General features: G+C 37.0%; 41 protein-coding genes and 2 tRNA genes. 21 read left to right on the forward strand and 22 right to left on the reverse strand.

Features of this window, described 5'->3' with window-relative positions; translation table 11 throughout:
- Positions 1-1533: 1533 nt before the first annotated feature.
- Together D0817_RS20650 and D0817_RS20655 are read right to left on the reverse strand one after the other, a co-directional pair.
- A complete protein-coding gene (locus D0817_RS20650) occupies positions 1534-2541 on the reverse strand; it encodes an LLM class flavin-dependent oxidoreductase (protein WP_127340258.1) in 1008 nt (335 codons plus the stop codon).
- Positions 2542-2637: 96 nt separating this feature from the next.
- Positions 2638-3867: a polysaccharide deacetylase family protein gene (locus tag D0817_RS20655; protein WP_127340259.1), complete on the reverse strand. Its 1230-nt coding sequence runs from the start codon at positions 3865-3867 to the stop codon at positions 2638-2640.
- Positions 3868-4044: 177 nt separating this feature from the next.
- Here D0817_RS20655 and D0817_RS20660 point away from each other — a divergent pair, with 177 nt between their 5' ends.
- From D0817_RS20660 to D0817_RS20700, 9 genes are all read left to right on the forward strand, one after another.
- Entirely contained in the window at positions 4045-5385 is a 1341-nt protein-coding gene (locus tag D0817_RS20660; RefSeq protein ID WP_127340260.1) for a sigma-54-dependent transcriptional regulator, read from the forward strand.
- Between the two features lie 465 nt (positions 5386-5850).
- Positions 5851-6132 (forward strand): DUF7674 family protein, encoded by a 282-nt coding sequence (locus D0817_RS20665; RefSeq protein ID WP_127340261.1) that lies wholly within the window; start codon positions 5851-5853, stop codon positions 6130-6132.
- A 167-nt stretch (positions 6133-6299) separates the two neighbouring features.
- Positions 6300-6377: a K(+)-transporting ATPase subunit F gene (kdpF, locus tag D0817_RS20670; protein WP_072975519.1), complete on the forward strand. Its 78-nt coding sequence runs from the start codon at positions 6300-6302 to the stop codon at positions 6375-6377.
- 105 nt (positions 6378-6482) lie between these two features.
- Entirely contained in the window at positions 6483-8204 is a 1722-nt protein-coding gene (gene kdpA, locus D0817_RS20675; protein ID WP_127340262.1) for a potassium-transporting ATPase subunit KdpA, read from the forward strand.
- A 205-nt stretch (positions 8205-8409) separates the two neighbouring features.
- A complete protein-coding gene (gene kdpB / locus D0817_RS20680; RefSeq protein WP_127340263.1) occupies positions 8410-10443 on the forward strand; it encodes a potassium-transporting ATPase subunit KdpB in 2034 nt (677 codons plus the stop codon).
- A 168-nt stretch (positions 10444-10611) separates the two neighbouring features.
- Positions 10612-11199, forward strand: coding sequence for a K(+)-transporting ATPase subunit C (locus tag D0817_RS20685; protein WP_127340264.1), 588 nt, complete (start codon positions 10612-10614; stop codon positions 11197-11199).
- Positions 11200-11609: 410 nt separating this feature from the next.
- The gene (locus D0817_RS20690; RefSeq protein WP_127340265.1) at positions 11610-12686 is read left to right on the forward strand and encodes a porin; all 1077 of its coding nucleotides are present in this window, start codon (positions 11610-11612) and stop codon (positions 12684-12686) included.
- 234 nt (positions 12687-12920) lie between these two features.
- Positions 12921-14048, forward strand: coding sequence for a sensor protein KdpD (locus D0817_RS20695; protein ID WP_127340266.1), 1128 nt, complete (start codon positions 12921-12923; stop codon positions 14046-14048).
- A 547-nt stretch (positions 14049-14595) separates the two neighbouring features.
- On the forward strand, positions 14596-16314 hold the full coding sequence (locus D0817_RS20700) for an ATP-binding protein (RefSeq protein ID WP_127340267.1): 1719 nt from the start codon (positions 14596-14598) through the stop codon (positions 16312-16314).
- A gap of 127 nt (positions 16315-16441) precedes the next feature.
- Here the strand turns inward: D0817_RS20700 and D0817_RS20705 are convergent, their stop codons facing one another.
- A complete protein-coding gene (locus tag D0817_RS20705; protein ID WP_127340268.1) occupies positions 16442-17218 on the reverse strand; it encodes an XRE family transcriptional regulator in 777 nt (258 codons plus the stop codon).
- A gap of 86 nt (positions 17219-17304) precedes the next feature.
- Between D0817_RS20705 and dinB the strand changes: the two genes are divergently transcribed.
- The 4 genes from dinB to D0817_RS20725 all read left to right on the forward strand — a co-directional run bounded on the left by dinB (position 17305) and on the right by D0817_RS20725 (position 22828).
- The gene (dinB, locus tag D0817_RS20710) at positions 17305-18486 is read left to right on the forward strand and encodes a DNA polymerase IV (protein ID WP_127340269.1); all 1182 of its coding nucleotides are present in this window, start codon (positions 17305-17307) and stop codon (positions 18484-18486) included.
- 3 nt (positions 18487-18489) lie between these two features.
- Entirely contained in the window at positions 18490-21543 is a 3054-nt protein-coding gene (locus D0817_RS20715) for a DNA polymerase III subunit alpha (RefSeq protein ID WP_127340270.1), read from the forward strand.
- A gap of 30 nt (positions 21544-21573) precedes the next feature.
- On the forward strand, positions 21574-22203 hold the full coding sequence (locus D0817_RS20720; protein ID WP_127340271.1) for an alpha-ketoglutarate-dependent dioxygenase AlkB family protein: 630 nt from the start codon (positions 21574-21576) through the stop codon (positions 22201-22203).
- A 166-nt stretch (positions 22204-22369) separates the two neighbouring features.
- A complete protein-coding gene (locus tag D0817_RS20725; protein WP_127340272.1) occupies positions 22370-22828 on the forward strand; it encodes a DUF1810 domain-containing protein in 459 nt (152 codons plus the stop codon).
- A gap of 217 nt (positions 22829-23045) precedes the next feature.
- Here the strand turns inward: D0817_RS20725 and D0817_RS20730 are convergent, their stop codons facing one another.
- Positions 23046-24455, reverse strand: a complete 1410-nt coding sequence (locus tag D0817_RS20730) for an APC family permease (RefSeq protein WP_127340273.1) — start codon at positions 24453-24455, stop codon at positions 23046-23048.
- 349 nt (positions 24456-24804) lie between these two features.
- On the opposite strand from D0817_RS20730, the gene D0817_RS20735 reads away from it, so the two are divergent.
- The 4 genes from D0817_RS20735 (at position 24805) to D0817_RS20750 (ending at position 28360) form a co-directional block, all read left to right on the forward strand.
- Entirely contained in the window at positions 24805-25155 is a 351-nt protein-coding gene (locus D0817_RS20735; protein WP_127340274.1) for a hypothetical protein, read from the forward strand.
- Between the two features lie 310 nt (positions 25156-25465).
- Positions 25466-26119: a potassium channel family protein gene (locus D0817_RS20740; protein WP_127340275.1), complete on the forward strand. Its 654-nt coding sequence runs from the start codon at positions 25466-25468 to the stop codon at positions 26117-26119.
- A 425-nt stretch (positions 26120-26544) separates the two neighbouring features.
- Positions 26545-27969 carry a sensor histidine kinase gene (locus D0817_RS20745; RefSeq protein ID WP_127340276.1) on the forward strand — a complete coding sequence of 475 codons (1425 nt, stop codon included), beginning with the start codon at positions 26545-26547 and terminating at the stop codon, positions 27967-27969.
- Positions 27959-28360: a response regulator gene (locus tag D0817_RS20750; RefSeq protein ID WP_127340277.1), complete on the forward strand. Its 402-nt coding sequence runs from the start codon at positions 27959-27961 to the stop codon at positions 28358-28360. Before D0817_RS20745 ends, D0817_RS20750 begins: the two co-directional genes overlap by 11 nt.
- A 7-nt stretch (positions 28361-28367) precedes the next feature.
- On the opposite strand, the gene D0817_RS20755 is transcribed toward D0817_RS20750, so the two are convergent.
- Positions 28368-29498, reverse strand: a complete 1131-nt coding sequence (locus D0817_RS20755) for a C40 family peptidase (RefSeq protein WP_127340278.1) — start codon at positions 29496-29498, stop codon at positions 28368-28370.
- Between the two features lie 230 nt (positions 29499-29728).
- Between D0817_RS20755 and D0817_RS20760 the strand changes: the two genes are divergently transcribed.
- Both D0817_RS20760 and D0817_RS26280 read left to right on the forward strand, forming a co-directional pair.
- Entirely contained in the window at positions 29729-30763 is a 1035-nt protein-coding gene (locus tag D0817_RS20760; protein WP_238160919.1) for a carboxypeptidase-like regulatory domain-containing protein, read from the forward strand.
- A gap of 116 nt (positions 30764-30879) precedes the next feature.
- On the forward strand, positions 30880-31110 hold the full coding sequence (locus D0817_RS26280) for a hypothetical protein (RefSeq protein ID WP_238160920.1): 231 nt from the start codon (positions 30880-30882) through the stop codon (positions 31108-31110).
- 153 nt (positions 31111-31263) lie between these two features.
- Here D0817_RS26280 and D0817_RS20765 read toward each other — a convergent pair whose 3' ends face one another.
- From D0817_RS20765 to D0817_RS20780, 4 genes are all read right to left on the reverse strand, one after another.
- The gene (locus D0817_RS20765; RefSeq protein ID WP_127340279.1) at positions 31264-33528 is read right to left on the reverse strand and encodes an aconitate hydratase; all 2265 of its coding nucleotides are present in this window, start codon (positions 33526-33528) and stop codon (positions 31264-31266) included.
- 130 nt (positions 33529-33658) lie between these two features.
- Entirely contained in the window at positions 33659-36430 is a 2772-nt protein-coding gene (locus D0817_RS20770) for a bifunctional aconitate hydratase 2/2-methylisocitrate dehydratase (protein ID WP_127340280.1), read from the reverse strand.
- Between the two features lie 434 nt (positions 36431-36864).
- Positions 36865-37818 carry an AAA family ATPase gene (locus tag D0817_RS20775; protein ID WP_127340281.1) on the reverse strand — a complete coding sequence of 318 codons (954 nt, stop codon included), beginning with the start codon at positions 37816-37818 and terminating at the stop codon, positions 36865-36867.
- A 76-nt stretch (positions 37819-37894) separates the two neighbouring features.
- Positions 37895-39328, reverse strand: a complete 1434-nt coding sequence (locus D0817_RS20780) for a peptidylprolyl isomerase (RefSeq protein WP_127340282.1) — start codon at positions 39326-39328, stop codon at positions 37895-37897.
- A gap of 532 nt (positions 39329-39860) precedes the next feature.
- Here D0817_RS20780 and D0817_RS20785 point away from each other — a divergent pair.
- Positions 39861-41297, forward strand: a complete 1437-nt coding sequence (locus tag D0817_RS20785; RefSeq protein WP_127340283.1) for an alpha-amylase — start codon at positions 39861-39863, stop codon at positions 41295-41297.
- Positions 41298-41451: 154 nt separating this feature from the next.
- Positions 41452-43041, forward strand: a complete 1590-nt coding sequence (locus D0817_RS20790; protein WP_127340284.1) for a peptide chain release factor 3 — start codon at positions 41452-41454, stop codon at positions 43039-43041.
- A gap of 86 nt (positions 43042-43127) precedes the next feature.
- Here D0817_RS20790 and D0817_RS20795 read toward each other — a convergent pair whose 3' ends face one another.
- From D0817_RS20795 to D0817_RS20855, 13 genes are all read right to left on the reverse strand, one after another.
- Complete coding sequence (locus tag D0817_RS20795; RefSeq protein ID WP_127340285.1) at positions 43128-43865, reverse strand: hypothetical protein; 738 nt, start codon at positions 43863-43865, stop codon at positions 43128-43130.
- A gap of 362 nt (positions 43866-44227) precedes the next feature.
- Entirely contained in the window at positions 44228-44539 is a 312-nt protein-coding gene (locus D0817_RS20800; RefSeq protein WP_127340286.1) for a DUF3467 domain-containing protein, read from the reverse strand.
- A 10-nt stretch (positions 44540-44549) separates the two neighbouring features.
- Entirely contained in the window at positions 44550-48860 is a 4311-nt protein-coding gene (gene rpoC, locus D0817_RS20805) for a DNA-directed RNA polymerase subunit beta' (protein WP_127340287.1), read from the reverse strand.
- Between the two features lie 291 nt (positions 48861-49151).
- A complete protein-coding gene (rpoB, locus tag D0817_RS20810; protein WP_127340345.1) occupies positions 49152-52964 on the reverse strand; it encodes a DNA-directed RNA polymerase subunit beta in 3813 nt (1270 codons plus the stop codon).
- 265 nt (positions 52965-53229) lie between these two features.
- The gene (rplL, locus tag D0817_RS20815; RefSeq protein ID WP_007807437.1) at positions 53230-53601 is read right to left on the reverse strand and encodes a 50S ribosomal protein L7/L12; all 372 of its coding nucleotides are present in this window, start codon (positions 53599-53601) and stop codon (positions 53230-53232) included.
- Between the two features lie 87 nt (positions 53602-53688).
- Complete coding sequence (gene rplJ, locus D0817_RS20820) at positions 53689-54201, reverse strand: 50S ribosomal protein L10 (RefSeq protein WP_127340288.1); 513 nt, start codon at positions 54199-54201, stop codon at positions 53689-53691.
- Positions 54202-54223: 22 nt separating this feature from the next.
- Positions 54224-54913: a 50S ribosomal protein L1 gene (gene rplA / locus D0817_RS20825; protein WP_007807440.1), complete on the reverse strand. Its 690-nt coding sequence runs from the start codon at positions 54911-54913 to the stop codon at positions 54224-54226.
- Between the two features lie 13 nt (positions 54914-54926).
- Positions 54927-55364, reverse strand: a complete 438-nt coding sequence (gene rplK, locus D0817_RS20830; RefSeq protein WP_007807442.1) for a 50S ribosomal protein L11 — start codon at positions 55362-55364, stop codon at positions 54927-54929.
- A gap of 68 nt (positions 55365-55432) precedes the next feature.
- Complete coding sequence (gene nusG / locus D0817_RS20835) at positions 55433-55984, reverse strand: transcription termination/antitermination protein NusG (RefSeq protein ID WP_029273444.1); 552 nt, start codon at positions 55982-55984, stop codon at positions 55433-55435.
- 10 nt (positions 55985-55994) lie between these two features.
- Positions 55995-56192 carry a preprotein translocase subunit SecE gene (gene secE, locus D0817_RS20840; protein WP_041517377.1) on the reverse strand — a complete coding sequence of 66 codons (198 nt, stop codon included), beginning with the start codon at positions 56190-56192 and terminating at the stop codon, positions 55995-55997.
- Positions 56193-56210: 18 nt separating this feature from the next.
- Positions 56211-56281: transfer RNA gene (locus tag D0817_RS20845), tRNA-Trp, on the reverse strand.
- A gap of 61 nt (positions 56282-56342) precedes the next feature.
- Entirely contained in the window at positions 56343-57530 is a 1188-nt protein-coding gene (gene tuf, locus D0817_RS20850) for an elongation factor Tu (RefSeq protein ID WP_127340289.1), read from the reverse strand.
- Positions 57531-57585: 55 nt separating this feature from the next.
- Positions 57586-57657 (reverse strand) — tRNA-Thr (locus tag D0817_RS20855).
- Positions 57658-57671 lie beyond the last annotated feature (14 nt).

Below are 57671 nucleotides of genomic sequence, written 5' to 3' on the forward strand. Positions count from 1 at the left end.
CGAATCAGTCTCTATCGGTGCATTTATCAATCTCTCGATTATCTTACTCTTTATTCTTTTGTTCTAACATCTCTGTTAAAACGGCTGTCAATTCAATATGTCTACGAACGTGTATTTCTTTTTCTTTTCGCTTGTTTCTCAAAGCGGGTGCAAAACTACAACTTCTTTTTTAATTAGCAAGAATTTTTTAAAGAATTTTTGAAACTTTTTTTTCGCCTCATCTCTTTATCTTTCCTTACCAATCTCTCAATGAACTTCCCATGTTTTGCGGGGTGCAAATGTAACATCCGTTTTCAAATCTCACAAGCTTTTTTGAATCTTTTTTTGAAAATAAATTTTCAGTTTGATTCGTATGCCTGTCAGTATTTCCGAGAACGTTAGTCGCTGTTGCGGGTGCAAAAGTAGGGAGTTTATCCGCTTAAACAATACCTTTTTCCAACTTTTTTTAATCTTTTTTATAAGTCGCTGGTTTTGCGTTTTTTACAAACCAATGTTTTTTTGAGTTTTGTCCGGATTAAATGGTTTTGGCTGGTTTTACCGCAAAGACGCTAAGTTTTTTTCTCTGCTGGTGTGTTTCGCAAAGAACGCAAGACTGGATTTTACTGCGGTTTTTGATTTTGCGCAAAGGCGCAAAGGTGTTAAGTTTCCTTTTTTGGATGGGTTTTCCGGTGAAACAGTATCTTCTTAGACCGAATTCCTTTTGAAACCTGCTCTTCTGGCCCCGGATGGAATTGGTTCACGCAAAGGCGCAGAGGCGCAAAGTTTCTTTTTTTCCCTAATATCTTTTTTGAAAACCAATGCCTGGGCCAGATGGAAGTGGAAATCCTTTTGCTTTTGTGTGGTTTGCTGAAAAGATACGTTTAAATTCGACGCCTTCATTGGTTCACGCAAAGGCGCAAGGGCGCAAAGCTTTTTATTTATACTTATATATAACGTACATCTCTTTTGGAAAGTACTGCGCTAGCCACGATGGAAGTGGAAATTCTTTTGCTTTTGTGTGGTTGCTGAAAAGACACGTTTAAATTTGACGCCTTCATTGGTTCACGCAAAGGCGCAAGGGCGCAAAGTTTTTTATTTATACTTATATATAACGTACATCTCTTTTGAAAACTACTGCCCTAGCCCGATCGAAGTAGAAATCCTTTTGCTTTTGGGTGGTTTGCTGAAAAGATACGTTTAAATTCGGCAGATTTATTAGTTCACGCAAAGGCGCAAGGGCGCAAAGTTTTTTCTTTGTACTTATATGGAACGTAAATTTCTTCCGAAAACTACTGCCCTAGCCCCGATGGAAGTGGAAATCCTTTTGCTTTTTCTGTAAAAAGCAAAAGATTGCAACGGACAGCGGGAAATAGCTTCTTATTAAATTCCAAATTTTTAAATTCCAAATTCCAAAAGCTTCGACTGCGCTCAGCTCGACAGAATAATTGCTGTACCTATATATAATGTATAAAAAATAAACCCGGCAGGTTTTGGAAACCTGTCGGGTTGTAGATACGAAATCATTCCTTATATATAGGAGAGGAAAAAATCTCCTTATATTGTGTTTATGCTATCTATCACTTCTTTTGTGATACGAATGCTTTTTAGTTTTGCCTGATGATCAAAAATTGGGCTTGTTGCCATTAGTTCGTCTACACGTGAGTAGTCGATGAATTTTTTAAGATCTGTTTCGAGCTGCTCTTTGTTTCCTGTAAACGTACATGCGGTCATTTGATTGACATGAAAACGTTCTTCTTCGCCCATGATATCATCCAGTGAATCTACGGGTGGCTGCAAACCTTTACGGTCATTTCTAATTAAGTTAAGAAACATTTGATACAGACTTGTCGATAATCTCTCGGCTTCTTCATTTGTATCGGCTGCAATGATATTGACGCAGGCCATTGTTTTGGGCTTGTCTAAAATTGCAGAGGGCTGGAAGTTTTCGCGGTAAAACTCAAAAGCCTGAATCATCTGGCGTGGTGCAAAATGTCCTGCAAAGGCATACGGCAATCCGTAAGCGGCGGCAAGGGCTGCACTTTCCATGCTTGAGCCTAAAATCCAGATGGGAACATTTGTGCCTTCGGCTGGAAATGCTCTTACTTTTGCTGTTGCATTTTCGGCTGAAAAATAATCCTGAAGTTTGGTTACATTTTGAGGAAAACGCTGTGCCTGTTCAAAAAAGTCTTTTCGAATAGCTTCGGCTGTTGGCTGATCTGTTCCCGGCGCTCTTCCTAATCCTAAATCGATTCGGTTTGGATAGAGTGTCTCCAGTGTTCCGAATTGCTCGGCTACTATTAAAGGAGAATGATTTGGCAACATGATTCCGCCGGAACCTACGCGGATATTTTGGGTCTGACTGGCGATATAACCAATTAAGACGACTGTTGCAGAACTGGCAACGTGTGCCATATTATGATGTTCGGCCAGCCAAAAACGCTTGTAACCTAAGGTATCTGCCTCTTGTGCTATTTCTTTTGTTTTCTGAAATGTTTCAGTTGCGTTGCTATCTTGTGTAATGATAGCGAGTTCTAATATGGAGATTGAAATTGGTTTTTTCATATATAATGTAACTTTTATGCAAAATTAATTCATTTCATATAAAGCCCGGATTCTTTCGTGTTAATAGAATTATAATGTTTGTAGATACAAATGTGTTTACTTGAATTGAAGGTTAATCAATTTGTGTTTGTTCTTTCCATCATCAGAAATTGTAACATCCGGTGATTTTGATTCTGTTTCAAATTTAGCGGGGGTGTCGATTGCCAATGAAATAGCACGATATCTAAATGTTGGTGGAATTTCAGGAAGCTCAATTGTAACTTCTGCTTCTTTACCTTTTTGTACATAATTGATTTTGATTCTGTCGCGAAGCCAGATATATTCGTATACTTCCTGCCACGGTGCCATCCAGAGACTATCATCGCCTTTTGAACCGTATTTATTGGCAATACTTGTCATATAATATTTGAAATCAGTAAAACGCATACTCAACGACCACAGATTCCCGTTTCCCACTCCGTGTGTATAGGCATTGTACCAGATTGGATCCGGCAATTTAGCTACCGAATCAAAAGTCGTCAAATACCGATCCATGGTTTTAAACCCAATTGTATCTTTTGAGCTCTGTACAAAAACTCTGGAATAGACCATTTTGTCTAAATTTACTTTGTCTTTGACCTTAATTACTGGCCCTGCACCGACATAAGAGGCCACTGAAAAAGAACCGTTTGCAAGCGCGTCTTTTTCATATTCCAAATGATAGCCCGGATCGCTTTCGCCACCTGGAACCACAAATTGGGACATTGTAAAACCTAAATTTTGCTGTATGGAAGTCGTGTTCCCTGTCACTTCTGTTAAAAAATTGGTTCCGTGTTTGGTCGCGTGATGCAACCCATGATTCAGAATATCCCAGCCGGAATTGTACATTTCTTTGACTTCTGCCCAGGAAAGATGTCCACGGTAAGCCGAAAAATCTCCAATAGCCCCGCCATTAATGGCCAATCCCAACTTAAACGGAATTTTATTCCCTACTCCATCCGAGTAAAAAAGCCCCTTTGAATTTGTTCCGTCGCCTCCCTGGTCACTTTTCCATTCGTCGACCATGGGACCGCTAATTTTTCCGCCATTCAATAATGGAAAAGAAGTTAGATAAGCCGATCGATATCCATCATCCAAAGTAAAACTATACGCCAAATGTTTGTTGAATTTTAAAAAAGCCGGCATTATTCTGATCTTCTCATTAGATTTTAATTTTATCCTGAACGAAATAATTGAAGTTTTTACAGTGTCTTTTTGAGGTTTTGAATGATTTCCAAAACAGAAAACCGTAGTTAAAAGAAGTGCTGCGAATACTAATAGCTTTATTCGGTTTGGTAGTATTTTCATTTGAGGTGTAATTAATAGCTTCTAAAGATACATCTCTTTAAAAAAATTCGATTAGAAAAGAGGAAATTTCAATACTTCAAAATGCTTTTTTACGAAATTTATACGGAATGCTGAAGTCAAATGATTTTAAACCTAAATTTGTATTCCGAAATAACATCCGCTTTAGCAATATTCCAAATGACACATAAAATTTTAATTATAGACGACGAAGAAAAACTCAGAAGTCTGCTGGCCCGCATTGTAAAATCGGAAGGATTTGAAGTTGTGGAGGCCAAAGATCTGAAATCGGGCTTTAAGAAACTCGAACAAACCGATATTGATGTCGTTTTGTGTGATGTGAAATTGCCGGATGGAAACGGTGTCGATTTCCTGCAAAATATTAAAGGAAGTTTTCCGCTTACTGAAGTTATTTTGCTAACGGCTTTCGGGAATATCGCAGACGGCGTTCAGGCCATGAAAAATGGCGCTTTCGATTATATCGTAAAAGGAGATGACAATGACAAGATTATTCCGCTTCTCTATAAGGCTGTCGAAAAAGTACATTTGCAAAAAAAGGTACAGCAGCTGGAGAAACGTATTGGTGATAAATATTCTTTTGATACCATTATTGGAAAGTCGAAAGGAATTGAGCAGGTTATTGATCTTGCCAAAAAAGTAGCCAAAACCGACTCAACTGTTTTGCTTACCGGAGAAACCGGAACGGGAAAAGAAGTTTTCGCACAGGCCATTCATGAAAACAGTAACCGTGTCGGAAAATCTTTTGTAGCCCTAAATTGCAGTACTTTTAGCAAGGAAATTTTAGAAAGCGAACTTTTCGGCCACAAACAAGGTGCTTTTACCGGGGCCTTAAAAGATAAAAAAGGATTTATTGAAGAGGCCAATGGCGGTACCTTATTTCTGGATGAAATTGGGGAAATGCCCATTGAACTGCAGGCCAAATTATTACGTGTTTTAGAAACCAGCGAATATATTCCGGTTGGTGATACTGTTCCAAAAAAGTCCAATTTCAGATTAATTGCAGCGACCAACAGGGATTTAAAAACAGAAAGTGATGAACACCGTTTTCGTTCTGATTTGTATTTTCGCCTCAATATTTTCGAAATCAAACTCCCTCCCTTGAGAGAAAGAGTTAAAGACATTGGTGCTTTGAGCCTTTCTTTTGTGAAGCAATTCTCCGAAAAAACAAACAAGAAAACTTTAGAAATTTCAAATGACTTTCTTCAAAAATTGGAAAGCTATTCCTGGCCCGGAAATATTCGCGAACTCAAAAATATTATTGAACGCTCAGTTATTTTAAGCGATACCGTTTTAACCGCTGATGTGCTGCCTTACGAAATGCAGCATCAGCCTGAAAAACCGACCAAATCGATGTCGGCTTTTTCTATGCAGAGTATCGAAAAACTGCATATCCAGAAGGTTTTAAATTATACCAAAGGCAATAAGGCCGAGACTGCACGTTTACTTGAAATCGGGATTGCGACTTTGTATCGCAAGTTAGAGGAGTACGGGATTCAATAAAAATTCCAATTGCTGTGGTGAATTATAAATTCCAATTCTGATAGTTGTGGGTAAATTTTAAATTCCAAATTCCAACTGCTGTGGTGAATTATAAATTCAATTCCGATAGTGTGGGTAAATTTTAAATTCCAAATTCCAATTGCTGTGGGTGAAATCTAAATTCCAATTCTTATGGTTGTGGGTAAATTTTAAATTCCAAATTCCAATTGCTGTGGATGAAATCTAAATTTCAATTCTTATCGTTGTGGGTCAATTTTAAATTCCAATCGCTTTGGTGAGTTTCAGATTCGATGGGACTGGAATTAGCCTATCATTTTAATAAAAGCTTATCATTTTGATAGGCTTTTTTTGTGCCCAATTTTTGGCACAAAACTACATTCCTTTTATTGACAGTGCTTTAGCTATAACCTGACTTTTTCGGAACATTTTTTGGCATAAGGAGGAAGAACATAAAAATTCATTCTCATGAAAAATCAAGTCAATTCTATTTACAAACAAGCAGAGCGTTTTGCGGATATCACTAAAAAATCAATTATTTCAGGTAATATCGTTCGGGCAAAAAAATGCTTAGCACTTGCTGAACGTTTGTTTATTACGGGAAGTATCGAGACCAAAAATGCCATTTCCAATGTGTACATTTTCTCTGTCTCTTCTTTTATGGAAATGCGTCACTGCAACATTTCTCACCTTTTCCCTCAAACGCTTAAAGCGGAATATATCAAACAAGTTAATACTTCAGGCGTATAAAATGTTTAATCGGTTGACTGTCGAATTGGTTAACCGTCTAAAATCTAATAGTCCAATAATCTAATAATCCAAAACCTATGTTAATCACTTTTCTTTTACTCGCACTTGCCGTTGTGTTATTTGCGATTTGTTTTAAATCAGTTGAATTTTTTGAAAAAATCTAAATCATGACTGCACTATTTATTATTTCGATTGCCGTTTTCGGCTATTTGGTTTATGTATTAATCAAACCTGAAAAATTTTAATCCGGTGAAAAGTTATAAGTGAGAAGTTGGAGGTTAGGTGTTAACCTTCATTTACAAATCACATCTCACTTTTTACAGTTCACATCTCACAAAATATAAAAAATTATGAACACAGAATTACTAGGCGTCATCAGTATTTTTATCATTTCGATAGTTTTAGCCATTCCGATAGGAAAATATATTGCTAAAGTTTATTTGGGTGATAAAACGTTGCTTGACCCGATTTTCAATCCAATTGAAAAATTTATTTTTAAAATCAGCGGTATCAATTCCACTGAAGAAATGAACTGGAAACAGCACTTAAAAGCACTTTTAAGTATCAATATGCTTTGGTTCTTTCTTTGCTTTTTTGTTTTGTTGTTTCAGGGATCGTTGTTTTTAAATCCCGATAACAACCCGTCTATGAGCCCGGATTTGGCGTTTAATACTGCCATTTCGTTTGTGGTCAACTGTAACCTGCAGCATTATTCAGGTGAAAGCGGGGTTTCTTACCTGTCACAAATGTTCCTGATGTTCCTGCAATTTGTATCTGCCGGTGTTGGAATGGCTTCTGCAGCGATAATTTTCAATGCCATGAAAGAAAGAACCACTGAAAAGCTAGGTAATTTTTACGATTATTTCCTCAAAAGCTGTACGCGCATTTTGCTGCCTCTTTCGGTTATTGTCGCTACTATTTTAGCTTTTAGCGGTACGCCAATGGATTTTGACAGCAAAGATTCCATTACTACTTTACAAGGCGATCACGCAGATGTTTCGCGCGGGCCTGCTGCTGCCTTTGTTGCTATTAAACATATTGGTACAAATGGCGGTGGTTTTTTTGGAGCCAACTCGGCACATCCTTTAGAAAACCCTACTTATTTTACGAATGCCGTTGAATTGTGGGCCCAATTAATTATCCCGTTTGCCATGATTTTCGCTTTAGGTTTTTATCTAAAGAAAAAGAAATTATCCTATGTAATTTTCGGAGTAATGACAGTTGGATTCTTATTGCTTGTTGTTCCGACAGTGATGAGTGAAATGAACGGAAATCCTGCGATCGAAAAAATGGGAATTGCCCAAACCACCGGAGCTATGGAAGGAAAAGAAGTTCGGTTCGGACCCGCCATTTCAGGGTTCTGGAGTATTGCAACCACGGTAATTTCTACTGGTTCTGTTAATAGTATGCACGACAGTTCAATGCCGGTTTCCGGTGCAATGGAACTGCTTGCCATGATGGTCAATGCCTTTTACGGCGGCTGTGGTGTCGGAATTCTGAACTTCTACATTTTCATCATTCTGGCTGTATTTATTTCCGGGTTAATGGTGGGGCGAACACCGGAATTTTTAGGGAAGAAAATTGAAGCACGGGAAGTTAAGATTGCTGCTTTTATTGCGATTCTTCATCCTTTATTAATATTATCCGGTACCGCTTTGGCTTCTTATTTTGCAGCACATGATACTGCAATGGGATACTGGTTTAACGGAAATGCAACAGGCTGGCTAAACAATCCCGGACATCACGGATTCTCTGAAATGTTATACGAATATACTTCGAGTGCGGCCAATAATGGTTCCGGTTTTGAAGGATTGGGCGATAACAATCCGTTCTGGAATATCACTACGGGAATTGTGTTGCTATTGAGCCGTTTCATTCCTATCGTTGGGCCATTGGCGATCGCAGGTTTGTTGGCGAATAAAAAATACATCCCGGAAAGTGCCGGAACTTTAAAAACGGATACTTCTATTTTTGGTGTAATGGTTTTTGCCGTAATCGCAATTATTGCTGCTTTATCATTCTTCCCGGCATTGGCACTTGGACCTTTAGCGGAGTACTTTACACTAAAATAAACATGCTGAACATTTTAAATACATAAAATAAACATAAAATATTTCAAACATAGCCCGTGGTTTCAACCACGTGACACGAATTTCGAAGAGTAAAGATTGTGATATACGTTGCGTTCCAGTGGTTGAAACCACTGATTATGTTTACAGTTTATGAATTTATTCCGCATAACATTTAACAAATAACATTTTAACTTTTTATAAGAAAATGACAACTAATAAATCCACATCGTTATTTGAAAGCAAACAGATAAAAGAAGCCTTCGTGCAGTCTTTTGTGAAGCTGAATCCAAAAATGATGATCAAAAATCCGGTAATGTTTACCGTAGAAATAGGAACTGCCATTATGTTTGCCGTTTGTGTTTCCATCTTAATGGGAGCAACCGACCAGGGTAGTTTTGCTTATAATTTAATTGTATTCTTAATTTTACTGGCCACACTTTTGTTTGCCAATTTTGCCGAAGCTATTGCCGAAGCGAGAGGAAAAGCACAAGCGGACAGTTTAAGAAAAACACGTGAAGAAACTCCTGCCAGACAAATCCTGCCAAACGGAGAAATCAAAAATATCAGTTCTTCGGAACTGAAAAAAGGAGATGTTTTCGTTTGTGAAGCCGGAGATTTAATTGCAACGGATGGTGAAATTATCGAAGGTTTAGCCACTATCGACGAAAGTGCGATTACCGGAGAAAGTGCGCCTGTAATCCGGGAAGCAGGAGGTGACAAATCATCGGTAACCGGAGGAACAAAAGTCCTGTCTGATAAAATTAAAGTAATTGTAACTTCTGAACCGGGCGAAAGCTTTCTGGATAAAATGATTGCTTTGGTGGAAGGTGCAAGCCGTCAGAAAACACCAAACGAAATTGCTCTTACCATTTTATTAGCCGCATTTACTTTAATCTTCGTGATTGTTTGTGTAACGCTAAAACCGTTTGCCGATTATGCGAATGCACCGATCACTATCGCGGCTTTCATCGCTTTGTTCGTTTGTTTGATTCCAACCACAATTGGCGGTTTGCTATCTGCCATTGGAATTGCGGGAATGGACAGAGCGTTGCGTGCCAACGTGATTACAAAATCAGGAAAAGCGGTAGAAACTGCCGGAGATATTGATGTATTGCTTTTGGATAAAACCGGAACCATCACGATAGGAAACCGAAAAGCAACGAATTTCTATCCTGCAAAAGGGGTTTCTGAAGAAGATTTTATTAAATCTGCCGTGTTAAGTTCATTAGCAGATGACACTCCGGAAGGGAAAAGTATCGTGGAACTGGCAGGTGTCGAAACTGCCACTAAATTATCAATTGAAGGTGCTACTTTAATCAAATTTACCGCAGAAACCAGAACTTCCGGAGTTATTTTAAAAGACGGAACCAATATTAGAAAAGGCGCTCAGGACGCAGCAAAAAACATTGCTGCTCAGGCAGGAAATAGCTTTCCTGAAGATACTGCGCAAAAAGTAATAGACATTTCTACAAACGGCGGAACTCCATTAGTGGTGATTAAAAACAATCAGGTTCAGGGTGTTATCGAATTGCAGGATATCATTAAAACCGGAATGAAAGAACGTTTTGACCGTTTGAGAAAAATGGGTGTCAAAACAGTGATGGTGACCGGAGATAATCCGCTTACGGCGAAATTTATTGCCGAAGCTGCAGGTGTTGATGATTTTATTGCTGAAGCGAAACCTGAGGATAAAATGAACTACATCAAAAACGAGCAAAACCTGGGTAAACTGGTTGCCATGATGGGTGACGGAACCAATGATGCTCCTGCCCTTGCGCAGGCGAATGTAGGTGTTGCCATGAACAGCGGAACCCAGGCTGCCAAAGAAGCCGGAAACATGGTCGATCTTGACAATGACCCAACCAAACTTATCGAGATCATCGAAATTGGAAAACAGCTTTTAATGACTCGCGGAACTTTAACTACTTTCTCTATTGCAAATGACGTTGCGAAATATTTTGCTATTGTTCCTGCTCTTTTTATTACTGCGATTCCTGCGCTCGAAGGATTGAATATCATGCGTCTGCACAGCCCTGAAAGTGCCATTTTATCAGCGGTAATTTTCAATGCTATTATCATTCCGATATTGATTCCATTAGCGTTGAGAGGTATTGATTATAAACCCATCGGTGCAAGTGCGATCCTGAAAAGAAACCTTTTGATTTATGGTTTAGGCGGATTGATTGTGCCTTTTATCGGAATTAAATTAATTGATTTACTCGTAGCCCTGTTTATGTAAGCTGCTAAGGCTCTAAGTTTCTAAGGTCTTGAGATAAAAAAACCTTAGAAACTTAAAACCTCAACGTCTTCTAAAATTTCAAAAACAAGTTCTTAAGATACGAAGTACAAAAGAGAAGCTTAGAACCTTAGCCCCTTAGTGCCTTAGAAACTATAAAAAAATAACACAATGAAAATATTTTCACTATTAAAACTGACACTGCTTACTATCATTTTGTTTGCAGTTATTTATCCCCTTGCAATTTACGGAATTGCACAATTTGCTCCGAATCAGGGAAAAGGAGAAACGATTTCTGTTAACGGAAAAGTGGTTGGATACCAGAAAATCGGTCAGAAATTCGATAAGTCGAATTATTTCTGGGGAAGACCTTCGGCTGTGGATTATAACGCTGCCGGAAGTGCCGGAAGCAACAAAGGGCCAGGTAATGCCGAATACCTGGCTTTGGTTCAAAAAAGAATCGATACGTTTTTAATCGTGCACCCTTATTTAAAGAAATCAGAGATTCCGTCGGATATGGTTACAGCTTCGGGAAGTGGACTGGATCCGAATATTTCACCGGAAGGTGCTTTGATTCAGGTGAAACGGGTTGCCAAAGAAAGAAAATTAACGGAAGATAAAGTAAAAGCTTTGGTGGAATCTAAAATTAACACAGCTGTTGTTGGACCTGAAACCATTAATGTTTTGGAATTGAATGTGGCTTTGGATCAGCTTTCTAAGAAAGGTTCTGCGAAAGGTTCTGAGGTGCTTAGTCAATAAGGTTCTAAGTTTCAAACCCGACAGGTTTTGAAAACCTGTCGGGTTTGACAACTATTGCCGTCAATTTGTGTCATTTCGACGTAAGGAGAAATCACACTGGAAACTCACGTCTGGTAATTCTGCATGCCGATTCTCGATATGTGATTTCTCCTTCGTCGAAATGACAAACCAGAAGGCAAAATAAATAATTGTAAGGTTTGAAAATCTTGCAGGGAAAACAAAAAGCCCTTTTTACCCAAAAGGACTAGCCCTGATAGTAGTGGAAATCCTTTTGTGCCGGGGTTCGGCACAAAAGATTGAAACGGATAGCAGGATTAGCTCCTAAAAAAAATTATTAAATAATTAATTTAAATAAGAGGACGATTCCTTTCGCCCCGCCGAACAGGTCGTCCCTCGTAATGAAAAACAAAATGAAAAAAATAATAGTTACTGCTTTAATCGCTTTCGGTTTTAGCCATTTACACGCTCAGGAAGAAACAAAAAGTCCGTTTACATTTTCAGGATATGTGGACGTTTATTACAGTTATGATTTTGCAAAACCAGAAGATCATACACGTCCCGGATTTTTTTACAACTATAATAAAAGCAATGAAGTGAACCTGAATCTGGGTTTGGCAAAAGTAAATTATTCGAAAGATAATATTCGCGGAAATTTTGCCTTAATGGCCGGAACATATGCCGAATACAACATGACTGCCGAACAGGGTTTGTTAAAAAATGTATACGAGGCCAATGTCGGCGTAAAGATTTCGCAAAACCATAATTTATGGATTGATGCAGGGATTATGCCGGCGCACATCGGTTTTGAAAGTGCGATTGGGAAAGATTGCCAGACTTTAACAAGAAGTATTCTGGCGGAGAATTCTCCGTATTACGAAACGGGAGTTAAAATTGGTTACACCTCTGAATCCGGAAAATGGTATCTGGCCGGGATGTACCTGAATGGCTGGCAGCGTACCCAAAAAGCAGAAGGCAATCAAACGCCAGCTTTTGGAACGCAGGTTACGTACAAGCCATCTGATCGGGTTGTTTTGAACTGGAGTACGTATGTCGGAAATGAGCAGCCGGATATGGACAAAAAATGGCGTTATTTTAATAACTTTTACGGGCAATTTAAAGTTACGGATAAAACAAATATAACAGCCGGTTTTGATGTTGGTTCACAACAAGCGGCTAAAAACAGTACTAAATACGACACCTGGTTTTCGCCTGTTCTGATTCTGCAATACAAACCGACAGATAAGATTCAGCTGGCTGCAAGAGGAGAATATTACAGTGATGAAAAAGGTGTGATTATCACGACTGAAACGCCAAATGGTTTTAAAACTTACGGATTTTCAGCTAACTTTGATTACTTAGTTAGTGATACTGTAATGTTTAGAATAGAAGCCCGAAATCTTTCGAGTAAGGATGAAATATTTACAAAAGACAATCTTCCAACGGATACGAATACGTTTGTAACGACTTCGCTGGCGATTTCTTTCTAAAAATTATTTTGCCACAGATTTCACAGATTAAAAGGATTTTTTTTCGCCACGAATCACACGAATTAGCACTAATTTTTATTAAAAAGAAACAATAAAATTGGCTGGCAATGCGTGAAAATTTGTGTGATTCGTGGCAAATAAAACCTATACAAAGCCATTGAAAAATCATTTTAATCTGTGAAATCCGTGGCTAAAAAAAAACTTTGCGACTTAGTGCCTTCGTGGCAAAACCATATGGAACAGAAAAAAGAAAATAACGCACAGCACTTTCTTGATTTAATTCAGAAATCCAGGAAAGGAAAATTTAAGGTCTACATTGGGATGAGTGCCGGTGTGGGCAAAACGTATCGAATGCTGCAGGAAGCGCACTCGCTGCTGAAGAACGGAATTGATGTAAAAATTGGTTACATCGAAACGCATCTCCGAAAGGAGACACATGAGTTATTGTTTGGTCTGCCGGTGATTCCGAGGCGGACTATTTTTTATAAAGGAAAAGAACTCGAAGAACTCGATGTTCAGGCGATTATCAACCTTAGGCCGGAAGTTGTCATTGTAGACGAATTGGCGCATACGAATGTAGAAGGGAGCAAAAATGAAAAACGCTGGCAGGATGTTCTGGAGATTCTGGAAGCGGGAATCAACGTGATTTCGGCAGTTAATATTCAGCATATTGAAAGTTTAAACGAAGACGTAAAACGCATCACAGGCATTGATGTTCAGGAACGAATTCCGGATAATGTTTTACGAATTGCTGATGAAGTCGTGAATATTGATTTGACTTCAGAGGATTTGATTGCCCGTTTGAAAGAAGGCAAAATTTATACGCCCGATAAAATTCAGACTGCCCTGACGAACTTTTTTAAATCGGAGCAGATTTTACAGCTGCGCGAACTGGCTTTAAAGGAAGTTGCGAGTCAGGTAGTCCGTAAAGTAGAAAGTGAAGTACCGCAGCTACAAGCTTTGAAACATGAAAAACTATTGGCCTGTATTAGCAGTAACGACAAAACAGCTAAAATTGTAATTCGGAAAGCAGCGCGGCTCGCGAGTTACTACAATGGAAGCTGGTATGTAATGTATGTGGAAACACCGAAAGAAAGCAGCATCAAAATTGCGTTGGATAAACAGCGCCATTTGATTAATAATTTTAAACTGGCCACCCAATTAGGTGCAGAAGTCCTAAAAACCGAACATAAAAATATTGCTGATGCCATTCTGATGATGGTCGAAGAAAAACAGATTACAACTGTCTGCATCGGAAAACCACATTTGAATTTATTTAAAGTAATTTTGTCAACAACGATTTTCAGGCGTTTATTAAACAGGCTGTCTTTATCGAATGTTGACCTTGTTATTTTATCCTGAGAAATTAAACCATATAAGTTATATAAGTTCATTTAACAGAATACGTGAATTGCTTTACCTTAACTATGCGCCACCAAACTTATATTTACTTATATTACTTACATGGTTCAAAAAAAAATTGTAATGAGTAATTAAACCATATAAGTTATATAAGTTCATTTAACAGAGTGCGTGAATTGCTTTTACCTTAACTATGCGCCACCAAACTTATATTTACTTATATTACTTACATGGTTCAAAAAAATATTGTAATCAGAAATTAAGCATATAAGTTATATAAGTTCATTTAACAGAGTGCGTGAATTGCTTTACCTTAACTATACGCCACCAACTTATATTTACTTATATTACTTACATGGTTCAAAAAAATAATGTAATCAGAAATTAACCATATAAGTTATATAAGTTCATTTAACAGAGTGCGTGAATTGCTTTACCTTAACTATACGCCACCAACTTATATTTACTTATATTACTTAGATGGTTTAAAAAAAAATAAATAATTAAATTTAGAGGATGAGATTGCTTCGTTCCTCGCAATGACATCATGAGAATTAAAACCAAATTAAATCTGGGCGTTGGATTGTTATTTTTGATGATCATCATACTCTCTTTAGTAAGTGCCTATTCTGTCTTTTTAATAAAAGCAGACACCGAGAATATCCTGAAAGCGAATTACAATACCCTGGAATATTCCAGAAATATGCTTTTATCGTTAGATGAAATTAGTACGGATGCGGATCCTGCGATTAGTACTTTTAAAAAAAATCTTCAAAAACAAACGCAGAATATCACGGAGAACGGAGAGAAAAAAGTAACGGATAACCTGAAGGGAAATTTTGCTCTTTTGGAAAAAAACAATATCGATGAGGCTGCCAAAACACAGATCAGGAGAGACATTTTTGAGATCATGAAACTCAACATGAATGCCATAAAACAAAAAAGCGATATTGCGAAACATACCGCTGAAAATGCCAATTTGCTGATTGCCGTTGTAGGTACCTTATGTTTTCTGATTGCTTTTAACTTACTGATTAACCTACCGAATAATATTGCGAACCCGATTAAGGAACTCACCCTGAGCATTAAGGAAATTGCCAATAAAAATTATTCCGAGCGTGTACATTTTACCAATCATAACGAATATGGTGACCTGGCCAAATCGTTTAATACCATGGCGCAAAAACTTCAGGAATACAACAACAGTAATTTGTACAAGCTTTTCTTTGAGAAAAAACGACTGGAAACGCTTATCAATAATATGCACGATCCTATTATTGGGTTAGACAATGAAGGACTGATTTTGTTTGCCAACGATGAAGCCCTGAAAATCATCGGACTGAAAGCTGAGGATGTGGTTTCAAAAGCTGCTTCTACCCTGGCTTTATCAAATGATCTGGTACGTTCGTTACTTTTCAAAGAAGAAAATGACAATTCGAAAAAACAGCCTTTAAAGATTTTTGCCAACGGAAAAGAAAGTTATTTTGATAAAGAAAAAATCAATATCACCATAACGCCGACAGGTGAAGAAAAAGAAATCAATATTGGCGATGTGATCATTCTTCGAAACATTACACTTTTTAAAGAGCTCGATTTTGCGAAAACCAATTTTATAGCGACAGTCTCCCATGAATTGAAAACCCCTATCGCTTCTATTAAACTAAGTTTACAATTGCTGCAAAATGCCAAAACAGGTGCCATGAATGAAGATCAGAATCAATTGGTCGAAAGTATTAAAGAAGATAGTCAGCGCTTATTGAAAATAACGGGCGAATTACTCAATTTATCACAATTGGAAACAGGGAATATCCAGCTGAATATTGAAAAAAGCAATCCGTATAACATTGTAAATTATGCAAAGGAAGCTGTAAAAGTACAGGCAGACCAAAAGCAAATAAAATTGGTCATTGATGCGAATGAAAATTTACCGGATGTAAAAGCAGATAGCGAAAAAACGGGCTGGGTTTTGATCAATTATTTATCAAATGCCATTACGTATTCTTCTGAAAAAAGTACTATTGTGATTAAACTGAAAGAGGAAAACAATCAAATCTTATTTCAGGTTATTGATACCGGAAAAGGAATTGATGCGCGGTACAAAGACAAGGTTTTCGATAAATATTTTCAGATTCCGGGCAGCCGGAAATCAGGCACGGGACTGGGGCTGGCGATCAGTAAGGAATTCATTGAAGCCCAAAACGGAACCATTGGCGTAGAAAGCAATTTAGGACTGGGAAGCACTTTTTGGTTTTCATTAAACATTTGAAAATCAAGCAGGAGTTAATATTTACGATTGTCCGTCTGAGCGGAGTCGAAGACCTTTTGCCTGATCCAGCCTTCGACTCCGTTCAGGGTGACAATCCGTTATAAAACCAAAGCTTAATTGTCAGAACCTAATTCGTACCCGAAGTATTATTCTTGATTTCCATAACTTCCCGTTTCACTTCCAGCAGCAGGTCTTTCATACTCTGGGTTTCTGTCACTTCATGGCGTTTATCGCTGCGGCCGATATTGCACTCGTATTCCCAAATCTCCAGAATATCCGAAGCTTTCACTTCATAATTCGGATAAAAACGATTATCGGATTCTAAGACTAGTGCATTCTTTTTGTTTTTGTTCAGACGCTTGTAGACCATGCCTTCACTTTTGGTAATCAGGATATACGTTTTTCCGTCGAGCACCTCTCCCAGCCTTTCCACGTAACGGCCAATGATGATACTTCCGTCTTCGTGTGGCGGCATCGAATCTCCTTCTACCGGAAATCCACGGTGTTTTCCAGGTCCTAAAAACGGAAGGGAAACCTGCTGCAGGCTCTCGATATATTCCGGATCAGCATATCCGTTCAGGTAACCCGCTTTTGCTTTTTGAGATACAATTTCGATATAATTCTCCCCGGAACTATCGACTTGTATGGGTAAAATAAGCCGGTTACCTTCTAATTTTATGAGGTTTTCTATATTGATTTTACGGATGTCGACAGACAATAATAAATCAATACTCATATGAAAATATAAAGCAATCTGCTTTAAAATATCATAGGGTGCTTCGGAGGTTCCATCTTCGTATTTAACGTATCTTCCTCTGGTAATTCTAAGGTTTTCAGCTAATTTCTCCTGAGATATTTTATGCTTAACCCTCAATGCTCTGATGTTATCTGAAAATAAGGACATAATTTAATTTGTTATAATTTGGAACAACAAATATAATCATTTTTGTTACAACCTGAGCTAATTTTGTCTCTTACAAAAACAAAAAAATGACACGGGCAATTGTACACATGGATTTGGATACCTTTTTCGTATCCTGTGAAAGGTTAATCAACTCACAATTAGAAGGAATTCCCCTGATAATTGGTGGTGGTGACCGTGGCGTTGTAGCCTCTTGTTCGTATGAAGCCCGTCGTTTTGGAGTTCGTTCTGCCATGCCTATTCAAATGGCCATGAAATTATGTCCTGATGCTAAAATCATCAAGGGCGATATGGAATTGTATTCGCAATTATCGCATGATGTTACACAGGTCATTCAGGAAAAAGCACCGGTTATGGAGAAAGCCAGCATCGACGAATTTTACCTGGATATTACCGGAATGGACAAATTTCACGGAAGTTACAAATGGACGAATGAACTTGCACAGTCGGTAATTAAAGCCACCGGACTTCCGATTAGTTTTTCGTTATCTGTCAATAAAACGGTTTCTAAAATTGCTACCGGAGAAGGCAAACCAAAAGGGAACCTGGAAATCCCGGAAGGAAATGTACAGACCTTTTTAAATCCGCTGTCAATTCAGAAAATACCAATGGTCGGAGCTGTGACTTTTCAGCTTTTATCAAGAATTGGCGTGCGTAAAATTCAGACTTTATCTGAAATGCCTCCTGAAGTTTTACAACAAATGATTGGTAAAAACGGGCTGGACATCTGGAAAAAAGCCAATGGCATTGATCACACTCCTGTAGAACCGTATTCCGAAAGAAAATCTATTTCAACCGAACATACTTTTTCGCAGGATACTATCGACATCACCATGCTAAAATCGATATTGGTCGGTATGGTCGAAAAACTGGCTTTTCAGCTGCGATCTGAGCAATGGCTAACCTCAACCGTTGTTGTTAAAATACGTTACGCCAATTTTGACACTGAAACCAAACAATGCAAAATTGCTTACACTTCAGCCGATCATATTTTAAATAAAAATGTAAACGATTTATTTGATAAAGTTTACCAGCGGCGTATGCGTATCCGACTGATCGGTATTCGCTTCAGCGGACTCGTTCGCGGCACGTACCAGATTGATCTTTTCGAAGATACCCAGGAAATGCTATCCCTTTATGCTGCGATGGATAAAATGAAAACCAGGTACGGTTTCGATGCCGTAATGCGTTGTGCCGGAGCATCCTTTAAACCGAATAACAAAGACGAAATTTTAAAACGTATCAAATAAATCATGTACCTCAACTGCCACTCTTTTCATTCGCTTCGCTACGGCACGATTCCTCTTGATCATCTCATTGAGGAAGCAGTTTCGTGCGGTGTAAAAGGTATGGCACTGACAGACATCAATACCGTAACCGGAATTTATGATTTTATAAGAGCCTGTGATAAAGCAGCAATAAAACCATTGGTCGGAATCGAATTTCGCTCCAGTCATCAATTCCGCTATATCGGGCTGGCTAAAAATGCGGAAGGGCTGGCCGAAATGAACCGTTTTTTAACGGAATATAATTTCAGCGGGGAATCCCTGCCTTTAGTCGCTCCCCCATTCAAATCGGTTTTTGTGGTTTATACGCTGGAAAATGCTCCTGAGACACTGCGTGAAAATGAATTTATCGGCATTCGTCCGGAGGAAATTTCCAGGCTTTTTACTTCAGAATTGAAAAGTAAAATCTCTAAAATGGTGATGCTTCAATCGGTCACTTTTAGAAATAAAAGAGAATTTAACCTGCACAAAATCCTGCGGGCTATTGATACCAACATTATTTTATCAAAACTAACAGCCGGGGATTATTGTAAAACTTCTGAAAAAATGCTGCCTTTGGAAGCACTTTTGCCTTATTATGAAAATTATCCTGAAATTATAGCCAATACCCAACATATCATTTCTTCCTGTAATTTTGAATATGATTTTAAAACGCCTAAAAACAAAAAGTTTTTTACTGAAAATCGCGAAGGTGACATCGCAAAACTAACGCAACTGGCACATGAAGGTTTAATTTGGCGTTATGGTGAAAATCATGATCTGGCCAAAAAACGCATCGAAAAAGAACTGAAAGTAATTGATGAATTACAATTCAGCGGGTACTTTTTAATTACCTGGGATATTGTACAATACAGCAACAGTCAGGGATTTATGCACATTGGCCGTGGCAGCGGTGCCAATAGTATCATCGCCTATTGTTTGGGAATTACCGATATCTGCCCCATAGAACTGGATTTATATTTTGAACGTTTTTTAAACCTCAACCGAAAAAGTCCGCCCGATTTTGATATCGACTGGAGCTGGAAAGAACGCAATACGATTTTAGAATATATCTTCGATAAATATGGTCGCGATCATGTGGCTTTCTGCGGAACGAATGTCGAATTTAAGTATCGGTCTATTTTTAGGGAAGTCGGAAAAGTTTTTGGCCTTCCAAAAGAAGAGCTGGACATGCTGGCCAAAAATCCGATGGCATTACACGAAACCAATTCTATTGTTAAACTGGTTCAGGAATACGGCATGATGATGGGTAAATATCCCAATCAGCGTAGTATGCATGCCTGCGGAATCATTATTTCTGAAGACCCCCTTACCAATTATACGCCGTTGGAAATGCCTCCAAAAGGGTTTCCTATCGTGCTTTTTGATATGCATATTGCTGAGGAAATTGGCTTTGAAAAATTCGATATTTTAAGCCAGCGCGGCATCGGACATATTGACGACAGTGTAAAATTGATCGAAAAAAACAGGGGTATTACACTTAATATTCGGGACACTTCGATTTCCAAAAACGAAGCGGTCTGCAATGTTCATTTGGCACAAGGCAAAACCATTGGCTGTTTTTATATCGAAAGTCCGGCCATGCGCGGGTTGTTACGCCGGCTTAATTGCGACAATTATAAAATTCTGGTGGCCGCTTCTTCTATTATTCGTCCCGGGGTAGCGCAATCGGGAATGATGAAAGAGTATATTTTTCGCCATAACAATCCGGATCAGTTTCAATATTTTCATGATGTGTTCAAAGAACATCTTGGCGAAACCTATGGCATTATGGTGTATCAGGAAGATGTGATTAAAATTGCCCAGCATTACGGAGGACTTCCCGCTGCAGATGGTGATATTCTGCGTCGTGCCATGTCCGGAAAAGGACGATCGGCGGAAGCTTTGCAAAAAGTAAAAGATAATTTCTTTGCCTGCTGTGCCGCAAAAGGACATCCTGTAGGACTTAGTCAGGAAATTTACCGCCAGATTGAATCCTTTGCTGGGTTTTCGTTCTGTAAGGCACACTCGGCTTCGTATGCGGTAGAGAGTTATCAGAGTTTATATCTTAAGATCAATTATCCTGTGGAATTTATGACAGCGGTGATCAATAACCAGGGCGGTTTTTACAGAACCGAAGTGTATGTGCACGAAGCGAGAATGTCCGGCGCTACGATTCTTAATCCGTGTGTGAATAAAAGCGAATATCAGACCACCGTATACGGCACTGCTATTTATCTCGGTTTTATGCACCTGCAGAGCTTAGACTCCAAAACCGCTCATTTAATCGAATCAGACCGGGAGAAAAACGGTGATTTTCTTTCTTTGGAGGATTTCATCAACCGTATTCCGATTGGGATTGAAAGCATGAAAATTTTGATTTTTATAGATGCTTTTCGTTTTACGGGAAAAACCAAGAATCAGCTTTTAGTCATTGCGAGTTTGCTTTTAAATAATTTCAAACCCGAAAACAGAGGCCTGATGCTGCTACAGGAACCGGTTAAAGAATATAAACTTCCTACTTTGGAACGTTCCATGTTTGAAGATGCTTTTGATGAAATTGAACTTTTAAGTTTTCCGGTTTCCTGTACTGTTTTTGATCTTTTGCAGACCAGACACCGTGGCGACGTTATGGCCAAAGATTTAGTCGCCCATCATAAAAAACAAGTTCGTATGCTGGCCTATCTGATTTCCAGAAAACAGGTTCCAACCAAAAAAGGAAACATGTATTTCGGAACCTGGATCGATCATGAAGGGACTTATTTTGATACAGCACATTTCCCTGATTGCCTGGTACAGTATCCTTTTCAGGGCGGAGGCTGTTATTTGCTGTTAGGAACTGTGGAAGTTGATTATCACTTTCCGACGATTACGATTACCAAGATGTCCAAAATGCCTTTTATTCCTGATCCGCGTTATATGGATGCTAAAGATCAGTATAAGACACAGCAGTTAATTAAGGAAGATGTTAGCCCTACGCATCGCGAACCCTATCCGCAGGGACACGAAATTAATCTGCCGAGACATCGAATGAAATTTTAAACCAAAGCTATATACTTAAAAAAATAAATTATGACACTCTTTAATGATACCGAATTATTTACTTCAGGTCGTAGCCGAAAAACCGTATTTGAACTGCCTGACACCGAACTGATCCTGATTGACAATTTCTTCACCAAAGAAGAATCTGATCATTACTATGAAAAACTCCTTCATCACACCAAATGGAGAGGATATGAAATGGAAATTTTTGACAAAACTGTCACGGCTCCCAGAATGATTGCGTGGTATGAAGATAAAGATAATCCCGGAGCAGACCAGAATGGCCCGGACTGGACTTATGAACTCCTGACCATCAGAAGCCGCGTAGAAAAAGAAACGCAGCTGGATTTTAACAGCCTGCTGCTTAATTTATACCGAAACGGAAGCGACAGCGTGGCCTGGCATAGCGATAAGGAGCACAATTCGGGCAAAAATCCCGTTATAGCATCTGTTACTTTTGGCGAAACCAGGATGTTCCGACTGCGTCATAAGTTTCGAAAAGACATTGCCCAGGTTGAAATCCCGCTCCATCACGGTTCTTTTTTATTGATGTCCGGAACTACAAACAGTTTCTGGCAGCATCAGGTGCCTAAGACAGCCAAAAAAGTACTGCCGAGAATCAATCTGACCTTCAGAAGAACGAACAGGATAGCCGAATAGTTTAAAAAAAGGCTCTTTAATTTCAATAATAAATGGCTTTTCCGTCAGAAAAGAATCTCAAAATCATCTTTCTAAAACAAAATACAGCCTTCTTGCACATTTTATTAGGCAGCACTTATCTTTTTTAGTATTTTTCAAACTTTTTTCCAATAATATTCCACCCCAAATGGCAAAATTAAACAATGATTTAACACGTTTTTTAGAGGCACAAAACAAACTCTATCTTACAGCACTTACTGAACTTAAAAGAGGAAAAAAAGAAACCCACTGGATGTGGTTTATTTTTCCTCAGATAAAAGGATTAGGAAGAAGTGAAATGTCCAGATTATATTCTATCGATAATCTTCAGCAGAGTGAAGAATTTCTGGCACATCCGGTTCTTGGAAAACATCTTATTGAAGTTTCCAGGGTATTACTGGACTTTAAAATGAAATCGGCTGAGGCTATACTTGGAGATTTAGATGCCAGGAAACTACAATCCTCTATGACTCTTTTTAGCTTAACCAACAATACAGATCCTGTATTTCAGGAAGTATTGGATGCGTTCTTTTCCGGTAAATTTGACCTGCTTACTTTGTCTATTATCAATGAAATGATACATCCGGCTTTGCAGCAGGAAGCTTAAAATAGCTAAAAACAATTTATAAAAAAAAGGAAGTTACTTTACTTAGTAACTTCCTTTTTTTTCTCCCGCAGATTTTGCAGATTGAGCAAATCCATTCTTTCTGAATCTTAAATATTGTACAGTACAAAAAAACGCCTTACTAACATAAGGCGTTTTTTATTTTTTTATTTTAAGAAACAAAAGACTTTGAACCTTTGCTTCTTTGTGCCTTTGCCCCTTACTCCTTAGGTTTCGTCAAATAATAAACCGGAATTCCGGCCAGCATAATCAGGACGCCCCAGCCACAAGTGGAGAATTTTGTGAATAATAATGAGATACAAATTGCACTGGCGATTATAATGTATAACATCGGTAAAAACGGATAACCGAAAGCCCTGTAAGGTCTTTCTGCATCGGGCATTTTTTTACGCAAAATAAAGATTCCGTAGATCGTAAGGATGTAAAAAATCAAAACGATGATAATAACGAAGTCTAATAAATCACCGTATTTCCCTGTCAGGCATAAAGCTGAAGCCCATATACATTGTGCCCAAAGTGCCCATGCAGGAACACTGGATTCGTTTAAAACAGCGGCTTTTTTAAAGAACAAACCATCTTTTGCCATGGTATAATAAACCCTTGCACCAGCCATAATTAATCCGTTGTTGCAGGCAAAAGTCGAAATCATAATCATAATGGCGATAATCAGCGTTCCGATATCTCCAAAAATATAATCTGAAGCGACAACAGCTACACGATCCGATTTTGCAGTTGCAATTTCGTTAAGCGGAATTACAGCCAGATACATCAAATTGGTCAGTACATAAATAACGGTCACGATAAAAGTTCCAAGAAACAAACTGAAACCCACGTTACGCTTTGGATTTTTAATTTCCCCGGCAATAAAAGTAACCCCATTCCAGGCGTCACTGGAGAATAAAGAACCTACCATTGCAGCTGAAATTCCGGTAATCAAAGCCGTTCCGCTAATAGGAAGCCAGGAACCGGTTTCTGTATTGTACGAACGTGTAGCCCAGGCATCTGTCCAGTTGGCATCCCAAACCGAAGCTTTTGCAGCAAGCGTTAATCCAAAAACGATTAAGCCCAGCAAGGATAAAATTTTGATAATGGTAAGAACGGTTTGTAAAATCTTTCCGTTTTTAACACCACGACTATTAATATACGTTAATAAGACAATCGTAAAAATCGAAACAATCTGAGCCGCATTAAGTTTAAAAGCACCTAATTCAAACAGTATATTTTCATCGCTCAAAGGCTCATACAGATAGGCTGCAAACTTCGAGAATGCCACACCAACGGCAGCAATTGTTCCGGTCTGGATAACAGCAAAAAAACTCCATCCGTACAGGAATGCAATTAATTTGTTATACGCTTCTTTCAGGTACACATATTGTCCGCCGGCCTTTGGAAACATGGCACTCAATTCACCGTAACTTACAGCAGCGATAATTGTAATTAAGCCTGAGAGGAGCCAGATTAATGTCAGCCATCCGGCAGAACCTACCTGTCTGGCAATATCAGCACTTACAATAAAAATTCCCGAACCGATCATCGATCCTACCACAAGCATGGTTCCGTCTAATAATCCGAGTTCTCTTTTAAAATGTTCCTGGTTGTCTTCCTGCATTATTTTATTTTTTTGGTTGGTTAAAGATATACTTTTTTTGGAAATTTTAAATCGTGAAATTTTAAATTCAAATTCCCATCGTTATCACGATAGATTCCAAATTCCAATAACGAGACTGATTATTGTCTTAATAATTGCCAACAAAAATTATATCCTGTATAAGAATATTTTTGGTAAATTACTTTAGATCATCCGAAAGCTTCGTAAAGCATATCATCTCTGCCTCTCTAGTTAATATCGCATAAGGAATTTTTAAATAATAATTCCTATTACGGATTTCCATAAAATGTTATTTTTTCATCTGTCTATATTTGGCGTAGCATAAAAGTATCAATCTAAATAGTTTCAAATGAAAATTAAAACAACCTTTTTATTTATCACCTTCATTTTAATATTAATTATTACCAATTGTGGTGAAATTACAAGTCAAAAAGAAAACTCTAATAATAAAAGAGCACTAAACGAAATCAAAAAGGAGCCCAAAATAAAACATGCCACCATAACAGATGCCAACGTTCTTTATGTAAGTGTAGAGGATGATGGAACGATACGGAATGGATATGCAGAATATCTTTGCGAAATATTAAGAGAATATAGAGCAACAACAAAAATTGTAAAAGTTATAAAAGCTAGTTCATTGGAAAACTTAAATAATGAGAATGGTCACGGAATTTTATTAGGTGAAGCTAATTGTGAATAACAGCATATTTATTTCGTACAAAAAATCTAAAAAATATATACTATTATGCCACTTATTAATTGTCCTGAATGTAGCACAAGGATGTCAGATCAAGCTAACAAATGTCCCCATTGTGCCTATCCACTTAAATCAAATACTGAAATAGCTGTTAAAAACAATGAGGGATGCTTCCTTCAAACACTAAATTTTGGCTGCATGTTTATCGTTGTCACAATTGGAATTATTTTTTTGTTTATACTCATAATGAGTATGTTTTCTTAATCGAAAACTAATATTTATATTCTTACCAGTAAACGCAAATAAATATAAAATGATAAAAAAATCTAATCCGAAAAAACTTGGTTTATTAAATCTTATAGTTTTAATTTTATCTATGTACGTATTAAGTGCATTAGTAATTGACTCTGTTTATATTCTTCCTAAAGAAACGTCTTTATTACTTAATTATATAGATAATGGAATATGCGGGTTTTTCTTTATTGAGTTTTTTATTCGTTTTAGAAATGCAGAAAATAAGCTAAAATTCATGCGTTGGGGTTGGATTGATTTAATCTCCTGCATACCAATGATAGATGCACTTAGGTTTGGTCGATTATTGCGTCTTATTAGATTGCTCAGAATCATTAGAGCATTTAGAACCACAAAAAATGTAGTTGATCATATTTTTGCAAATAAAGCACAAGGCGCATTCACTTCAATATCAATAATTGCACTCCTACTTGTGATTTTCTCCGCAATTGGAATTCTTCAAGTTGAAACTGATCCAAACAGTAATATAAAAACTGCTGAAGATGCGATTTGGTGGGCTTATGTAACAATTACTACTGTGGGATATGGAGATAAATTCCCTGTCACCACTGAAGGAAGAATCATCGCTGCTATTTTAATGACTGCCGGAGTTGGTTTATTTGGAACATTTACAGCATACATTGCTTCTTGGTTTGTTACGGAAAATAAAAATTGATTAAATATATCAACTTTAATCCTCACATAAGCTATTATTAAAAAAACAACCTTCGCTTTAATGTTAAACAAAAAAATATTTCCATTTTTTATACCTCACTCAAAATTCATTTTTGCCTGACCCACTTACTTCTTTAACTTAAATTTAAAACTCTCATAAAAAACAATACAACATGCTAATTATCAATACATTGATAAGCAAAATAATTTAATAAGAAAAAATATACTATTTGTAAAAACAGGCCTTTTTTTTATTAAATTTGATACAGGTGTTCATCGGTCTTTTAAAAATAAGAAAAAAAACAGTAACATTTTTTTACTTTTTATCTTACAAAATAGCATTCCCCGAGCTAATTTTAGAGAAAGATACGTTCATATCTGGCAGTTTATGAGCAGAAAACATTACTAACCTACAAATCTAAAATTATGTCGAGGAGTCCGTTTTTTAGAAACATACGTTTTCCAAATGTCTTCATCCTTCTGCTAGTTGTATTTATTTCCTGCGCCTTGCTGATTTGTATTAACTTTTTTACCATCAAAATATTATCCGCCAACACAGCTTATATAAATGGGGAATCACATTATTCAAAAGGTCAAAAAGATGCTTCAAGACATCTCATTACCTATCTCTATACCCGCGAACCGGAACAATGGAAATTATATAATGAAGAATTAAAAGTACCGCAGGGAGACGGCATTGCCCGGCAGACACTCCTCAAAGCGGGAGATAATGAGGTTGCCCGAAGAGGATTTTTAACAGGCAGGAATCACAAAGAAGACATTAACGATCTCGTTTGGTTATTTGTTAACTTTAAAGAGGTTCCTTTTTTGGCAAAAGCCATTCATGAATGGGAACAGGGTGATAAATTAATTAATGAATTATTTATAACAGGAACGCATATCAATGCAAAAATCAAACGTAATATTTTAACAACTTATGATCAGCAAAATTATTTAAGAAAAATAAGCCATATAAGTGATAAACTTACCATAAACGAACGCAACTTCTCTAACACACTTGGAGAAGGAACAAGAAAAATAAAAACGCTCTTAACGATCACAAACATCTTTTTTATTCTGATTATCATTTGCAGTGTCAGTTGGTATTATTCGATAATGGTAAAAAGACTGCTTACGTCTAAAAAAGAAATTGAAGTGAAAAATGAAAATCTGCTATTGGCAAATCATGAGCTGGATCGCTTTGTGTACAGCGCATCGCATGATTTGAGATCTCCAATAACCTCGTTGCAGGGACTTATTGAGATTACGCAGTTAGAAGATAATGTTGAGCAGATTAGGGATTATCTGACGCTGATGCACCAAAGCCTGGTCAGACAGGATCAGTTTATTAGCGATATTATTGATTACTCAAAAAATAAACGCAAACAAATAATTATTGAACCGGTAAGTCTTCGTGAGTTATTTGATGAGGCAATTTCCCAATTAATACACATCGAAAATGCCAGTCGAATCGAAATTAAAAAAGAAATACTGATCGACCAGATTCAAAGCGATAATTTACGCTTAAAAATTATCATTTCGAATTTACTGTCAAACGCCATAAAATATGCCGACAATAGTAAAAAGGAAATGTTTATCTCGATTAAAACCTATTTTTCAGATGGCTCTAATAAAATCGAAATAGCAGATAACGGGATCGGAATTAAAGAGGAATTCAAGGAACACATTTTTGAGATGTACTTTGGAACCAACAAAAATAAAGGCTCCGGATTAGGTCTTTATATTGTAAAAGAAGCAGTTGAAAACATAAGGGGAAATATTCATGTCTCCTCAGAAAATAGTGTTGGAAGTAAATTTATTGTAACGATACCAAACTCAAATGGAACATAAACCAGTCTTTTTGTTAATCGAAGATAATCTTATCGATCAGCTTGTTATTACGCAATTACTGAAAAAGGTTCTTGATGTGACAGAAACGGAAGTGAATGTTGCAAATAATGGACTGGAAGCCCTACAGTGGCTTTCTGCTCATCAGGACCTGCATCAATTGATTATTCTATTAGATATTCAGATGCCGGTAATGAATGGTTTTGAATTTTTGAATGCTTACGACAAATTAGGCCTTGAATTTAAAAAAGCAATTCAAATTTATGTCCTCTCCTCTACTTTAGATCAGGACGACATAAAAAAGATAAATGAAAACAATTATGTAACAGGTTTTTTAAATAAACCACTGCCTGCTGAAGAGTTAAAAAAAACAATTCATCGTCTCAACACATGACTTTAAATTATTGCAAAACACGATTTACCTGCGAAAAATTCCTTCCGTAATACGCTTCTTTAGTGGAAGAAATCATAACTCCGCCATGCGTTGAAGAATGAACAAATTTGATTTCTCCGTCGGCTACTTCCACAACCATACCGACATGATTAATATGACGTCTTCCATTTGTCTTAAAGAAAATCAAATCCCCTTTCTGCGCTTCATTGGCACTAACTTTCATTCCAATTCGCGATTGTTCAATGGAACTTCTTGGCAGCCTTATATCAAAATTATTAAAGGTACAAATCATTAATCCGGAACAGTCAAAGCCAGCTTTAGTAGTGCCGCCTGACCTGTATCTTGTACCAATATTTCCGGTGGCGCTTTCAATCAGCCGATCAATTAAATCAGAACTGTTTTCTACCCTGATAACGGTTGAGGAATCTTTTACAACAATATTCTCAGCGGCTACCTCAGGGCTCGAAACCGGATCTTTTATTTGAGAATTTTGACTTAAAGCCTGTAAGGAATCGGCTTTTTCTTTAGAAGTACGTATGGTCAGAACATAACCAACGTTTAATTTTTTCTTTATGGCAGGATTTTGTTTTTCTAATTCTGCCACAGATATTCCGAATTCCTTCGCAATGGCATATTTGGTTTCTTTAGGCTGTACTTCCCTTGATACTTCAACATCCGTGGGTGCACTGCTGGTTTCAGCTGGTTTTTCTGTCTCTGCAATTGCATTTGACGGAATAGTAATCTGCTGCCCTATTTTCAAACCCTCGGTTTCTAAAAGCGGATTTGCCTTTTTTAAGTCTTCTACCGAAACATTATATTTTTTTGAAATTCCCCAAAGTGTCTCTTTGGCTAAAACTTCATGCGATCCGGGAGTTGCAGGCGGAGCCGAATTCGAAACAATAACTGCAGTTTTTGCAGTAACCGCTTTATTCTTATTCGGGATTAGTAAAACCGAATTTAGTTTTAGAATTTTCGGGGCATCCGGATTTGCTTCTGCAATATCTTTTGTTTTTACACCGTATTTTTTAGCAAGCACACTCATGTTATCTCCTTTTGAGATCTTATGTCTGATGTATTTATCCTGTGAAAAAACACTCAGACTAAAAAATAGGAATAGTACAGTAAATCTAAAAATCATTATTGGGGCTTTTTTTATTCTAAGTCTTGTGTTTCAGTTAGGTTAAAACACAATTCTTTTTACTCATAAAGCGAATTTAACTTTTTTAAGTAAAAGACACACGTTTTTTAACAACTAATTTATTTCAGGGTAATAAGCACGGCATAGAAATTGCGCCACGACTTTGAAAAATATCTGTTTTATACAAGAGGAATTTACCAGACCAAAACCAACCTAAATTTGAAACCAGCGTGAAAAAACTACTCCTGATTTTAGCTCTAAGTCCTTTATTATCAATTGCGCAGCATATAAAAGGTACTGTAGTTGCTAAGAAAAACAATTTGCCTGTCGAAAACACTAATGTATTTTCACTTTCAGGCAAAACCGGAACAGTAACCGATGAAAATGGAACATTCTCTTTAAAAGTTCGCCCTCAATTTAAAGAAGATGAAATATTAGAATTCTCCCATATTGGATTTACCAGTTTAAAAATAACCTTAGGAGATTTAAAAAAAATGAACTTCAAAGTTGTGCTTTCGGAAGAAACAGAGAACTTATCCGGGCTAACGATTAAAGCGAATCATGATTTAAAACTAAAATCAAAATTGAGTTTTACTACATTAGCTCCTTTAAAATACCCTCTTTTCTCCTTTGGATCATTTTTAAAGGATGGCAAAATTTATGTTATCGGAGGAGATGGGTCCCGCGAATCGGATGCATGGAAAAAAGTTACCAGAGAAAAAGCTGATCCTACCTTAAAAGATCTTCAGGATGAACTTCGGCAAAATTCTACGTTTTTATTTTATAAGGGCGATTTTTCTACTTATGATATACAGTCGGACAGCTGGGAAACTTTACCAATAAAATTCACAAAAAGAGCCTATCACAATATTCATTTATACGAGGGTTCGATTTATGTATTGGGTGGAAAAAGAATATCTGTAAATGGAAAATTTGAGTATTTACAAGATCAAATTGAAGTTTTAGACTTAAATAACAAAACCATTAAGATCGATAATACAAATCCGCATCAGGCTGTTAATTTTGGTTCTTTTACTTATAAGGACAATATTATCGTGATGGGAGGTTCTGTAAAAACAACCGAAAACGGCAAAAAGAATTTTACAAATAAGGTTCATTTGTACAACATTACTTCAGGATACTGGTATGAACTCAATACTATGCCAACAGCAAAAGAAACTACAGGAATTCTGGTAAATGATAAAATCTATCTCATTGGAGGAGATGACGGAAACCTGTATCTAAAATCGAAACTTATAATTTAATCACACAAAAATGGGAAATTGAAGGCGAACTGCTTTCAGGGTTAGAAAGACCGGCCATTACGTATCACGACAATATCATTTACTTTTTTGAGGATCTGAAGATGTTTGTTTATGATTTGAAAACAAAACAACTAAAAGAATATGAAATTGAATTGCCACTGAAATATTCGGCGATGTATTATTACAATACTAAATTGTATATTTTGGGAGGGCGTGCTGACAAAAACTATTCTAAAATCCCTTCTTCAAAGGTAGTTAGCATTGATATAAATGAATTTGAACTTACAAAACCTGTAAAATCCACAATTTTATCTCACGAAGTAAATCCGGTAAAGAATATTGAATAGTTTAAAAAAAGATAGCTTTTTAAATTCCAATATTTTAAAATTCCAAATTCCAATATCGGTGGATGTATTGGAATTTAGGATTCAAATTACATAATAGCAAAAAAAAAACGCTCTGCAAGGACAGAGCGTTTTTTGATATACTGAACTTATAGATTAGGCTCCGGCAGCAGCAATTAAATTTAATGCTGAACCTGCAACGAACCAGCCAATCTGACCTGCGTTGTACGTATGGTTGGCCAGAATGATATCTTTAGTACCATCTGCATGAACGAATTCTAATGACAATGGTTTTCCGGGAGCGAACTCGGTTAAATCAGTAAAATTGATTGTATCGTTCTCCTGAATTTTATCATAATCTGCCTCGTTGGCAAATGTTAATCCTAAAAGACCTTGTTTTTTAAGGTTTGTTTCGTGAATACGGGCAAATGATTTTACCAATACCGCCTTAACACCTAAGAAACGTGGTTCCATTGCCGCATGCTCACGGGAAGATCCTTCACCATAGTTATGATCTCCCACAACAATAGACGGAATTCCGGCTGCTTTGTAGGCACGGGCTACAGCAGGAACTGCATCGTAATCTCCGGTTAATTGATTTTTAACTGAATTTGTTTTTTGGTTGAATGCATTTACAGCACCAATCAGCATATTATTAGAAATATTATCTAAGTGTCCACGGAAACGCAACCAGGGTCCGGCCATAGAAATATGATCTGTAGTACATTTTCCGAATGCTTTGATTAACAATTTAGCACCTGTAATATTTTTACCATCCCAGGCATCAAACGGAGCTAATAATTGTAAACGTTCAGAGGTTGGGCTTACAGCCACCTGTACTCCTGATCCATCTGCCGCCGGAGCCTGAAATCCAGGATCTTCAGCATCAAAACCTTTTGGAGGCAATTCGTCTCCTGTTGGAGCTTCAAGCCTAACTTCTTCTCCATCTTCGTTGATCAAAGTATCTGTCAGTGGGTTAAACCCTAAATCTCCTGCAATGGCCATAGCGGTAACTAATTCCGGAGAACCTACAAAAGCCAAAGTGTTTGGGTTACCGTCTGCACGTTTTGAGAAGTTACGGTTGAAAGAGTGAACGATCGTATTTCTTTCTTCTTTCTCTGCTCCTTCCCTGTCCCACATACCAATACATGGTCCGCAGGCATTGGCAAAAACAGTAGCGCCAATTTTTTCGAAAGTATCAATAAATCCATCTCTTTCAATGGTATAGCGAACCACTTCAGATCCCGGAGTAATGGTAAACTGAGATTTGGTTTTTAGGTTTTTAGCACTTACCTGTCTTGCTAAAGAAGCTGCACGGGCAATATCCTCATAAGAAGAGTTTGTACAAGAACCAATCAAACCTACCTGAATTTGTAGTGGCCAGTTGTTTTTGATTGCTTCTTCTTTCATTTTAGAAATTGGAGTCGCTAAATCAGGTGTAAAAGGACCGTTTAAGTGCGGCTCTAATTCTGTTAAGTTGATTTCGATAACCTGATCAAAATATTGTTCCGGATTTGCATATACTTCCGGGTCTCCTGTTAAGTAGGACGCTACTTTGTCTGCAGCATCAGCAACATCAGCTCTGTTTGTAGAACGCAGGTAGCGACTCATAGAATCATCATAACCAAAAGTCGAAGTGGTAGCCCCGATCTCAGCACCCATGTTACAAATGGTACCTTTTCCGGTACAGGACATAGAAGTTGCACCTTCACCAAAATATTCTACAATAGCACCAGTACCTCCTTTTACAGTAAGAATACCGGCCACTTTAAGGATAACATCTTTTGGAGCCGTCCAGCCTGATAATTTACCGGTTAATTTTACTCCGATTAATTTAGGAAATTTAAGTTCCCAGGCCATTCCGGACATAACGTCTACGGCATCAGCCCCACCAACACCAATAGCTACCATTCCTAAACCACCTGCATTTACAGTGTGGGAATCGGTACCAATCATCATTCCTCCGGGAAAAGCATAATTTTCAAGTACTACCTGGTGAATAATTCCTGCTCCTGGTTTCCAGAAACCAATTCCGTATTTATTAGAAACTGACGACAAGAAATCGAAAACTTCATTACTTTGTGTTTTTGCTCTGGCCAAATCGGTTACAGCATCTACTTTTGCCTGAATCAGGTGATCACAGTGCACTGTTGTAGGAACTGCTACCTTAGCCTTACCAGCATGCATAAATTGTAATAGTGCCATTTGTGCCGTTGCATCCTGACACGCAACACGGTCCGGTGCAAAATCAACATAATCAACACCTCTGCCAAATGCCTTGGTTGGATTTCCATCCCAAAGGTGGTTGTATAAAATTTTCTCCGTTAAAGTAAGTGGACGACCAACGATCTCGCGCGCTTTATCAACACGACCTGGCATGTTCTCATACACTTTTTTAATCATTTCAATATCAAAAGCCATAAGTATAATTGTTTTTGTTTTTTTTATTTTGAACATGACAAGTTACAAATAATTGAGGAGCTATAAAAGAAAAAGCCCGAGTTTATCACCCGGGCTTTTTATATATAATGATTATAACTAATCGCATGTATTACATCACTAGCTGCTTGCTGGAAGGCGCAAATTTAGTCAGACTAATACCTTCTACTGCAGCCACATACTCATCCATCGTAGGAGTTCTTCCTAAAATTGTAGACAGCACTACTACCGGCGTGGAAGAAAGCAATGATTCTCCTTTTTTACCTTCAGTATCTTCCACAACCCTTCCCTGGAAAAGACGCGTAGAAGTTGCCATTACAGTATCTCCTTTTGCTGCTTTCTCCTGATTCCCCATACACAAGTTACATCCGGGACGCTCCAGATACAACATGTTTTCGTATGCTGTACGTGCCGCACCTTTAGGAGCATTATCGTCGAATTCGAAACCTGAGTATCGCTGTAAAACTTCCCAGTCTCCTTCAGCTTTAAGTTCATCTACGATGTTATACGTTGGCGGTGCCACTACAAGCGGCGCTTTAAACTCGACTTTACCATGTAAATCTTCTATATTTTTAAGCATTTGAGCAAGGATTTTCATATCTCCTTTGTGCACCATGCAAGAACCTATAAATCCAAGATCTACTTTTTTCTCTCCTCCATAAAAAGATAAAGGTCTGATCGTATCGTGCGTATATCGTTTAGAAACATCAGCATTATTAACGTCCGGATCAGCAATCATTGGTTCTACAATCTGATCTAGATCAACCACAACTTCAGCATAATATTTCGCATTTGCATCTGGTGTAAGTGCCGGTTTCTCAGCTGATTTAATCTCTGTAATTCTCTTATCTGCTTTGTTAATCAGTCCCTGAAGAACTTGTTTATGATTGTCCATTCCTTTGTCGATCATGATCTGGATTCTGCCTTTTGCAATCTCCAATGATTCGATCAGAGTATCATCCTCAGAAATACAAATAGAAGCTTTTGCTTTCATTTCTGCAGTCCAGTCTGTAAATGTAAAGGCCTGATCAGCAGTAAGAGTTCCCAAATGAACTTCAATAATTCTACCCTGGAACACGTTTTCCCCGCCAAATTTCTTAAGCATCTGGGATTGCGTTGCATGAACGATATCACGGAAATCCATGTAGCCTTTCATCTCTCCAACAAATGTCACTTTTACCGATTCCGGAATTGGCATTGAAGCCTCTCCCGTAGCAAGTGCAAGCGCAACTGTACCTGAGTCAGCACCAAAAGCAACACCTTTTGACATTCTTGTATGAGAGTCACCACCAATAATAATAGCCCACTCGTCTATTGTAATATCATTTAGAACTTTGTGAATTACATCGGTCATTGAATGATAAACAGCTTTCGGGTCACGAGCCGTGATTAAACCGAAATCATTCATAAATTTCATCAGTTTTGGAATATTTGCCTGCGCTTTTTTATCCCATACCGAAGCGGTGTGACAACCAGACTGGTAAGCACCATCAACGATTGGCGAAATTACGGTAGCAGCCATAGATTCCAATTCCTGAGCCGTCATAAGACCAGTCGTATCTTGCGAACCTACAATATTAACTTCTACACGAACATCTGAACCCGCGTGTAATACTTTACCCGGAGTTATACCAACAGCATTTCTGTTGAAGATTTTTTCTACTGCTGTCAGTCCCTGTCCTTCAATAGTAATTTCTTTTGACGGAGCGAATACAAGAGGAGCTTCAATATCTAAAATTTTCGCTGCTAATGTCTGAAGTTTTTTACCAAATACAATTGCATAGGATCCTCCGGCTTTTATAAATTCCATTTTCTGTGGCGTGAATGCCTTAGAAATATCAATTAATTCTTTGTCTCCGTTATAAAGCTTTTTCGTTTTGGTGTTTATTGTAAGTACAGTACCAGTGGCAATAGAATAAGCTTCTTCCAGAATTGGCTCATTATTCTCATTACGAAGAATATCACCATTTGCATCCAGTTTTTTAACCCAGTTTTTAAGATCTAAACCAATACCTCCTGTAACATCAACAGTGGTCAGGAAAATTGGTGAAATACCGTTTGTTCCTGCAACGATTGGAGCAATATTAATAAATGGAACATATGGACTTGCTTGTTTACCGGTCCAAAGCGCCACATTGTTGACACCCGACATTCTGGATGAACCAACTCCCATAGTACCTTTCTCAGCAATTAACATCACACTTGCATCAGGATATTGTGCCTGAAGCATTTTGATTTCATCTTGCGCCTGAGGAGTAATCATGCATTTACCATGAAGCTCACGGTCAGCTCTTGAGTGAGCCTGATTACCCGGAGATAACAAGTCAGTCGAGATATCTCCCTCACCAGCGATATAAGTCACTACTTTAATTTCTTCAACTACTTCCGGCAATGAAGTAAAAAATTCTGCCTTCGCATAACTTTCAAGAATTTCTCTTGCAATTACATTATCATTTTTAAAAGCTTCTTTTAAACGGTCTGTATCTGCCTCATAAAGATAAACCTGTGTTTTAAGAACATTTGCAGCTTCTTTAGCAATAGCAGTATCGTCACCCAATGCCAAATCTAACAGCACTTCAATTGAAGGCCCGCCTTTCATGTGTGATAATAATTCAAAAGCAAAAGCCGGAGTGATTTCTTTTACGGCAAATTCACCAAGAATAATTTCTTTTAAAAATTTAGCTTTAAGACCTGCAGCGCTAGTTGTCCCTGGTACCACATTATAGATAAAGAATTTCAGGGAATCCTCTCTGTACTCATTATTTACATCTTTAATTTGTTCAATGATGTCGCTTAATAATTCAGCACCATCAATTGGTTTAGGGTGAAGTCCCTGGTCTTTACGATCTGCAATCTCTTGAATGTAATCCTGATAAATATTCATATTAAAAGTCTTTTGTAGGTATTTTTATTTTTTGTTCGCAAATTTAGTTATTAAAGCCGAGAATTAAAAAAAATATAATGGAAGTAGGCTTTTCAAAAATTATTATTGTTAAAAAACGATTTTCACTGCTTGTTTTTGCCGAAATATCAATTTTGTATTAAAAAAATGAATTTTTAACATTTTAAAATCTTTTCTTTAACAAAGTCGGAATTTGATGTTATAAATCCAGTCGGATTTTAACTACTATTTCGCAAAGATTCTTTCTAAATTAGAATTTACATCGTTATAGTTGACGTTGAAAATCGCTTTCCTGATACTTTTTGAAATAGAATTATGAAGCTTTTATTAAAGGTAATTTTACAACATCTATAGTAACTAAAACAAGAAAGCCTGACATTAAATTGTCAGGCTTTCTTTAAAATTTTACTTATTATTTACATTAGCTTCTGGATAATAATCTCTTCCGTTATTCCCTCAGCATCTGCTTTATAATTTTTAATAATTCTGTGACGCAGAATTCCGGTTGCAACTGCTTTTACGTCTTCAATATCCGGAGAAAACTTACCATTAAAAGCCGCATGCGCTTTTGCTGCTAAAATCAGATTTTGAGAAGCTCTTGGTCCTGCTCCCCAATCCAGATAATTTTTGACAAAATCAGTAGTCAAAGCATTATCCGGCCTTGTTTTGCTAACCAAGGTTACCGCATACTCAATAACATTGTCCGCCACAGGAATTCTGCGGATCAAATGTTGGAAATCAATAATCTCCTGACCCGAGAACAAAGGATTTATATTTGTCTTAACGTCGGATGTCGTACGTTTTACAACCTGCACTTCTTCTTCAAAACTTGGGTACTCTAATTTTATGGCAAACATAAAACGATCCAGCTGCGCTTCAGGCAACGGGTATGTTCCTTCCTGCTCAATAGGGTTCTGGGTTGCCAGTACAAAATAAGGCAAATCTAATTTATGGTTTTCACCTGCGATGGTTACTGAACGTTCCTGCATGGCCTCCAGTAAAGCGGCCTGCGTTTTAGGCGGTGTTCTGTTGATCTCATCGGCCAGAATGATATTAGAGAAAATTGGCCCTTTTATAAATTTGAACTTTCTGTTTTCATCAAGAATTTCACTTCCCAAAATATCCGAAGGCATTAAATCGGGCGTAAACTGAATCCTTTTAAAATCTAACCCTAAAGCCTGTGACAAGGTATTAATTAATAATGTTTTTGCTAGTCCCGGCACACCAATTAAAAGTGCATGTCCGCCGGAAAAAATACAGATCAGAATCTGATCAATAACTTCATCCTGGCCTACAATAATTTTCGCTATTTCTGTTTTTAATTCATTTCTTTTCTGAACTAAATTGTGAATTGCTGTTACATCAGACATTTAAGTATGTTTTAAAATTAAAAAGAGTTAGTTCTATGAATCCATAAAACTAACTCTTTTCTTTATTTAATAAAAATTATTTTTTTAACCAGTTATTAGCAAAAGAACAATCTCTGTATTCACCAATAATTTTGATATAAGTATCTTTTATTTTTGTATCAAACCATTTTGCAATGGCATTGATTTGTTTTTCTTTTAATGCCAATTCTTTAATCTTGGTATAATCCTTAGCATAGTCGGCTACGTGATCATCTATTCTATTGGTAACCGTAATTAACTTGTATGTTTTTTTACCTTTATCATCTGTATTTAAAAGAGGCTGAGACACTTCGTCATCTTTCAGGTTAGAAACCTGGCTGTATAAGGTAGGATCCATTTTGGTCAATTCGAAACGAGTGTCCTGTGTATTAGGATTTACTAAAGTTCCTCCGTTTGCTCTGGTTTCTTTTTCATCTGATTCAGTTCTTGCGGCATCAGCAAAAGAAATTTCTTTGCTTACAATCTTATTTCTGATATTGATGATTCTCTCTTTTGCTTCTTTCAAAGCGTCTTCAGAAACCGTTGGAGAAATTAAAATATGTCTCAATTCTACTTCCTGCCCCTTAATTTTATCGACCATTATAATATGATACCCAAAAGTAGTTTCAAACGGCTCAGAGATTTCTCCCTCCTGCAAACTGAAAGCTACATCTTTAAATTCCTTTACAAAAGGAGTTTTTCTGGTCATTTTATAAAATCCACCGTTTGGTGCAGATCCCGGATCGAGTGAATATAAAACGGCTTTGGTAGCAAAACTTGAACCTTCTAAAACGTCTTTTCTAATTGCATTTAAGCGGTCAATAACTTTCTGTTTGTCTTCTTTTGAAACTTTAGGTTCAATAACAATTTGTGCTACTTCCATCTCAGCTCCAAAAGTTGGCAATTCCTCTTTTGGTATTTTCTTAAAAAAATTACGAACCTCTTCCGGCGTAATCTCTACATCTTTCACAATTTTATCTCTCATTTCTGAGGCTAATTTTTGTTCTTTTAAGATATCTGAAAAGTAAGTTTTGAATTCTTCAACGGAATTTTTCTTATAATAGGCTACTACTTTATTAATATCACCTACTTGCTGAAGCATATAATTCAGACGATCTTCCATCATTGTTCTTACTTCGGCATCACTCACGATAATACTATCCTGAATAGCCTGATGTGCGTATAGTTTGTCTTCCAGAAGTTTACCAAGCATCTGACATCTTGTAATATCTTTTACAGAACCTCCCTGAGCCGTAATTTCCAAAAAACCCTTATCAATATCTGAGTCTAAAACAATATAGTCTCCAACAGTAGCAATAATTCCATCCACTTTTTGTCTTTGTCCTGAATGTACTGCTTCAGCTGGTTTTTCAGCCACAACATCTTTAATTATTTCCTGTGCAGAAATGACAGAGTTGAAAAAAAGTAAAAAACACATTGTTAGCCCAAATCTGTAATCAATTGTTTTTAGCTGTAATTTTTTTAATAACATTATTTTAATTTTAATTTTAATGTAAAGGTCTTGCTTAAAATTTTATTTTTTCAACCAAATAGTAATTCAGCAAATCACCTGAATTTTCAGGAAATACTAAATAATTAAGACCTGGTTTCTTTTGACTTATAACGAACAAAAATAACAATTCAATTACATAATACAACTATCGGCTATACTATTAACAAAAAATTATATGATAGTTCTTAAATCCAACAAATAAAGTGCTGTTTTTGAAGATTAAAACGTTCAAAAGAGACATGAAAAATTAAAAAAATTAAATGCTTATTGTATTTAAGTTCACTATTCTCAAACAAAAGGCAAACTACTTCTTTTACAGGCGAATAAAAAAAAGTTTTCAACACTACAACGTTTTCGTGATATAAATATTTTCTTATAAATAAGATCTAAGCAAAAAACACATACTTTAGATGCGTAATCAATAATTTATTGGCTTTAAAATTACGAATTTTTCTATTTTGCTGGCAATAAACGATAATTACAACTTTACTAACCTTAACCAAATCTTATTATGAAAAAATCAACCACGATTTATTTCATGTTGGCGATCACAGCTATTTTTTGCTCTTGTTCCCCAAATGAAATAAATGAAACAGACGCAAAAGCTGAAAGTCAGCAATTTAAAATCATCAATGTCACTCACGACGGAAAGCCTTTTAGTACGGGAGATTCAAAAGCATCACTGACCGGAAAATACGTTGATAATCCCGGAGGCGGCGTAATGATGCAGGCCTTTTACTGGGATGTTCCTGCAGGTGGAACCTGGTGGAATACGGTAAGCAGCAAAGTAACAGCCTGGGGAAATGCAGGAATTGGGTCTATTTGGCTGCCTCCGGCTTCTAAAGCTCAAAACGGGGCTTTCTCTATGGGATATGATCCTACTGATTATTTCGATTTTGGAGATTACAATCAAAATGGTTCTACAGAAACCCGATTTGGATCAAAAACTGAATTAGTGAGTTTAATTACAAATGCACATGCCCAAAACCTGAAAGTATATGCCGATATTGTAATTAATCACAATAGCGGAGGTCAGTCTGAAGCTAATCCTTTTACCGGAACAAGTACATGGACTAATTTTACAGGAATCGCGTCAGGAAAATTCCCCCGCAATTATAACGACTTTTACAAAAATAGTTATGGTAATAATGATGAAGGTGCTTTCGGAGGCTTTCCAGATTTATGCCACGCCGCCCCAAATGTTCAAAATTGGTTGTGGCTCAGAACCGACGGAGTGGGTAAATATTATAAAAATACCATGAAATTCGATGGCTGGAGATTTGACTATGTAAAAGGATTTGCTCCGTGGGTTGTTAATTCATGGAATGCCAATGTAGGTGGATTTTCTGTTGGAGAATATTGGGATGCAAACGTAAATACACTGGAATGGTGGGCAAACAACGCTAACAGTTCTGTATTTGATTTTGCGTGCTATTATAAAATGAATGACGCTTTTGACGGAAATAATCTTGCGCTTTTAAACGACGACATGATGTGGAAAAGAAATCCATACAAAGCGGTGACTTTTGTCAGCAATCATGATACAGATGAGATTTCAAACAAATTATTAGCCTATTCCTATATATTAACACATGAAGGATATCCGACAATATTCTACAGAGATTACGAGGAATGGCTGGATAAAAACAAATTAAATAACCTGATCTGGATCCACAATAACAAAGCTACCGGAACATCTTCGATTTTGTACTCCGATAATGACGAGTACGTGGCCCGAAGAAACGGCTATAATGGAAATCCAGGATTAGTGGTGTACATTAACAACTCTACTACATGGCAGGAAAGATGGGTGCAAACCAATTGGGCGAATACCCAAATCAAAGATTTTACAGGAAATTCGACCTGGTACCCGACTACACAGGCCGATAAATGGGTAAAAATACAATGTCCTCCAAAAGGATATTCAGTTTGGTCAATTAATCAGTAATTTAAAATGACTATTCTAAAGGCTGTTCTAAAAAAACAGCCTTTTTTTGTGCTCAGAATTTTCTTTTTATAAAAGAAAGTCTTCCAAATTAGGAAGTGAATATTTTTATTACCACTTAATTAATAGTACTTTTGCATCCTATTTATACGAAAATATGAGTTTTTTAAAAGAAATACAACGCAGAAGAACATTTGGAATTATATCGCATCCTGATGCCGGTAAAACAACATTAACCGAAAAATTATTGTTGTTTGGAGGTGCTATTCAGGAAGCCGGTGCCGTAAAAAACAACAAAATAAAAAAGGGAGCAACGAGTGATTTTATGGAAATAGAACGCCAGAGAGGTATCTCGGTTTCAACCTCTGTTCTTGCTTTTAATTATAAAGACAAAAAAATCAATATTCTTGATACTCCGGGACACAAGGATTTTGCTGAAGATACTTTTAGGACTTTAACTGCTGTTGACAGTGTAATTGTTGTGATTGACGTGGCAAAAGGGGTTGAGGAACAAACTGAAAAACTGGTTGCCGTTTGCAGAATGAGAAACATTCCCATGATTGTTTTTATCAATAAATTAGACCGTGAAGGTAAAGACGCTTTTGACTTAATGGATGAAGTGGAACAAAAACTTGGACTGACGGTGACTCCTTTGAGTTTCCCGATCGGAATGGGTTACGACTTTCAGGGAATTTACAATTTATGGGAGCAAAACATTAATCTTTTTAGTGGAGACAGCCGTAAAAACATCGAGGAAACTATTGCTTTTTCAGATGTTCAAAATCCGGAATTAGAAAAAATAATCGGTCAGAAACCTGCTGACAGGCTTCGTGAAGAATTGGAATTAATTGATGAAGTGTATCCTAAATTTGAACGTCAGGATTATTTGGACGGAAAAATTCAGCCTGTATTTTTTGGTTCTGCTTTAAATAACTTCGGAGTTCGTGAGCTTTTGGACTGTTTCGTTGTCATCGCACCTTCACCAAGAGCAAAAGATTCTGAAACACGATTAGTGGATCCTAAGGAAGAAAAAATGACTGGTTTTGTGTTTAAAATCCATGCGAATATGGACCCAAAACACAGAGACCGTTTAGCCTTTATCAAAATTGTTTCGGGAACTTTCGAAAGAAACAAACCGTATTACCACGTTCGCCAGAAGAAAAATTTAAAATTCTCAAGTCCGAATGCTTTCTTCGCAGAGAAAAAAGAAATTGTAGACATTTCCTATCCTGGTGATATTGTAGGTTTACACGATACCGGAAATTTCAAAATCGGAGATACTTTAACGGAAGGGGAAATCATGAGTTTCAAAGGAATTCCGAGTTTCTCTCCGGAACACTTCAGATACATCAACAATGCAGATCCAATGAAAGCCAAGCAATTGGACAAAGGGGTAGATCAGTTAATGGATGAAGGTGTGGCACAGTTATTTACGCTGGAAATGAACAATCGTAAAGTAATCGGAACTGTTGGAGCGCTTCAGTATGAGGTAATTCAATATCGTTTAGAGCACGAATATGGTGCAAAATGTACGTACGAAAACTTTCCGGTTCATAAGGCATGCTGGGTAAAACCAGATGATGCAAAAAATGATGAATTCAAAGAATTCAAACGTATCAAACAAAAATTCTTAGCGCATGATAAATATAATCAGCTGGTATTTTTAGCCGATTCTGATTTTACCATTCAAATGACGCAAAATAAATATCCGAGCGTAAAATTATTTTTTACCTCTGAATTTGATTAATTCCTTCTCTGGAAGAAAAATACAAAAAGGCTGTTTAAAAGATTTTAAACAGCCTTTTTTCTATAATAAATTTAAAACTTCGCTCGTTACTTACCTGTATAATTAATTCCTAATCCGCCGGCCATATAAATTTTAGTAAGTTCTTCTGCTGCAATACTTATATTTTGCTGTAGTATAGCGCCTTTAACTGCTCTTTTGGTGAAAGGAATTTCCTTTGAAAGATAATAATCGTTTCCTGTAATAGTAACGATAAATGTTTTGCTGTTTTCTAAAACCGGAACCATTATAGAAAAATCCCCTGTTTCAGGGTTTATTTTTACGCGATTTCCCGAATCGTTTATGGTAAGTTCCAGATTCGGATAGGCTGCACTATTCAATGGTTTATTCGTTTTGGTTTCCAGTAATCTGCCTTTTATGGTAATTAAAATCTCTTTTTCGGCAGCATGACTATAAGCTACCTTCCCTAACTTATAGCTAACGGGTCTTACAGAGCTTATCTCCGTTTTAACCGGTGTTTTTTCTTGTGCAGCAAGAGTTGATGTTATCAAAACAGATGCTGCCACGGCTGCATATTTAAAATTATTGATTCTGGAAGTTTCAGTATACTGAAACTCTTCCTGTAATTGTGTTACTTTTAGTCGGGCGCAAATATTTTGATCTTTCGTCTCCGCAATGAATTTAGCAACTTCTGAATTTGTTTTTCTACTCAGATCGATTACATTTTTCGCACAGGAACTACAAAATGAACCACCTGAATTTGGAATCATTGCATCAAAATTTTCAGAACAGGGGCTTTCTATTTCTAAGGTGAATTTCTTTTTCATAGTATACTTTATTTAAGTTAAAATCCTTCGGAAAGGTTCTTACTTATATAGAGTAAATTTTTCTCAAAAAGGTTGGGAAGAAAATAAAAATATTTACGATTCAATTTAACAACTTGATTTTTAGGCATAAAAAAAGCGCTAATCTACATAATTAGCGCTTTTTTTTAATGTGAATTAATCAACCTTTACTAAGTCATTATATTCTAAAACTAAATCTTTCGATTAGGAAATGCAAAATTAGAACAATACGAACGGCGAAAGAAATTTAGTCGACGAAAGTATATAAAATCAGGCAAACTGCACTTTAATCTACATTTCAGTTTTTTGCATAAAAAAAGCCCCGTCTCCGGGGCTTTTAAAATTTATGCTTGTCCTGTCGGACCAAAATTAAGTGGTATTGGCGCTTGTTCAGTGTCTTTGATCTCGCCATGGGCTACTTCAAAACGATGAATGTTTTCACCTATTGCCTTAAATAATCTTTTAGCATGTTGTGGTGTCAGGACAATTCTTGACTTTACCTTGGCTTTAGGAATACCCGGCATAATGCTCACAAAATCTAAAACAAACTCTGATGAGGAGTGATTGATAATTGCAAGATTGGAATAAATTCCTTCTGCAATAGTTTCATCTAACTCAATATTAATCTGCTCTTGTTGTTGTTTCGGATTACTCATAGTTTCCTAATTAATAAATGTATTCTTCTTTATTAGCCATCATTTCGTTGTAATCGTCTTTAGATCCTACGATAGTGTTATCGTATTCTCTCATACCAGTTCCCGCAGGAATTCTGTGTCCAACAATTACATTTTCTTTTAATCCTTCTAAATCATCTACTTTACCAGCTACAGCAGCCTCGTTAAGTACTTTTGTTGTTTCCTGGAAGGAAGCAGCAGAGATGAATGATTTAGTTTGTAGCGAAGCTCTTGTAATACCTTGCAGAACTGGTGTTGCTGTTGCAGTAATTACGTCTCTGGCTACAACCAGATTTTTATCATTTCGTTTCAGCAATGAGTTTTCATCACGTAAATCACGAGGTGTAATAATCTGACCTGGTTTCAATACAGCAGAATCTCCGGCATCTTCAACTACTTTCATACCATACAATTTATCGTTTTGAACGATAAAGTCTTTAGTGTGAATTAATTGATCTTCCAGGAATAATGTATCTCCCGGATCCTGAACTCTTACTTTACGCATCATTTGACGAATAACTACCTCAAAGTGCTTGTCATTAATTTTTACCCCTTGTAAACGGTATACCTCCTGAATTTCATTTACCAAATACTGTTGAACAGCAGCTGGTCCCTGAATTCTTAAGATGTCGTCCGGTGTAATTGCACCGTCAGACAATGGTACTCCTGCTCTTACGAAGTCATTTTCCTGTACTAAGATCTGGCTTGAAAGTTTAACTAAATACTTTTTAATCTCACCAAATTTAGATTCGATAACAATTTCACGGTTACCTCTTTTGATTTTTCCAAAAGAAACAACACCGTCAATTTCAGAAACAACCGCCGGGTTTGAAGGGTTACGAGCCTCAAGCAACTCAGTAATTCTTGGTAAACCTCCTGTAATATCCCCTGCTTTAGAAGAACGACGTGGAATTTTCACCAATACTTTACCTGCTTTAATTTTCTCACCGTTCTCAACCATAAGGTGGGCTCCTACTGGTAAGTTATACGAACGAATCAATTCACCTTCTTTACCGTAAACCAATAAAGTTGGAATTAATTTTTTATTTCTGGCCTCAGAAATTACTTTTTCCTGGAATCCTGTCTGCTCATCGATTTCCACCATGAACGATTGTCCCTGCTCTAAATCCTCGTAAGCAATCTTACCAGTAAATTCAGAAACAATTACACCATTATATGGATCCCACTTACAGATCACAGATCCTTTAGTAACTACTTCACCATCCTTAACGAAAATACTGGATCCGTAAGGAATGTTATGTGTATTTAAAACGATTCCGGTTTTCTCATCAACTAATTTTAATTCAGTTGAACGTGATACTACGATATCAGTCGCATTACCTTCACTATCCTCACCTTTAACCGTTTTTAAATCTTCAATCTCAAGTCTACCGTTGAATCTTGTAACAATACTAGATTCTTCAGAAATACCTCCAGCAACCCCTCCAACGTGGAACGTACGAAGTGTTAACTGTGTACCTGGCTCTCCAATAGACTGAGCTGCAATAACTCCTACTGCTTCACCTCTTTGTGTCATTTTTCCGGTAGCTAAATTTCTACCGTAACATTTAGCACAGATACCTTTTAAAGCTTCACAAGTTAATGGAGATCTAACCTCTACTCTTTCAATCGGAGAAGCTTCAATAGCTCTCATGATTGCTTCGGTAATTTGTTGACCTGACTGAGCCATTACTTCATTCGTAAGAGGATTTATAACATCCTGCAATGCAACACGTCCTAAAATTCTTTCTCCTAAAGATTCAACAATTTCCTCATTTTTCTTCAAAGCAGATACTTCGACACCTCTTAAAGTTCCACAATCTTCAATGTTAACAATAACATCTTGTGAAACGTCATGAAGTCTTCTTGTCAAGTACCCGGCATCGGCAGTTTTAAGGGCCGTATCCGCAAGTCCTTTACGAGCACCGTGAGTAGAAATGAAGTACTCAAGGATCGAAAGTCCTTCCTTAAAGTTAGAAAGAATCGGGTTTTCAATAATCTCACCACCACCAGCAGTAGATTTTTTAGGCTTAGCCATCAAACCACGCATACCAGTTAACTGACGAATCTGTTCCTTAGAACCCCGCGCCCCAGAGTCAAGCATCATATATACAGAGTTGAAACCTTGCTGGTCTTCTCTAATATTTTTCATTGCTAATTCTGTCAACTGAGCATTTGCTGAAGTCCATACGTCAATAACCTGGTTGTAACGTTCGTTATTGGTAATAAGACCCATGTTATAATTCACAGAAATACCTTCAACTTGCTCTCTGGCATCTGCAATTAATTTTGTTTTTTGTTCCGGAATTCTAATATCCCCAAGAGAGAATGATAAACCTCCTCTAAAGGCAAATTTATACCCCATGTCTTTCATATTGTCCAGGAAAGCTGCCGTTGTAGGTACATCAGTCACACTTAAAATGTGTCCGATAATATCTCTAAGGTTTTTCTTAGTCAATACATCATTGATATATCCTGCTTTTTCAGGTACTACTTCGTTAAATAATACACGTCCTGCAGTTGTCTGGATAATTTTGTATACTAATTCTCCGGCGTCATTAAAATCTTTTGCTCTGATTCTTACACGAGCATTCAATTCTAATCTTCCTTCGTTTAATGCAATGTTTACTTCTTCAGCAGAATAGAAAGTTAAGTCCTGACCTAAAATTACATGTTCTGGAGTCGAGATACGTTCTTTGGTCATATAATACAGACCCAAGACCATATCCTGAGAAGGTACAGTAATTGGAGCACCATTTGCAGGATTCAGGATGTTATGAGAAGCCAACATTAACAATTGTGCCTCTAAAATAGCTTCTGGTCCTAATGGCAAGTGAACTGCCATCTGATCCCCATCAAAATCGGCGTTGAAAGCCGTACATACTAATGGGTGCAATTGGATTGCTTTTCCTTCAATTAATTTTGGTTGAAAAGCTTGAATACCAAGTCTGTGTAACGTAGGAGCACGGTTAAGTAATACCGGGTGACCTTTAATTACATTTTCAAGGATATCCCAAACTACAGGCTCTTTTTTGTCTATAATTTTCTTAGCAGATTTTACTGTTTTAACAATACCTCTTTCAATCAATTTACGGATAACGAAAGGTTTGTATAATTCAGATGCCATATCTTTTGGCAATCCACATTCGAATAATTTTAATTCAGGACCAACAACAATTACCGAACGGGCAGAATAATCCACACGTTTTCCAAGTAAGTTTTGACGGAAACGTCCTTGCTTACCTTTTAAGGAATCAGATAATGATTTTAATGGTCTGTTAGATTCTGTTTTAACAGCAGAAGCTTTACGAGTGTTATCAAATAATGAATCTACAGATTCCTGTAACATACGTTTTTCGTTTCTTAAGATAACTTCAGGAGCCTTAATCTCCATTAATCTTTTCAAACGGTTGTTACGGATGATTACACGACGGTATAAGTCATTTAAATCTGAAGTTGCAAAACGACCTCCATCAAGAGGCACAAGCGGACGTAATTCCGGCGGGATAACAGGAACCACTTTCATAATCATCCATTCCGGACGATTTTCGCGGTTTAAGTTAGACTCACGGAAAGACTCAACAACCTGTAATCTTTTTAAAGCTTCAGTTTTACGTTGTTTAGAAGTTTCGTTATTAGCGCTGTGTCTAAGTTGGTAAGATAACTCATCTAAGTCAATACGTGCTAATAAATCCATAATACATTCTGCTCCCATTTTGGCAACAAATTTATTTGGATCAAAATCATCTAAATATTGGTTTTCCTGTGGAAGCGTATCTAAAATATTCAAATATTCTTCTTCAGTTAAGAAATCTAATCTTTGCAATGATTCTCCATCTGCATTTTTAGCGATACCAGCCTGAATTACTACATATCTTTCGTAGTAAATGATCATATCTAATTTCTTAGACGGAAGACCAAGGATATAACCAATTTTGTTTGGAAGAGAACGGAAATACCAGATATGAGCAATTGGCACAACAAGGTTGATGTGTCCTACTCTGTCTCTACGTACTTTTTTCTCTGTAACTTCAACACCACAACGGTCACAGATGATCCCTTTGTAACGAATTCTTTTATATTTACCACAAGCACATTCAAAATCCTTAACAGGTCCGAAGATTCTTTCGCAGAAAAGTCCGTCTCTTTCAGGTTTGTGTGTTCTGTAGTTGATTGTTTCCGGCTTTAAAACCTCTCCTCTTGACTCTTTCAAGATAGATTCAGGTGAAGCTAATCCAATAGAGATTTTGTTAAATCTTTTTACCGGATTCTTATCTTTATTATTATTTCTATTATTCATCATAGTTTTTACTATTGATTTATTTGCAATTAAAAATTGATTTTTTTTGAAGCTATATGCATTAGGCTTTAAACTTTACGCATGTGCTTAAGGCTTACGGCATTCAAAACACTACCTCGGATTACTTCTCTAAACTTCAGACTGATTCTGAAGTGCTAATTATAAAACTTTCGTTTACATAAAAAATCGGAACGGGTGACGGGTATAAATCCTAAAAACTTTAATTCTTGTAAACAGCTTTAGTCTCAGCTTTCAGAATGAACTGAATACTGAGACTGTAACTGAAAACTTTTTTTATTCTTCTAAACGAATATCTAGTCCAAGACCTTTCAATTCGTGCATCAATACATTAAATGATTCCGGTAAACCTGGTTCCGGCATAGACTCTCCCTTAACGATAGCTTCGTAAGTTTTAGCTCTACCAATAACGTCATCCGATTTAACAGTCAGGATTTCTCTAAGAGTACTTGATGCTCCATAAGCCTCAAGTGCCCAAACCTCCATCTCTCCAAAACGCTGACCTCCAAATTGCGCTTTACCTCCAAGAGGCTGTTGCGTAATTAATGAGTATGGTCCGATAGAACGTGCGTGCATCTTATCATCAACCATGTGTCCTAACTTAAGCATGTAAATTACACCCACAGTTGCTGCCTGATGGAAACGCTCTCCGGTACCACCATCGTAAAGGTATGTATGTCCGAAACGTGGTACTCCAGCCTCATCAGTTAATTCATTAATCTGATCTAAAGAAGCACCATCAAAAATTGGAGTAGCAAATTTTCTACCTAAATTTTGTCCGGCCCATCCAAGAACAGTTTCATAAATCTGACCAATGTTCATACGTGAAGGTACCCCAAGTGGGTTCAATACGATATCTACCGGTGTTCCGTCTTCAAGGAAAGGCATATCCTCATGACGAACGATTCTTGCAACAATACCTTTGTTACCGTGACGTCCTGCCATTTTATCCCCTACTTTCAGTTTACGTTTTTTAGCGATATAAATTTTCGCTAATTTCAGGATTCCTGATGGTAATTCATCTCCAACTGTAATCGTGAATTTCTCTCTTCTTAAAGATCCCTGTAAGTCATTCAGCTTAATTTTATAGTTATGAATTAAATCATTCACCATTTTATTTGTAGCGTCATCAGCAACCCATTGACCTTTGCTTAAGTGAGCAAAATCCTCAACTGCGTAAAGCATTTTCTGAGTATATTTTTTACCTTTTGGCAAAACTTCTTCACCCAGATCATTCATTACACCCTGAGATGTTTTTCCGTTAACGATCAGGAATAATTTCTCCACCAATCTGTCTTTCAATTCAACAAATTTAGTTTCGAATTCCATTTCTAAAGCGCCTAAAGCATCTTTATCCTGAGTACGTTTACGTTTATCTTTTACGGCTCTTGCAAATAATTTTTTGTCAAGAACTACACCGTGTAAAGACGGAGACGCTTTTAATGAAGCATCTTTTACATCACCAGCTTTATCCCCGAAGATTGCACGAAGCAATTTCTCTTCAGGAGTTGGATCTGATTCTCCTTTTGGTGTAATTTTTCCGATCAAAATGTCGCCAGGTTTAACCTCTGCTCCAATTCTGATCATACCGTTTTCATCTAAATCTTTAGTAGCTTCTTCAGAAACGTTAGGAATATCGTTTGTTAACTCTTCATTTCCTAACTTCGTATCTCTAACCTCTAATGAATAATCATCAACATGGATAGAAGTAAAAATATCATCACGAACTACTTTTTCAGAAATTACAATCGCATCCTCAAAGTTATACCCTTTCCATGGCATGAACGCAACTTTTAGGTTTCTACCTAAAGCCAATTCACCATTTTGAGTAGCATATCCTTCTGATAATACCTGACCAAGACTAACTCTGTCCCCTTTTCTTACGATTGGTTTCAGGTTGATACTTGTTCCCTGATTGGTTTTTCTAAATTTAATTAAGTTGTAAGTTTTCTCATCAGCATCAAAACTAACCATTCTTTCATCTTCAGTACGGTCGTATTTAATGGTAATGATATTAGCATCTACATATTCTACAGTTCCATCTCCTTCAGCATTAATCAACACTCTCGAATCTGAAGCTACCTGACGCTCTAAACCTGTACCAACAATTGGTGCTTCCGGACGGATCAAAGGAACCGCCTGACGCATCATGTTAGAACCCATCAAGGCTCTATTCGCATCATCATGTTCCAGGAAAGGAATTAATGAAGCCGAAATCGAAGCAATCTGGTTAGGAGCAACGTCTGTATAATGTACTGCTGATGGCTCAACAACCGGGAAGTCACCTTCCTCACGGGCAATAACATTGCTCGCTGTAATTTTACCTGAAGCATCCATTTCAATGTTTGCCTGAGCAATCATTTTACCTTCTTCTTCTTCAGCACTTAAATATATAGGAGTACTTTCTAAATCAACTACACCATTTGTAACTTTACGGTAAGGAGTTTCGATGAAACCCATTCCGTTAACTTTTGCATAAACACCAAGAGATGAAATCAAACCAATGTTTGGTCCCTCAGGAGTTTCAATCGGACATAAACGACCATAGTGTGTATAGTGAACGTCACGAACCTCGAAACCAGCTCTCTCTCTCGAAAGTCCACCAGGTCCAAGTGCAGATAATCTTCTTTTGTGTGTAATCTCAGCTAATGGATTCGTTTGATCCATAAATTGAGACAACTGGTTCGTACCAAAGAAAGAGTTGATAACCGATGATAATGTTTTAGCATTAATCAAATCGATTGGTGTAAACACCTCGTTATCTCTAACGTTCATTCTCTCACGAATAGTTCTTGCCATACGTGCCAAACCAACACCGAATTGTTGAGACAATTGTTCTCCAACTGTTCTAACACGACGGTTTGATAAGTGATCAATATCATCAATCTCTGCTTTAGAGTTGATCAATTCGATCAAATATTTTACAATGGTAATGATATCTTCTTTGGTAAGCACTTGCTTTTCCATCGGGATATCTAAACCAAGTTTTTTGTTCATTCTGTAACGACCAACTTCACCTAAGTTATAACGTTGATCAGAGAAGAACAATTTATCTATAATACCACGAGCAGTTTCCTCATCAGGCGGTTCAGCGTTACGCAACTGACGGTAAATATGCTCTACAGCTTCTTTTTCAGAGTTTGTTGGATCTTTTTGTAACGTATTGTGGATAATAGCATAATCTGCCTGATTATTATCCTCTTTATGTAACAAAATAGATTTAACGTTAGAATCGATGATTTCTTCAACATTATCTTTGTCGATAATAGTATCACGATCAAGGATGATTTCGTTACGTTCGATAGAAACTACCTCACCGGTATCTTCATCCACGAAATCCTCGTGCCAGGTGTTCAATACACGTGCAGCAAGTCTTCTTCCAATATATTTTTTAATACCTGTTTTAGAAACTTTAATTTCTTCAGCAAGGTCGAAAATTTCAAGGATATCCTTGTCTCTTTCGAATCCGATTGCACGGAATAAAGTTGTTACCGGTAATTTTTTCTTTCTGTCGATATAAGCATACATTACGCTGTTGATATCGGTAGAAAATTCTATCCAGGATCCTTTAAAAGGAATTACTCTGGCAGAATAAAGTTTTGTTCCATTTGCATGGAATGACTGACCAAAGAAAACCCCAGGAGAACGGTGTAGTTGAGATACTACTACACGCTCAGCACCATTGATAACAAAGGTACCGCTTGGAGTCATATAAGGTATTGTTCCAAGGTAAACATCTTGTACAATAGTTTCAAAATCTTCGTGTTCTGGATCAGTACAATATAGTTTTAACCTGGCTTTTAAAGGCACACTATACGTAAGACCTCTCTCTATACATTCTTGAATTGTATAACGTGGTGGATCAACAAAATAATCTAGGAATTCCAATACAAAGTTATTTCTTGTATCTGTAATTGGAAAGTTTTCCATGAAGGTGTTGTACAACCCTTCGTTGCCTCTTTCGTCAGATTTAGTTTCTAATTGAAAAAAATCTTTAAAAGATTTAACCTGAACATCTAAGAAATCCGGATAGTCAGGAATATTTTTTGTAGAGGCAAAATTCAATCTTTCAGTCTGATTTGTTATCATCAATGGACAAAATTTTGATTAAAAAAAAGTAATTTTTTGTGTAAAAACACATTGTTTAATTCTACTTTTTTTTTGTAATCAATACATCTTTAAAATGAACAAAGAGTAGCAAGTTCAATTTTTTTCTTCGTATTGATCAAAAAAAACTTTTTCGTATCTTAAACTATTTGATAATAAAATTGGATATATTTTATTATACGAAAAATGGTTTAGGCCATTGAGCGTTCACTCAAGACCTAAACCTAGTTCTTAAAACCGAGTTGAATTATTTTAATTCAACTACAGCTCCAGCTTCTTCTAATGATTTTTTAAGACCTTCAGCCTCTTCTTTAGAAACACCTTCTTTAACGTTACTTGGAGCACCGTCAACTACATCTTTAGCTTCTTTCAAACCTAAACCTGTAAGTTCTTTAACTAATTTTACAACAGCTAATTTAGAAGCTCCAGCTTCTTTTAATACTACTGTAAATTCAGTTTGTGCTTCTTCAGCAGCACCTTCTCCACCACCAGCAGCAACTACTACAGCTGCAGCAGCAGGCTCGATACCATACTCATCTTTTAATATTGTTGCTAATTCGTTAACTTCTTTAACTGTTAGGTTAACTAATTGTTCTGCGAATTGTTTCAAATCTGCCATTTTTTCTATCGTTTAAAATGATTTGTAAAATTATAATTTATTTGTGTGTGCGAATTTAGTAACACAAAAGACAACCTGTCTTTTATATTATGCTTCCTCAGTTGCTGCTTCTGATTCTTCTCCAGCAAATTTGTTTTGAAGAGCAGAAATAATTCTTTGAGCAGGAGATTGTAATAATCCAATAAGTTCTCCAAGAAGTTCTTCTTTAGATTTAATAGTTGCTAGTGCATCTAATTGATCATCTCCAATATAAATTTCAGAGTTAATATAAGCTCCCTTTAATACAGGTTTAGCTGATTTTTTTCTGAAATCTTTAATTATTTTTCCAGGTGCATTTGCAACATCTGAAATAAATATAGCACTGTTACCAGTCAATACTGAAGGTAAATCACCATAGTCATTAGCAGAAGCTTCCATTGCTTTTGCAAGCAAAGTGTTTTTTACAACCTCTAATTTAATACCTGCTTTAAAGCAAGCTCTTCTTAAGCTTGAAGTTGTTTCTGCATTTAATCCAGAAATATCAGATACATAAATAATATTTGTACCAGCTAACTGTGCAGTTAAATCTTCAATCGCGATTGATTTTTCTTCTCTAGTCATACTAAAAATTATTAACTACCAATTATACTGCTTTTGGGTCCAATGCAATTGCAGGACTCATAGTGCTTGTAAGGTGAATACCTTTAATGTAGGTACCTTTAGCAGCAGTTGGTTTAAGTTTGATTAATGTTTGAATAATTTCGTGTGCATTGTCATAAATTTGCTCAGCTCCAAAAGAAACTTTACCAATTCCTGCATGTACGATACCAGTTTTATCAACTTTAAAGTCAATTTTACCAGCTTTAACCTCTGCAACAGCTTTTGCAACATCCATAGTTACAGTACCTGTTTTAGGGTTTGGCATTAAACCTCTAGGTCCTAAAATACGACCTAATGGACCTAATTTACCCATAACAGCCGGCATAGTGATGATCACATCAACATCTGTCCAACCGTCTTTAATTTTTTGTAAATAATCGTCAAGACCTACATAGTCTGCTCCGGCTTCTTTAGCTTCCGCTTCTTTATCCGGAGTAACCAATGCTAATACTTTAACATCTTTACCAGTTCCGTGAGGTAATGTAACTACACCTCTAACCATTTGATTCGCTTTTCTTGGATCTACACCCAAACGAACTGCGATATCAACAGACTCATCAAATTTTGCAGAAGCTATAACTTTAATCAATGCAGCTGCATCTTTCAAAGAGTATAGTTTGTTCTTTTCAATTTTTGAAGCAGCCTCTTTTTGCTTTTTTGTTAATTTTGCCATTTCTTTCTCTTAATTAAAAAGGAGCATCTCCTGATACAGTTATACCCATAGATCTAGCAGTTCCGGCGATCATACTCATTGCAGATTCGATTGTGAATGCATTTAAATCTACCATTTTATCTTCAGCAATTGCTTTGATAACGTCCCAAGTAACACTAGCTACTTTTTTACGATTTGGTTCACCTGATCCAGACTTTAGCTTTGCAGCTTCCAATAATTGGACAGCAGCTGGAGGAGTCTTAACAACAAAATCAAATGATTTGTCTTTATACACAGTAATTTGTACTGGGCATATTTTGCCAGGTTTATCTTGTGTTCTAGCATTGAACTGCTTACAGAACTCCATGATATTAACCCCAGCAGCTCCTAAAGCAGGTCCAACCGGTGGCGACGGATTCGCAGCACCTCCCTTAACTTGTAGTTTAACTACCTTACTAATTTCTTTAGCCATTTTTTAAAAAAATTTAACACCATAATCATTGGAAGCGACTATAGTGGTTATTATAGATGTAACAAAAATTATACTTTTTCAACTTGCATAAAACTCAATTCCAATGGTGTTTTTCTTCCGAAAATTTTCACCATTACTTCAAGTTTACGCTTTTCTTCATTGATTTTTTCAACCGTACCATTAAACCCGTTAAAAGGACCATCGATCACTTTAACAGTTTCACCCAGGTTAAATGGAATAGCACGAGTATCTGTATTTACAGCTAACTCATCTACTTTTCCTAACATACGATTTACTTCAGAAAGTCTCAACGGAACAGGTTCTCCTCCTTTGATCTCTCCTAAAAAACCAATTACACTAGTAATTGACTTAATAATATGAGGTATCTCACCAACCAAGTTGGCTTCGATCATAACATACCCAGGGAAGTAAACTTTATCCTTAGACATTTTCTTTCCCTCTTTTACAGTAACTACTTTTTCTGTAGGCACTAAAACTTGGGAAACATAATCACCCATACCTAGTCTGGCAATTTCAGTTTCGATATAAGCTTTGACTTTATTTTCCTGTCCGCTTACAGCTCTAACCACATACCATTTTTTCACATTATTATCTGCCATCACAAAAAAATTATCCTTTTAACCAGTTAAAAAATCCAGCCAAAGCTTTTGCAAAAAATTCGTCTACTCCCCATGTTGCCAAGGCGAATAAAACCGAAAATACAGCCACAACAATTGTCAATTTTTGAACCTCAGCCCAAGCAGGCCAAGTAACATTTGACTTCAACTCTTCGAAAGCCTCTGATAAATAATTAGTAACTTTTGTCATTTGATATATTTTATATTGCACGGGCGGAGGGATTCGAACCCCCATCAACGGTTTTGGAGACCGCTATTCTACCCTTGAACTACGCCCGTAATTAAAAGCCAGTGATTTCAATTATGAAAATCAACTGGCTTTCTTATAATTTTTATAGGATTATCCTACGATTTCAGTCACCTGACCTGCACCTACAGTTCTACCACCTTCACGGATAGCGAAACGTAAACCTACGCTCATTGCGATTGGGCTTAATAAAGATACATTGATAGTCAAGTTGTCTCCTGGCATTACCATCTCTACTCCTTCTGGTAAAGTAATAACTCCTGTTACGTCAGTTGTACGTACGTAGAACTGTGGACGGTAGTTATTATGGAATGGAGTGTGACGTCCACCTTCTTCTTTTTTCAAGATATAAACCTCTGCTTTGAAAGTAGCGTGTGGTTTTACTGATCCTGGCTTAATGATAACCATTCCTCTTTTGATAGATTCTTTATCAACACCTCTTAACAATAAACCTACGTTATCTCCAGCTTCACCTCTATCAAGGATTTTACGGAACATCTCAACTCCTGTAATAGTAGAAGTTAATTTATCAGCTCCCATACCAATGATTTCAACAGCATCACCTGTATTAGCAATACCAGTTTCGATACGACCTGTAGCAACAGTTCCACGACCAGTAATTGTAAATACATCCTCAACTGGCATCAAGAATGGTTTTGCAGTATCACGGATTGGCTCTTCGATCCAAGCATCAACAGCTTCCATTAATTCAATAATTTTAGGAACCCAAGCAGGATCATTGTTCAATCCTCCTAAAGCAGAACCTTGAACAACAGGACCATTATCTCCATCATATTCGTAGAAAGATAATAAATCTCTGATTTCCATTTCAACAAGCTCTAATAACTCAGCGTCATCAACCATGTCAACTTTGTTCATGAAAACTACCATTCTAGGAATACCAACCTGGCGACCTAAAAGGATGTGCTCACGAGTTTGTGGCATTGGACCATCTGTAGCAGCAACTACTAAGATAGCTCCGTCCATTTGAGCAGCACCAGTAACCATGTTCTTTACGTAATCCGCGTGACCTGGACAGTCAACGTGAGCGTAGTGACGGTTAGCTGTTTCATACTCTACGTGTGATGTATTAATAGTAATACCTCTTTCTTTCTCCTCTGGAGCGTTATCGATTTGATCAAACGATTTTGCTTGACAGTAACCTGCGTCAGACAATACTTTTGTAATTGCTGCAGTTAATGTAGTTTTTCCGTGATCCACGTGTCCAATTGTACCTATGTTTAAGTGCGGTTTGGAACGATTAAAATTCTCCTTTGCCATTTTACTTAATTTTTAATCTTAGTTATATATTAATTTTCAATTTCCTACTTACTTGAGCCAATGTCGGGAATTGAACCCGAGACCTCTTCCTTACCAAGGAAGCACTCTACCCCTGAGCTACACCGGCAGAATCCTTGATTT

Source organism: Flavobacterium cupreum (assembly GCF_003996965.1).
Taxonomy (GTDB): Bacteria; Bacteroidota; Bacteroidia; order Flavobacteriales; family Flavobacteriaceae; genus Flavobacterium; species Flavobacterium cupreum.

Excerpts from the sequence above, each read along its gene's own strand:
- D0817_RS20650 (WP_127340258.1), bottom strand. The coding sequence starts at position 2,541 with ATGAAAAAACCAATTTCAATCTCCATATTAGAACTCGCTATCATTACA.
- D0817_RS20655 (WP_127340259.1), bottom strand. The coding sequence starts at position 3,867 with ATGAAAATACTACCAAACCGAATAAAGCTATTAGTATTCGCAGCACTT.
- D0817_RS20660 (WP_127340260.1), top strand. The coding sequence starts at position 4,045 with ATGACACATAAAATTTTAATTATAGACGACGAAGAAAAACTCAGAAGT.
- D0817_RS20665 (WP_127340261.1), top strand. The coding sequence starts at position 5,851 with ATGAAAAATCAAGTCAATTCTATTTACAAACAAGCAGAGCGTTTTGCG.
- kdpF (WP_072975519.1), top strand. The coding sequence starts at position 6,300 with ATGACTGCACTATTTATTATTTCGATTGCCGTTTTCGGCTATTTGGTT.
- kdpA (WP_127340262.1), top strand. The coding sequence starts at position 6,483 with ATGAACACAGAATTACTAGGCGTCATCAGTATTTTTATCATTTCGATA.
- kdpB (WP_127340263.1), top strand. The coding sequence starts at position 8,410 with ATGACAACTAATAAATCCACATCGTTATTTGAAAGCAAACAGATAAAA.
- D0817_RS20685 (WP_127340264.1), top strand. The coding sequence starts at position 10,612 with ATGAAAATATTTTCACTATTAAAACTGACACTGCTTACTATCATTTTG.
- D0817_RS20690 (WP_127340265.1), top strand. The coding sequence starts at position 11,610 with ATGAAAAAAATAATAGTTACTGCTTTAATCGCTTTCGGTTTTAGCCAT.
- D0817_RS20695 (WP_127340266.1), top strand. The coding sequence starts at position 12,921 with ATGGAACAGAAAAAAGAAAATAACGCACAGCACTTTCTTGATTTAATT.
- D0817_RS20700 (WP_127340267.1), top strand. The coding sequence starts at position 14,596 with ATGAGAATTAAAACCAAATTAAATCTGGGCGTTGGATTGTTATTTTTG.
- D0817_RS20705 (WP_127340268.1), bottom strand. The coding sequence starts at position 17,218 with ATGTCCTTATTTTCAGATAACATCAGAGCATTGAGGGTTAAGCATAAA.
- dinB (WP_127340269.1), top strand. The coding sequence starts at position 17,305 with ATGACACGGGCAATTGTACACATGGATTTGGATACCTTTTTCGTATCC.
- D0817_RS20715 (WP_127340270.1), top strand. The coding sequence starts at position 18,490 with ATGTACCTCAACTGCCACTCTTTTCATTCGCTTCGCTACGGCACGATT.
- D0817_RS20720 (WP_127340271.1), top strand. The coding sequence starts at position 21,574 with ATGACACTCTTTAATGATACCGAATTATTTACTTCAGGTCGTAGCCGA.
- D0817_RS20725 (WP_127340272.1), top strand. The coding sequence starts at position 22,370 with ATGGCAAAATTAAACAATGATTTAACACGTTTTTTAGAGGCACAAAAC.
- D0817_RS20730 (WP_127340273.1), bottom strand. The coding sequence starts at position 24,455 with ATGCAGGAAGACAACCAGGAACATTTTAAAAGAGAACTCGGATTATTA.
- D0817_RS20735 (WP_127340274.1), top strand. The coding sequence starts at position 24,805 with ATGAAAATTAAAACAACCTTTTTATTTATCACCTTCATTTTAATATTA.
- D0817_RS20740 (WP_127340275.1), top strand. The coding sequence starts at position 25,466 with ATGATAAAAAAATCTAATCCGAAAAAACTTGGTTTATTAAATCTTATA.
- D0817_RS20745 (WP_127340276.1), top strand. The coding sequence starts at position 26,545 with ATGTCGAGGAGTCCGTTTTTTAGAAACATACGTTTTCCAAATGTCTTC.
- D0817_RS20750 (WP_127340277.1), top strand. The coding sequence starts at position 27,959 with ATGGAACATAAACCAGTCTTTTTGTTAATCGAAGATAATCTTATCGAT.
- D0817_RS20755 (WP_127340278.1), bottom strand. The coding sequence starts at position 29,498 with ATGATTTTTAGATTTACTGTACTATTCCTATTTTTTAGTCTGAGTGTT.
- D0817_RS20765 (WP_127340279.1), bottom strand. The coding sequence starts at position 33,528 with ATGGCTTTTGATATTGAAATGATTAAAAAAGTGTATGAGAACATGCCA.
- D0817_RS20770 (WP_127340280.1), bottom strand. The coding sequence starts at position 36,430 with ATGAATATTTATCAGGATTACATTCAAGAGATTGCAGATCGTAAAGAC.
- D0817_RS20775 (WP_127340281.1), bottom strand. The coding sequence starts at position 37,818 with ATGTCTGATGTAACAGCAATTCACAATTTAGTTCAGAAAAGAAATGAA.
- D0817_RS20780 (WP_127340282.1), bottom strand. The coding sequence starts at position 39,328 with ATGTTATTAAAAAAATTACAGCTAAAAACAATTGATTACAGATTTGGG.
- D0817_RS20785 (WP_127340283.1), top strand. The coding sequence starts at position 39,861 with ATGAAAAAATCAACCACGATTTATTTCATGTTGGCGATCACAGCTATT.
- D0817_RS20790 (WP_127340284.1), top strand. The coding sequence starts at position 41,452 with ATGAGTTTTTTAAAAGAAATACAACGCAGAAGAACATTTGGAATTATA.
- D0817_RS20795 (WP_127340285.1), bottom strand. The coding sequence starts at position 43,865 with ATGAAAAAGAAATTCACCTTAGAAATAGAAAGCCCCTGTTCTGAAAAT.
- D0817_RS20800 (WP_127340286.1), bottom strand. The coding sequence starts at position 44,539 with ATGAGTAATCCGAAACAACAACAAGAGCAGATTAATATTGAGTTAGAT.
- rpoC (WP_127340287.1), bottom strand. The coding sequence starts at position 48,860 with ATGATGAATAATAGAAATAATAATAAAGATAAGAATCCGGTAAAAAGA.
- rpoB (WP_127340345.1), bottom strand. The coding sequence starts at position 52,964 with ATGATAACAAATCAGACTGAAAGATTGAATTTTGCCTCTACAAAAAAT.
- rplL (WP_007807437.1), bottom strand. The coding sequence starts at position 53,601 with ATGGCAGATTTGAAACAATTCGCAGAACAATTAGTTAACCTAACAGTT.
- rplJ (WP_127340288.1), bottom strand. The coding sequence starts at position 54,201 with ATGACTAGAGAAGAAAAATCAATCGCGATTGAAGATTTAACTGCACAG.
- rplA (WP_007807440.1), bottom strand. The coding sequence starts at position 54,913 with ATGGCAAAATTAACAAAAAAGCAAAAAGAGGCTGCTTCAAAAATTGAA.
- rplK (WP_007807442.1), bottom strand. The coding sequence starts at position 55,364 with ATGGCTAAAGAAATTAGTAAGGTAGTTAAACTACAAGTTAAGGGAGGT.
- nusG (WP_029273444.1), bottom strand. The coding sequence starts at position 55,984 with ATGGCAGATAATAATGTGAAAAAATGGTATGTGGTTAGAGCTGTAAGC.
- secE (WP_041517377.1), bottom strand. The coding sequence starts at position 56,192 with ATGACAAAAGTTACTAATTATTTATCAGAGGCTTTCGAAGAGTTGAAG.
- tuf (WP_127340289.1), bottom strand. The coding sequence starts at position 57,530 with ATGGCAAAGGAGAATTTTAATCGTTCCAAACCGCACTTAAACATAGGT.